The following is a 56525-nucleotide window of genomic DNA, read 5'->3' on the forward strand; positions in this document are numbered from 1 at the left end:
CAGGCTGACGTTGCCGCGCTGCACGGGGAAGCAGTGTTCGATGCGTTTGAATTGCTCGGGTGTGATCTCCATGCCTGCAGTTTCGCATTCGATGACTCTCGACACAATTAGTGTTAACACGCCCTAGTGGATCTTGGGCGGCGACTGCTTGTCGTTGTCGATCAGCAGATCGAGCTGGGCCAAGGGATTGTTCTGCCGTTCCTGCACCTCGACGAAGTGCAGCAGGTCGACGTTCTTGATGAAACCGGCCGCCGAGTTCACCTCGAGCAGCTTCTCGGGCGCCATGGGGCGGGCCACGGCATAGCCCTGCACATAGTCCACCCCGATCTCGGCCAGGGCCTGGACCGTGGCGGCATCCTCGGCCCATTCGGCGATGGTCTTCATGCCCAGGTTGCGCGCCAGGTTGACGATGGCTTCGACGATGGACACATTGGCCGGGTGCTGGTTCATGTTGACCACGAAGCTGCCGTCGATCTTGAGCAGGTCGGCCGGCAACTCCTTGAGGTAGGAGAAGGAGGTGTAGCCGGCGCCGAAATCATCGAGCGCCACCCGGGCGCCGTAGCCACGCACCTTGTCGATGAAACGGCGTGTGTTCTTCAGGTCGTGCAGGGCAATGCTTTCCGTGATCTCGATGCACAGGAAACTGGAGATATGGCTGCTACGGCGCAGCAGGTCGAACACTTCCTGCATGAACTCCTCGTCGTTGAGCGAGGCGCCGCTGAGGTTGATGCAGACGAATTGCGTGCGCAACAGGCGGCTGCGGTGTTCATCCAGCCAGGCCATGGTGGTGGTCAGCACCCAGCGGTCGATCGTGCTCATGCGCCCGCTGTCCTCGGCTGCCGCAATCACGCGGCTGACCGGCACCTGCTGGTCCTGCGCATCACGCATGCGCAGCAGAACCTCGAAATTCAAGGCATCGTTCGGGCGGGACAGCGACATGATGGGCTGCATCTCCAGGTACAGGCCGGCGATGGTGTCGCTGGCGGAGATCTCGCCGATCAGCCGGATTTCGGCCTGGTGCTCCTTGAAGGCCGGGGAGTTCTGCTCGTACACGACCAGCCCACGGTACTGGCCGGTCTTGGCTTCGCGGCAGGCGCGATCGGAGGTGGAGAGCACCTCCTTGAACTGCGTGCCCGGGCTGACCTCGATCAGGCCGATGGAGCCGCGTACATAAAAGGCCTTCTCGCCGACGCGGAAGGGCTTTTCGTCGATGCTGTCGATGATGCCGCGGGAAATCACCGTGGCCAGCGGCATGCGGGTGTCAGGCAGCAGGATGACGAACTCGTCGCCGCCGACCCGGCCCAGGCGCATATGTGCGGCCAGCAGGCTGTTGACGCGGTGGCAGACCTGCCGCAGCACCTCGTCGCCGGCGTTGTGGCCGTAGAGATCGTTGATCAGCTTGAAGCGGTCGAGGTCCAGGTAGGCCAGGGCCAGGGGGCGCGCATCATCGATGGCGGCCGCCGCTTCGTTGAAGGCCTTCTCGACACCGCGGCGGTTCAGCACTTTGGTCAGCGCATCGTTGTCGGCCAGGAAGTTCAGTTCCTCGGCGGCGATGGACTTGTCGGTCACGTCCTGCAGGGAGCCCTCGATCTTGTCGCCGGCCAGGGCGGCCTTGACCAGATAGCGCCGCGGCGCCTCGAACCCGGTCACATCCATCTGGCTGCGGATCTCGATATCGCCGTCCGGCCGGTTCTGCGCCAGATCGAGCAGCGCGCTCCAGATGTCGGCGCCGAAATACTGCTGCCAGGTGTTGTGCGTGGTCTTGAAGGCACGCGGCCCCAGCATCTTGCGCAGGGCAGGGTTGATGCTGGTGAAACGCCCCTGCAGGTCCAGTGTGAACATGCCGATGGGGATGGCGTCGTAGGTGTGCTGGAGCTGGGCTTGCGCCGCGAGGCGGGCGCGGTGCTCCTGTCGCATCTGTTCAGCAATGGCCAAAGAAATCAGAAGCGCCGAAGCCAATGTGACAATCACCGTGTTCAGAGACTCATCCAGTCCCTTGACCCCCATGGATGCAGCAAAGATATCGAACAGCGTCGATATCATGGTGACGCCAAGTGAAGCCGCATAAAGCAAGGCAACCCGATTGCGATTCACAATCACAATCCGCGCCAGGACATAAACGAAGAAGGGCGCCCATACGGCCCCCAAGACCCACATCGTGGGCAGGAATATGTTTCGGGGCAGGAAAACGGCCGCCACAAAAAGCATCACGCAGAGCCACTGGAGAATCGTGATCGGAAGCGCATAACGTAATCTACGAAGATCCTCCATGAACAACTCTTTGAAGAGAGTCACCGTCAGCAAAGCCCACGCCGCACGGGTAAATGAACGTCCTTGGGACAACCAGTCAGGCGGCACGGCATGGTTCAGCCACTGATGATCCCAGCCGCCCGCGGTGGCGCTAAGCCGTACGGTCACGATCAGCCACGCTGCGAAAACCAGATAGAGACGCTGTCGATTCAGGATCGCGGTGATCAGGACGAAAACGGCCAAAACCAGTATCCCGCCGTCGATCAGGCCGGATTTGCGGTGGTAGTCACGAATTGCGATGTCGAACCTGTCACGATCCCACAATTCCGCACTCAATCTGGCGGGCCCGACAAATGAACCGCGGCAGATCACGTCCTGCAAGGACGCCGGGATAGGCATCGCATGCCCCGCCATGGCGCGATAGATCGTCTGCTCAGGGCTGTGGCCCGTTGTGCCTCCCGTTGTGCCTCCAATAGGACGGAGGCCTTGCCCCTCCCAGCATTGAATGTCTACCGCATGCTTGGACGGGAATTCGATCAGCCGGGGCTGCGGGCTCGAACCCCGGTCCGGAATCTCAAAACCGAACCAGATCGGAAGTTCGGACAGGTTCGTTTTGTAGAAACTGCTCGTTGGCGCTGTGGCCAGACGGTTCCTGGCCTCTTCCACTGTCAACTGGGACCCTGTTGGCTCAAGCACGCGGAGCTCAAGCTGGACCTCGGATTCACTGCGGTAGAGATCTTGCCAAATGAAAAGCGCGGCAAACGACACCAAGGCAATCGCAAGAGGAACCACATAGAACGCGATGGCGTTGGATAGACGGTCCAAGCCCCGGGAAATTGCGTTGGCTATGGATAGCAGCCCTTGTGACAGTGCTGTCAAGATCGGTTCCCTTGTTTATTGTTCCATTCCAACGCCAGGAACGGACTGGCCCGGAAGTCCACATCATCAATCGATGGATTCCGGGCGTTAGGATAGCGCGATCTCGACGCGTTTGGCTATGTTTTCAAGAAAATTAGCCCCCCGCACCTGCCGAATGTTGTGCGAAAGTCGTGTTGAACTTTTCCCCATCGCCACTCCCGCTAAGCGGCTCCAGGCAACTGCGCTGGATGTCGGGATGCTGCGTGTAGAAGAAGAATTCCAGAAGCGGATTGTTGCTTGCGACCAGTCGATCATGAAAGGCCCGGATCTCGAGTCCCAATACGCGGTGCGGGATGTTGTTCTGCTTCGGCAGAAAGGTCTTGCCCGGAAGCACGTCTGCAAGGGTGAGTTGTTCGTACATGCGGTCTAGTGGCGGCCTGGCACCCACAAGGATCCAGTCTATGTGATTGTGTGCGCAGTACTGGTACACCGCCTTCAGAAGCAACATCCGGACCAGACGGCCGGGCAGGCCCTGGGCCACCCCCAGGCGCCGAACTTCCGCAATTGTCTTGTTGCGTAGCCCATCGGGCAAAGCGACAAATTGCTCCAAATTCAAGGGATTGATCCGATTCGTCTGGATACGCACCGTCCCCAATGCAGATCCATCCACTTTGGATTCAGCGATCAGCAAGACCACCCCATCTTCCGTGTCGTCCCGTTCGGGCGTCTTGAGAGACTCGGCGACCAAGGGCAAATGCCGGGCATAGGCCCGTTGACGTACTTCGACAACCTTCTTCAGATCGTCCGTATTGGTCACCTGGCGCACCGTGAATGGCAGATTTTGCACGTTCGCCGGCACGGCCTGATCCTCTTCGGGTTCCAAATAGGCAGGCGGGATGGTCATGGATCGAACGGAGACTTCAGTTCCCAGAAAATTGGTCGACATAAGTGGATGCCTCGGGCTAAGGTTATTGCCCGTCTGGCTGAGTCCAGCTCCTTTCCCCACGGACATGCCTCACTTTATGCCCTTGCTGTTAAAAAATTGAGTCGGAATTTGCCTGATCCTGATGTCAGAATTTGTCTGACAAGGTCTGCAGCGGCTATGGCACACTCGCTGACTTTGTAGCCATGGACCGGCTTCGGGACCGGTCAATTGTCAGAGCGTCATGCAGAAAATCATCGCGCAGATCGCGCAGGAAATCCGGGTTCGGGAACAGCAGGTCGAGGCCGCCGTGGCCTTGCTGGACGGGGGGGCCACGGTGCCCTTCATCGCCCGCTATCGCAAGGAAGTCACGGGGGGGCTGGACGACATCCAGCTGCGTGAACTGGAAACCCGGCTGGCCTATCTGCGCGAGCTGGAAGAGCGCCGGACCGCCGTGCTCAAAAGCATAGCGGCGCAGGGCAAGCTCAGCCCCGAGTTGCGGGCCGCCATCATGGCCGCGCCGACCAAGCAGGAGCTGGAAGACCTCTACCTGCCCTATAAGCCGAAGCGCCGCACCAAGGGCCAGATCGCCCGTGAAGCGGGCCTGGAGCCGCTGGCCGACAAGCTGTTTGCCGATCCGACGCTGGACCCGGCTACCGAGGCACAGGCCTTCGTCCTGAAGGACAAGACCGAGGCTGGCGACGATTTCACCACCGTGGCTGCCGTGCTCGACGGCGTGCGCGACCTGCTGTCCGAACGCTGGGCCGAGGACGCGCCACTGGTGCAATCCCTGCGCCAGTGGCTCTGGCAGGAAGGTTTGTTCCAGAGCAAGCTGGCCAGCGGCCGGGACGAGAGCAACGTGGACGTGGCCAAGTTCCGCGACTATTTCGACTACGACGAGCCCATCGGCCGCGTGCCTTCGCACCGCGCGCTGGCCGTGTTCCGCGGCCGTGCGCTGGAGTTCCTGGACGCCAAGCTGGTGCTGCCCGAGCCGGAGGCGGGTTCTCTTGCCAAGCCCGGGCCGGCCCAGCCCTCGATCGCCGAGGGCAAGATCGCCCTGCACCTGGGCTGGAGCCACAGGAACCGCCCCGGCGACGAGCTGATCCGCAAATGCGTGGCCTGGACCTGGCGCGTCAAGCTCAGCCTCTCGACCGAGCGCGACCTCTTCGCGCGACTGCGTGAGGAGGCCGAGAAGGTGGCCATCAAGGTCTTCGCCGACAACCTGCGCGACCTGCTGCTGGCCGCGCCGGCCGGCCCGCGCGTGGTCATGGGCCTGGACCCGGGCATCCGCACCGGCGTCAAGGTCGCTGTGGTCGACGCGACCGGCAAGCTGGTGGACACGGCTACCGTTTACCCGCACGAACCCAAGCGCGACTGGGAGGGCTCCCTGCATACCTTGGCGCGTCTGGTCGAGAAACACGGCGTGAACCTGATCGCCATCGGCAACGGCACGGCCAGCCGCGAAACCGACAAGCTGGCCGCCGATCTGATCAAGCTGGCGGCTAAGGTGGACAAGCAAATAGAGAAGGTCGTGGTCAGCGAGGCCGGCGCCTCGGTCTATTCGGCCAGCGAATTCGCCAGCCAGGAAATGCCCGACGTGGACGTGAGCCTGCGCGGCGCGGCCAGCATCGCGCGCCGCCTGCAGGACCCGCTGGCCGAACTGGTCAAGATCGATCCCAAGTCGATCGGCGTGGGGCAGTACCAGCACGACGTGAACCAGAGCGAGCTGGCGCGCAGCCTGGACACCGTGGTGGAAGACTGCGTGAACTCGGTGGGTGTGGACCTGAACACGGCCAGCATGCCGCTGCTGTCGCGCGTCTCCGGCCTGTCGGGCACCGTGGCCAAGGCCGTGGTGCGCTGGCGTGAAGCCCATGGCGCCTTCCGCAGCCGGCAGGACCTGCTCAAGGTCACCGGCCTGGGCGCCAAGACCTTCGAGCAGAGCGCCGGTTTCCTGCGCATCCGTGGGGGTGACAACCCGCTGGACATGACGGGCGTGCACCCCGAAACCTACCCGGTGGTCGAAAAAATCATGGAAAAGACGGGCAAGCCCGTGGCCGAACTCATGGGCCGTGCCGAGATGCTCAAGACTCTCAGGCCCGAACTCTTTGCCAACGAAGCCTTCGGTGTCATCACCGTCAAGGACATTCTGGGTGAGCTGGAAAAACCCGGCCGCGACCCGCGCCCCGATTTCAAGGTGGCGCGTTTCAACGAGGGCGTGGACGACATTAAGGACCTGACCGAGGGCATGGTGCTCGAGGGCACGGTCAGCAATGTGGCCCAGTTCGGCGCCTTTGTGGACCTGGGCGTGCACCAGGACGGCCTGGTCCATGTGAGCCAGCTGGCCCACAAGTTCGTCAACGATGCCCGCGAGGTGGTCAAGACCGGCGACATCGTCAAGGTCAAGGTGCTGGAAGTGGACGTGGCGCGCAAGCGCATCGGTCTGACCATGAAGCTGGACGCCACAATGACCCGGCGCGATGCCCCGCGTGAGAACCGCTACGAGGGGGCAGGGCGGGGCCAGCAACAGCCGCGCCGCGACAACGGCCCGGCGCCGCAATCGGCCATGGCCTCGGCCTTCGCCAAGCTCAAGCGCTGAGGACGGCGGTTCCGTGAAACCGGTCCGCGAGCGACCGGTTTCGGGGTTTCCTCTCGACGAGAGACGGCGCGGCGCGACATAATGGCGGCATGAGCACGAACGAGCACCGGAGACCGCCCGCATGGAGTTGACTGCCCTGCTGGCTTCGCCCATCGTGCTGCCCAGCATCCCCAAGGTGATCGCGCTGCTGCTCAGCGAACTCGATCGCGAGGTGCCCGATCTCAAGAACATCACCCAGCTCATCAGCACCGACCCGGCCCTGACCACGCGTGTGCTGCAGACGGCCAACACCCCGCTGTTCAAGCTCTCGGGCAAGGTCAACAGCGCTGCCGAGGCCCTGGCCCTGCTGGACCTGGCCCACATCCGTCAGATGGCGTCCGACGCCGCCTCGTCCGCGTCGCTCAAGGGTATTCCGGGCGTGAACCTGCCGCAGTTCTGGGCCTACAGCCTCAATGTGGCCAAGCTGGCCCGCTCCCTGGCCGGTGTGACGCGGCAGAACCAGGGTGCGGCCTTCACCTGCGGGCTGATCCACGCCATCGGCGAACTGGTGATGCACGCCGGCATGGCGGCGGAGATGGCCCCGCTCAACAAGGAACTCGGTCCGCTGGACCTCAAGCGTGCCAAGGCCGAGTACCTGCAATTCGGCTACAACTATGCCCATGTGGGCGGGGCCTATGCCCGCCAGTGGCGCTTTCCCCAGCCCATCGCCGATGCGCTGGAACACCAGTACGCACCGTTTTCCGGCAATGTCTACGAGCCCCTGGCCGGCGTGATCCACCTGGCCACCTGGCGCGCCCGCGCCAAGGAAGCCAAGCTCAACGAACGGGCCCTGGCCGTGTCCTTCCCGGGCGAGGTGGGCGAAGTGCTGCATCTCGACATCGACATGGTGTTGCAGCAGGACCCCTTCGACTGGTCCGCGCATACCTGATTGCCATTCTTTTCCGATTTCCCTGCATGCAAGCATTGAGTCTGTACGCCGGGCCAGCGGCCCGTGAGCACATCCGCCAGCACGGCCTGCTGCCCGGCCACATCCGCACCATCCCTGCGGCCGCCGGCGGCCCCAAGGGCCTGATCCTCGGGCCGCTGGACCAGCACCTCTTCGGGCAGTGGCTGCCGCAGTCGCAACAGCCCGTGGACCTGGTGGGAGCCTCCATCGGCGCCTGGCGCATGGCCACGGCCTGCCTGGACCAGCCCGTGGCCGCCTTCGAGCGCCTGGAGCACGACTACATCCATCAGCACTATGAACTGTCCCCGGGCCAGAGGATGCCGCCGGCCCGGCTGGTGAGCGAGGAGTTCGGGCGCAATCTGCGCAGCTTCTACGGCGGCCGGGTGCATGAGGTCTTGCGGCACCCGCGCTACCGGCTGCACATCGTCACCTCGCGCGGCCGCCATATGCTGGGCCGCGAGCACCGCCTGCGCACGCCGCTGGGTTACCTGGGCGCCTTCCTGAGCAACAGCGTGCAGCGTCGCGCCATGGGCGCCTGGCTGGAGCGCACCGTGTTCTCGGCGCCCGATGCGTCGGGGCTGGGCAAATCCGCGCTGCCCTTCGCCACGGGCGACTACCGCACGCGCCAGCTCGCGCTGGACGAGGCCAATTTCTACCCGGTGCTGCAGGCCAGCTGCTCCATCCCCTTTGTGCTGCAGGCCGTGCACGACATCCCGGGCGCGCCGCCCGGCGCCTACTGGGACGGCGGCATCACCGATTACCACCTGCACCTGAACTACGCCGCCGCCCAGGGCCCCGGCCTGGTGCTGTACCCGCATTTCCAGCGTGCCGTGGTGCCGGGCTGGCTGGACAAGGCGCTCAAGTGGCGCCACCGCGCCACGCATTTTCTGGACAATATGCTGCTGCTGGCGCCCCACCCGGAGTGGATCAAGACCTTGCCCAACGGCAAGCTGCCCGACCGCAAGGACTTCACGCACTACGGCAATGACCTGGCCGGCCGCGTGCAGGCCTGGAGCCGGGCCGTGCAGATGAGCCGGCAGCTGGCCGAGGAATTCCAGGCCTGGCTGGAACGGCCGGACCCGGCGCGGCTGCAAGCCCTGTGAACGTACCAACCCGAGGACGCCCCATGTACAAGACGATCATTGCCCTGACCACCCTGATGCTGCTGACGGCCTGCTCACCCGAGATCGGCAGTCAGGCCTGGTGCGACGGCATGAAGGACAAACCGAAGGGCGACTGGACGGCCAACGAGGCCACCGACTACGCCAAGCACTGCCTGTTCAAGTAAGCCAACAGACCGAGCGCCTCACATCGCCTGTTCAAGCAGGGTGAGGTAATCCTCTGCGCTGGCGATGCGCGGGTTGGTCTTGTGGCAATGGTCGGCCAGGGCGCCGGTGACGATCTGCCCGAACTGGTTTTCGCTCACGCCCATGGCGCGCAGGCCCGTGGGCAGGCCCAGACGGGCGTTCATGTCCCGAATGGCCAAGGCGATATCTCCCGCCGTGTCCAGGTTCATGGCCTGGGCCATGCGCAACAGACGGCTTTCCTTCTGGATCGACTCGGCACCCGCATTGAAGTTGACGACGGCCGGCAGGAACATGGCGTTGAGCGTGCCGTGGTGCAAACGCGGGTCCACGCCGCCCAGGCTGTGGCTCAGGGAGTGCACGCAGCCCAGGCCTTTCTGGAAGGCCATGGCCCCCTGCATGGAGGCGCTCATGAGGTTCAGGCGTGCCTCGCGGTCGCTACCGTCCCGGGTGGCGCGCTCGATATGGGCCCAGGCGCGCTGCAGACCGTCCAGGGCGATGCCGTCGGCCGGCGGATTGAAGGCGGGCGCCATGAAGGTCTCCATGCAGTGCGCGATGGCGTCCATGCCGGTGGCGGCCGTGAGCTTGGGCGGCAGGCCCAGGGTGAGCTCGGGGTCGCAGATGGCCGTCCTGGGCACCAGGTGCCAGGAGTGGAAACCCAGCTTGCGGTGGTCGTCCACGATGAGGATGGCGCCGCGCGCCACCTCGCTGCCCGTGCCGGCCGTGGTGGGCACGGCGATCAGCGGGGCCACGCGCTCCGTGATCCTGGTGGAGCCGCCTTCGATGGTGGCGTAGGTCTTGAGCGGGCCTTCGTGTGTGGCGGCGATGGCCACGCCCTTGGCGCAGTCGATGGCGCTGCCGCCACCCACGGCGATCAGGCCGTCACACCGCTGCGCCTTGTAGAGGGCGGCAGCGGCGCGCACCGCAGCCTCGGTGGGATTGGACGGGGTCTGGTCGAACACGGCCACGGGCAGGCCGGGCAGGGCGTCCAGCGCCTTCTGCAGCAGGCCTGCGGCCTTGACGCCGGCATCGGTCACGATGAGGGGGCGGCTGATGCCGTTGCGTTCGCACTCGGCCTTGAGCAGCTTGATCGCGCCGAAATCGAACTGGATCTGGGTGACGTAGTAGATGAGGGCCATGGTGCGCTGTCTCCGCGGTGTACGATTTGGCAGCCACTTTAGCAAGCAATTCACCCCGGATGAGTCACCAACGCAACCCGCGCACCCTGCTGACACCGGCCATGCGCAACGTCCTGGACCGCATGGCGCGCACCCGGCAACTCCCGCTGCACGCGCTGACGCCGCAGCAGGCCCGCCAGGTCTATGAGGTGGGCTCGGGCATGCTGGACGTCCCGCCCCACAAGCTGGCGCGCGTGCAGGATCTGCAGATTCCGTCCCGGGACGGGCAGGGCCTGCCGGCCCGGCTTTATGCGCCGACGCAGGAGCTGCTGCCCGTGCTGGTGTACTTTCACGGCGGCGGCTTCACCATCGGCAGCGTGGCCACGCATGACAGCCTGTGCCGCCAGCTCGCCCATCTGGCCCGGTGCGCCGTGGTTTCGGTCGATTACCGGCTGGCGCCCGAGCATAAATTCCCCACGGCCACCAACGACGCCTGGGATGCTCTGCACTGGCTGGCCAAGCGGGCCGGGGCCCTGGGCCTGGACGGCAGCCGCATCGCCGTGGGCGGCGACAGCGCCGGCGGCACCCTGGCCGCCGTCTGTGCCATCAAGGCGCGCGACGCCAGCCTGCCGCTGGCCCTGCAACTGCTGTTCTACCCGGGCTGCGCCGCACACCAGGACACGCCCTCGCACACCACCTTTGCCGAAGGTTTCGTGATCGAGGAAACGCACATCACGTATTTCTTCAACCATTACATCAACACCCCGGCCGACCGCGACGACTGGCGTTTCGCGCCGCTGCTGGCGCCCGACGTGGACGGCGTGGCGCCGGCCTGGATCGGCCTGGCCGAATGCGACCCGCTGGTGGACGAGGGACTGATGTATGCCGACAAGCTGCGCGCTGCCGGCGTGGCCGTCGATCTGGAGATCTACCGCGGCATGGTCCACGAGTTCATCAAGATGGGCCGCGCTATTCCCCAAGCCCTGCAGGCCCATGCCGACGCCGCCCGCGCCCTGAAACACGCTTTTGGCACACCCTGATCCATGACCCAGCACACCACGACCCGCGCCAACTTCCGTTTTTTCCACCCCCTGCGCGTGCGCTGGGCCGAGGTGGACATGCAGAAGATCGTCTTCAACGCGCATTACCTGATGTACTTTGACACGGCCATCAGCGACTACTGGCGCGCCCTGGCCCTGCCATACGAGGCGGCCATGGAACATCTGGGCGGCGATCTTTACGTGAAAAAAGCCAGCCTCGAATACCACGCCTCGGCGCGTTACGACGACCAGCTGGCCATCGGCCTGAGATGCGAACGCATCGGCAACTCCTCCATCCAGTTCCGTGGCGGCGTGTTCCGCGGCGAACAGTTGCTGGTCGAAGAGGAACTGGTCTACGTCTATGCGAACCCGGCCACACAGACATCGAAGCCGGTGCCGCAGGCTTTGCGCGACACCCTGATGGGGTTCGAGGCGGGGGAGGCCATGGTGGCCATCCGCCTGGGCGCCTGGGCCCAGCTGGGCGAAACGGCCCGCCGGGTGCGCACCGAGGTCTTTGTGCAGGAGCAGCAGATCCCGCTGGAACTGGAATGGGACGAGGACGATGCCACCGCCCTGCATGCGGTGGCCTGCAACCGGCTGGGCATGCCGGTGGCCACGGGCCGCCTGCTGCAGCACGGGCCGAAGGTCGCCAGGATCGGCCGCATGGCGGTGAGCCGCGTGCTGCGTGGCAGCGGCCTGGGCCGGGACATCCTGCGCGCGCTGATGGACGCGGCCCGCCAGCGCGGCGACCACCGCGTGGTCCTGCACGCCCAGCGCAGCGCCGAGGGTTTCTACCGCCAGCTGGGCTTCGAAGGGCAGGGTGAGCCCTTCGAGGAAGCCGGCATCCCCCATCTGGAGATGCATCGGGAGCTGACATGAGCCGCTGGTCAGCCAGCCTGCGCTGGCCTGCCGGCGCCGATGGTGTGGTCCTCGTGCTGGCCGCCATGCTCCTGCTGGCGCCGGCCCTCGGGGTCCCCAGTGAGCTGGTACTGCAGGACACCTTGAAATCGGCCCTGGTGGCCTTTGCCGCCCTGGGCGCGGCCCTGCTGCTGTGCTGGCACAACTTGCGAACGCCGCAAGCGCTGCGCTGGCATTCGCTGCTGTGGCTGCCCCTCCTGCTGCTGGCCTGGGCCCTGGGCAGCATGGCCTGGTCACACACCTATCTGGCCGGGGTGGAGGCGGTGCGATGGTTCATCTTTGCGTTGCTGCTGTGGCTGGGTCTCAACACCCTGACGCTGGAGCGTCTGACCCTGCTGGCCACGGGCATCCACTGGGGCGCGGTGCTGGCTTCGCTCTGGGTGGCGCTGCAGTTCTGGCTCGATCTGCGCTGGTTCCCGCAGCTGCCGCCACCGGGTTCGACTTTCCTGAACCGCAATTTCTACGCTGAATACGTGCTCAGCACCCTGCCGTTCTCGGTGCTGCTGGCGGCGCAGGCGCAGGGCAGGGCCCAGATCGCGCTGCGGGTGTTCAGCGTCACGTTCAATGCGCTGGCCCTGCTGCTGACGGGCACGCGTTCGGCTTTGCTGGCCCTGCTGGTGCTGGCGCCCGTGCTGGTTTTCATCCTGTGGCGCTACCGCGGGCGTCTGGCGTTGGCACGCTGGCCGCGCGCCGACCGGATGCTGGCCGGCGCCATCGTTCTGGGCACGCTGCTCGGGCTGGGCAGCCTGCCGACCGGCAACCCCTATCTCGCCAGCGAGGGCCTGGGGCTAACGGCGCTGGAACGCGCCTTTGTCCGGGGCCAGTCCCTGGCCGTGACCGCCGAATACAGCACAGGCTCGCCCAGCGTGCGCCTGCAGATGTGGCAGGCCACGCTGCGCCTGATCGCCGATCGTCCGCTGACGGGCGTTGGTGCCGGCGCCTGGGAGGTGGAAATTCCCCTGTACCAGGCGGCCGGTGCCCAACTGGAAACCGATTACTACGTGCACAACGAATACCTGCAGCTGTTGGCCGAGTACGGCGCCGCCGGCTGGGTCTTCTCCCTGGCGCTGGGCTTCTACCTCTTGCGCGCCGCGCGCCGGACCTGGCAGGAAAAGACCGCAGAGGCAGCCGATCCGCAGGAATGGCCCTGGCGCGCCATGCTGCTGGCCAGCCTGCTGGGGCTCTTCATCGTCAGCGGCGCAGGCTTTCCCTGGCGACTGGCGGGCGCAGGCGCCCTGTTTGCGCTGAGCCTGGGCGCGCTGGCGGCCTCCGACCGGCGCCTGTGGCCCGATACCGCTGCCGCGGTCTTGCCCCGCCCACTGGGGTTGCGCCTGTCGCTGCTGGCCCTGACCGGGGCACTGCTGCTGGCGTTGGGACTCAGCGTGCTGGCCGTGGCCGCGGAAACCCGCCTGGTACGTGCCGCGCAGCTGGCCTACGCGATCTCCTCGACCGGCGCCCCGGACGATCCGCGCTGGAAGACCACACGCCAGGAAATATTGCGCCTGGTGCGCGAGGGCGTGGCCCTGCATCCGCACTACCGCAAGATCACACCCCTGGTGGCTGACGAACTCGCTGCCTGGGGTGACTGGGAGAACGCACGCTGGATCTGGGCTTCGGTGCTGGAATCCCGCCCCTATGTCGTGGCCCTGCTGGCCAATCTGGCCCGGGCCAGCATCCACCTGGGTGAGCTGGACCAGGCCCAGGCCTATTACGACCGCGCCCTGGCCCTCAGGCCGGATGCGCCCAGCCTGCGCTCGGTCGAAATCATGTTGCTGCTACGCCGTGGCCAGGACAGTCAGGCCTTGACCCGGCTGCGCGAGCACCTGACCACCGGCCAGGTCGAACCCGATCTGATCGAATACGCCTATGTGCTGGGTTTGCGGCACAAGGACTTTGCCCTGGCCCTGGCGTCGCAGCGCCTGCGACGCGAACTGTGGCCGGACACCCGCATCGACAGCTGGCTCAAGACCGCCATGGTCTATGCCGGTCCGGATCTGAAAGAGCGCAAACGGGCACTGGAAGCCTTTCAGGCCGCCTGGGAAGCGACCCCCGAGACCCTGAGGCCCCAGGTGCGCCAGATGGTGCCGCCGGACTACCGCGGTCAGCTGCGCTGAAGCCGCTCAGATGTCTTCGAGCAGCGCGTAGGGCAGGGGCAGCAGTTCCATCGCCGGCCCGCCGGCCTGACCCACCTGCAGGCTGGCGCCGGTGGCCGAGGTCTGCAGTGAAACGATGGCATCAAAGCCGCCGCCCGGCGCCGCCGCCGCCTGGGCCACGATGCCGCAGGGCTGGCTGGCATCGGCCGCATCGAAAATTTCCTGGCCAGCCTGCATACAGTCGGCACTGTGCGCCAGATAGCCGCGGCGCTTGAGCGTACCGCGGAACTGGCTGCGCGCGACGACCTCCTGGCCGGGGTAGCAGCCCTTCTTGAAATTGACGCCGCCGATCGATTCGTAGTTGAGCATCTGCGGCACCAGGGCCTCGAAGAGGGGCTGGCTCACGGTGGCCACGCCGCTGCGCACCTCGCCCCAGAGCCAGTCCTCGTGGCGCAGGGCCGGGCCGGCGGGCAGCGGCGTACCGGCTGGCGCCACCCAGAGCGCGCGCGGCACGCCGTCGGCCGGGTACAGGTGCACGAGGTGGGCGCCACCCAGTGCCTGGCTGGCCCAAGGCGGGGGCTCGCCGGGGGCCAGCGCTTGCAGCGCCGGCCCCGCCACGCCATGCAGGGACAGGCTGTCCGTGGCATCGCTGAGCTTGACCTTGGAGCGCAACACGAACATGGACAGGCGCTTGAGCGTGGACGCCAGCAGGTCGCGGCTGCAGACCAGCAGGATCTCGTTGTGGCTGCGCTTGAAGCCGATGAAGCTGGCCTGCATCCGGCCCTTGGCCGAGCAGAAGGCGGCCAGGCGGGCTTCGGACAGGCCCAGCAGGGAAAAGTCCTGGGTCAGCTGGCCATGCAGGAATTTGGCGGCGTCCTCCCCCTCGGCGCGTATCACACCAAGATGGGGCAGGGGGGCAAAGCCGTTCAGGACGAGAGGCATGGGGGTGAATTATCATCGTCCGCTGTACACATAGGATTCGTAGGGCTGTGAAATTCATCGCGTCGTTTTTGTTCCTGCTGGCCAGCCTGCTCTTTGCCGGCGCTGTCTGGTGGCTCCAGCAGCCCCTGGGCCTGAAGACCGAGACGGTGGAACTGACGGTCGAACCCGGCAGCTCCGCGCGCGCGGTGGTGCGGTCCCTGGTGCAGGGCGGGGTGCAGGTTGATCCGCAACTGCTCTACTGGTGGATCCGTCTCTCCGGCCAGGCGCGCCTGATCAAGGCGGGCAGCTACGAGATCGGTGGCGACCCGACGCCGCGCATCCTCGTGGCCAAGCTGGTGCGTGGAGAAGTGGCCCAGCGCAGTGTGACGCTGCCCGAGGGCCTGACCTTCGGCCAGTGGCGTGAACTGCTGCGCAAGGCCGATCAGCTCAAACCCGATATCCAGGAGCTGAGTGACACCGCCGTCATGGAAAAACTGGGCCGTCCGGGTCAGCATCCGGAAGGCCGTTTTTTCCCGAACACCTACGCCTATGCCAAGGGTTCGAGCGACCTGGCCCTGCTGCGCCGTGCCCTGCAGGAGATGGACCAGCGCCTGGCGGCTGCCTGGGCCCAGCGCGCGCCCGACAGCCCGCTCAAGAGCCCGGACGAGGCCCTGATCCTGGCCAGCATCGTCGAGAAGGAAACCGGCCGCCCCTCGGACCGCAGGCAGATTTCCGGGGTCTTCAACAACCGCCTGCGCATCGGCATGCTGCTGCAGACCGACCCCACCGTGATCTACGGCCTGGGCTCCAGGTTCGATGGCAATCTGCGCAAGCGCGACCTGCAGACTGACAGCCCCTGGAACACCTACACCCGCTCCGGCCTGCCACCCACGCCCATCGCCATGCCCGGCCATGACGCACTGCTGGCGGCCGTGCAACCTGCCCAGACCCGGGCCCTGTATTTCGTGGCCCGAGGCGACGGCACGAGCGAGTTCAGCGCGACGCTGGAAGAGCACAACCGCGCCGTGCGCAAATACCAGCTGGGACAGCGCTGAATGGCGGGGCTCTTCATCAGCTTCGAGGGCATCGACGGCGCCGGCAAATCGACCCATATCGAGGGCCTGGCCCAGGCCCTGCGCGCGCAGGGCCGCACGGTCACGCTCACGCGCGAACCCGGCGGCACCCCCCTGGCCGAAAAGCTCCGCACCCTGGTGCTCAACGACCCCATGGACGCGATGACCGAAGCTCTGCTGGTCTTCGCTGCGCGGCGCGACCACCTGCAGCAACTGATCGAACCCGCGCTGGCCCGTGGTGACGTGGTGCTGTGCGACCGGTTCACCGACGCCACCTACGCCTACCAGGGCAGTGGCCGTGGTTTCGATGCGCAGGTGCTGCGCGTGCTCGAAGCCTGGGTCCAGGCCATGCCGGCCAGCACAGCCCTGCGCCAGCCCGACCTGACCGTGTGGTTCGATCTGGACCCGGCCATAGCCGCGCGGCGCCTGACCGGCGCGCGCGCGCCCGACAAGTTCGAGGCACAACCGGTGGACTTCTTCCGCCGTGTGGCACAGGGTTATGCCCAGCGCATGGCCCAGGATCCACAGCGTTTTGTCCGCATCGACGCCGCGCAAAGCCGTGATGCCGTCTGGCAGGACGCACTGCAAGCCGTGAAAAACAGAGGGTGGCTGACATGAGTTCGCCGGCGCCATGGATTGCCTTGCAAACCCAACAGCTGCTGGCCCAGCGCGGCCATGCCTGGCTGCTGCAGGGTCCCTCGGGCCTGGGGCAGTACAGCCTGGGCCTGGCCCTGGTGCGGGCCTGGCTGTGCGAACAGGCGACGGAGCAGGGCGCCTGCGGCGCCTGCCCCTCCTGCCACGCCATTGATGTACGCACCCATGCCGACCTCTGCGTGCTCATGCCCGAGACCGTGATGCTGGAGCTGGGCTGGCCCCTGGACGAGAAATCCCAGAGCGACATCGACGACAAGAAGCGCAAGCCCAGCAAGGAAATCCGCATCGAGGCCATGCGCGACACCATCGAGTTCGCCCAGCGCACCAGCGCGCGCGGGCGCGGCAAGGCGGTGCTGGTCTACCCGGCAGAGCGCATGAACCATGTCACGGCCAATGCCCTGCTCAAGACGCTGGAAGAGCCGCCGGGCGCTGTGCGCTTCGTGCTCGCCAGCGAAGCCGCGCACCAGCTGCTGCCCACCATCCGCAGCCGCTGCCTGACCCATGCGATGAGCTGGCCGCAGGAACACGTGGCCTTGCCGTGGCTGCAGCAGCAGGGGATGACCGCCGACGATGCCCGCACCCTGCTGCGTGCCGCCGGTGGCCGGCCCGAGGATGCCCTGCTTTTTGCCGCTTCCGGGCGTGACCCCAAAAGCTGGCACAGCCTGCCGCGCGCCCTGCAGCGTGGTGAGCTTGGCGCCGTGGCCGACTGGAGCCCGGCCCAGCTGATCGATGCCCTGCACAAGCTCTGCCATGACCTCATGGCCCTGGGCACGGGCGCCGTACCGCGTTATTTCGAAAGTGGCGATCTGCCCTCTCCCCCGTCCTTGAGCGCGCTCAGTGCCTGGCAGCGCGAACTGGGGCGGGAAAGCCGCAGCGCCGAGCACCCCTTCAACACCGGCCTGATGATCGAAGCGCTTGTGAGCCGTGCCCAAACGGCCCTAAACTAGCTGCTTCCTGCACACGCACACCATGTCCACCGCCCCCAGCAACACCCCCCGGCCCAGTGTCATCCAGCTGGCCATCAAGGAAAAGGCTGCGCTTTATGCCGCTTACATCCCCTTGTTCACTGAGGGGGGCGTGTTCATCCCGACCACGCGCGAATACCACCTGGGCGATGATGTTTATGTGCTGATGTCGCTTCCCGACGACAACCAGCGCTACCCGGTCGCCGGCAAGGTGGCCTGGGTGACCCCGGCCAAGGCGGCCGGCACACGGACCCAGGGCGTGGGCGTGCGCTTCCCGTCCGACGAGAAGTCCCGCATGCTCAAGAACAAGATCGAAGAAATCCTGGGCTCACACCTGACCTCTGACCGCACCACGCAGACCATCTGAGGCCTGCCGGGCGCTGCGCCTCAGGCGATTTCCGTGCCCTTTTGCCATGTACACCGATTCCCATTGCCATCTGACCTTCCCGGAACTGAGGGAAGACCTGCCACGCATCCGCGAGGCCATGGCCGCAGCACAGGTGACGCGCGCCCTGTGCATCTGCACCACGCTGGAAGAGTTCGCCGATGTACACAGCCTGGCCCTGCAGCACGACAACTTCTGGGCGACGGTCGGCGTGCATCCGGACAACGAGGACGTGACCGAGCCCACGCTGGACGATCTGCTGACCCGTGGCGGCCTGCCGCGCGTGATCGGCATCGGTGAAACCGGGCTGGACTACTACCGCCTGGGTGAACGCACCGTGGCCGACATGGCGTGGCAGCGCCAGCGTTTTCGCACCCATATCCGGGCCGCGCGCCAACTGGCCAAGCCCCTGGTCATCCACACCCGCAGCGCCTCCGACGACACGCTGAGCATCCTGCGGGAGGAAGGCGAAAACGGCTCGTCAGGTTCGGCCGGCGGTGTTTTTCACTGCTTCACGGAGACCATGGCCGTAGCTCGCGCGGCGCTGGACCTGGGTTTCTACATCTCCTTTTCGGGCATCCTGACCTTCAAGAATGCCGCCGACCTGCGTGAAGTGGCCAGCTTCGTGCCCCTGGATCGCATGCTGATCGAGACCGACAGCCCTTATCTGGCGCCGGTGCCGTACCGTGGCAAGACCAACAACCCGTCCTACGTGCCATACGTCGCACAGCTGATCGCGCAACTGCGCTCCTGTCCGGTCGAGACCGTGGCCGACCTCACCAGCCGCAACTTCGAACGCCTGTTTTCCTCCTACTCCAGCAGCACGGCGCAAAGCTGAGTCGCCCCCGTCCGGGACAACGCCGGCTGGCACGTCTCAGCCGATCTGTAACAGGATCTCGGCGTTTGTAACGTCACTTGTTTCAAGGCTGGTGCAAATGTAAAAAACTGTAGTCTTGCTTGGACCCCCTCCAGCCACGGCGCAAGATTTTTCAAGTTGTTGCGAAGATGGGCCGGCAGCAAAAAAATCAGTAACAAAGGCTCGTCACGTCTTGGCCTTCAATTCGGGGAGGTGGCTGTGAGCAGTGAAATGCACCCAGGGGACACGGAGGGCAGATATCCTCGCCCGCCCGCCCTCATGGCGGAAGGTTCGCCGTCGGTACGCAAGCAGGAAGCCGCCGGTCCCGCGCTCAAGCTGCTGGTCCGTGGGCTCGAACGCGACGAGCGCCAGTTGCTCGACGGCCTGGTCCGGGTATCCCTGCGACGCTCACCGCGCCTGGAAATCCTGGAGGAACGGGAGGCCGTCCGGGCAGACGTGGTCCTGATCGGCGCCGACGACAGGGCCGCCGTCGGCTGGGCCAGGCAGCAACCCTGGCTCGAAAACAAGGCCGTGATCTGGATCGGTGGCAGCGGCCCGGTGCCGGTCGGCCATACGATCATCCGCCGGCCCGTGCAATGGTCCATCCTGCCCATCCTGCTGGCACGCGCACTTGAAAACAGCCCCGGCGCTCCACCGGTCTCCCAGGCCGCCCCGCTGGATGCCACGCACAGGACCTTTCGAGGGGGGTTCTCCGATCGTCCCATCCTGGTGGTTGACGACAGCCTGGCCGTTCGCAACCATCTGCGCTCCCTGCTGGAAGCCGGCGGCTTCGCCGTGAGTGAAGCCGACAGCGTGACCTCGGCGCTCAGGATCCTGACGCACGAGCGGATGGACTGCGTGCTGATGGACGTGCTGATGCCCGGACTCGACGGTTATGAAGGATGCCGCCAGATCAAGTCCATGCTGCGCGGCGGTCACGCCGTGCCCGTGGTCATGCTGACCAGCAAGTCCTCCCCCTTTGACCGCATTCGCGGAAAGATGGCCGGTTGCGATGCCTATCTGACCAAACCCATCGACCCCCAGCATCTCGGCGATGTCCTTGCCGTGCATCTGCCCAATTGAATCCCCATCCCAGGAGTACGCACCATGGCCCGCAACATCCTCATCGTCGAAGACAACCCGGTAGACCGTCAGCGCCTCGAAAAACTGCTGGGCGAAGCCGGTTACATGGTGGCCACGGCCACCGACGGCGTCCAGGCCGTGGCATCTGCCAAGCGCAGCAAGCCCGACGCCATCCTGATGGACATCAATATGCCGGAGATGGATGGCTATGCCGCCACCCGCGCACTGCAGGGCGATGTCCAGACCAAGGACATCCCGGTGCTCCTGGTCTCGGCCAAGAACCAGAAAGCCGACAAGGCCTGGGGACAGATGCTCGGTGCCAAGGGCTATGTCACCAAGCCGTTCAGCGATGAGCAATTGCTGTCGCAGGTCCGAGCCCTGCATTGAGCACCAGGCCCCTGCGCATCCGCATCAGATCAAAGGGAGAGCATTCCATGGGAAGAAAAATCCTCATCGTCGATGACCTGCAGGCCGATCGCGCCAATCTCGAGCGCATCGTCTCGGAGGCCGGCCACCAGCCGCTCCTGGCGGAGAATGGCGCCACAGCGCTGGAGCGGGCCAGGCGCGACAAGCCCGACCTGATCCTGATGGACATCAACATGCCGGAGGTGGACGGCTTTGCCGCCACGCGCATGCTCAAGGCTGATGAGTCGACCAGGAACATCCCTGTGGTACTCGTCTCGGTCAAGAACCAGAGGGCCGACATGGCCTGGGGCCAGATGCTGGGCGCCCGGGGCTACATCACCAAGCCCTACAGCCGCGAGCAGATCCTGGCGCAACTGGCCTGAGCGGCAAGACCATGCAGCAAGCCATGAACGACCTGATGGCAAGCTCCGGGCAGCCGCTGCTGCCACCCACCGAGGCGCTGCGCCGCGGCTTCCAGTTTGAGGGCACAGATCCGATCGGTAGGGCACTGGCAGTCGCCTGCACCACCTCCGGCGCCAGCGCGGCCGGGGCAAGCGAGATTCAGCAGCGCGAGGGGTTTTTCATCGGCCATCTCGGGCTGATGATCCGTTACGAAGACGGCAGCGAACTGTCCGACATGCCTGCGACCTACCAGTTGCCCAATGCACCGGACTGGTTTACCGGTATCGCCAATCTGCATGGCCTGCTGGTCCCCGTCTTTGACCTGGCGAGTTATCTGGGCATCGAACACCAGCAGAGCGCAAAGCCCATGCTGCTGGTGCTGGGGCATGGCGCCGATGCCGCCGGCGTACTCATCGATGGCCTGCCTCTGCGCCTGCGTTTCACGCCCGGCGATCGTGCGGAAGGCGCCCCGGTGCCGGCCCTGCTGGAAGCCTGCGTGCATCAGACCTGCTGGGCGGCCGAACGCACCTGGATGGACCTGCTGGTGCCGGTCCTGCTGGGCCAGTTGAGCGACGAGCTGGCGGCCACAGGCCAGCAGCCGAACCATGACCGCCCCTTTCATGTTTGAACCAACGGGAGTGCCGTGATGACATTGAACCTGACAATCCGAACCAAGGTGCTGGCCGGCTTCAGCCTGCTGCTGCTCCTTTCCGCCGCGTTCGCCGTGGTGGCCACCTGGCAGGTGAACACGTTCCAGCGCCTGCAGGCGCTGACCGAGGCCAAGTTCTCGATCATTGCGCAGGCGGAGAATTCCGTCTGGGAGTTGCGTTCCGGCTTCCCCCTGTACATGACGAGTCCCGATGCGAAACGGCGTCAGAGCATCAGTGACAAGAACCCGCAACACATCCGGGACGTGGAGCAGGGCCTGCAAGCCTATTCGGAACTGCCCAATCTGACGGAAGAAGAATCGGAAAAGCTGAAGCAGACGAGGGTGTTTCTTGCGGAGTACGTGTCCAAGCAGCCCTTGCTTTTCGGCATGTTCGATGAAGGCAAGGTGGACGAAGTCCAGGAGATCCGTCTCAAATGGACCACCCCCGGTGCGATTGCCACCGTCAAGGGGATCACCGATTTGCGCAAGCTGGCGCAAAAGAACAACGAAGAGAGCATTGCACAAATCCACTCGACGGCCAACCGCCTGATGGGGCTGACCGGCCTGCTCCTGGCGCTGTTCGGTATCGGCACGGCCCTGTACGTGTACCGCGGCATCAGCCGTCCACTCAAGGATCTGCAGGACACGGTCGAGCGCGTACGCGCGGGTGAAGAACTCAAGGAATCCGAAGGCGTGAAATCCCAGGACGAGCTGGGCGCCATCTGGCGCACGGTGCACGGTCTTCTGAAGGAGCGTCGTGACGCTCAACGGAAAGCCGAGGCGGAGAACGACCGTCTGAACCAGTCGGTCATCTCGATTCTGGAGTCGGTGCATCAACTGTCGCAGCGTGACCTGACCGTGAAAGCGCCGGTCACGGAGGACGTGATCGGCACCGTTTCCGACTCCATCAACTCCCTGACAGCCGAAACCTCCAAGGTGCTGCAGGGTGTGAGCCAGATTGCCGGCCACGTGGCCCAGGCCTCGGACAAGGTGCGTAGCCAGGCCGAAATGGTGTCGAAAACAGCCGCGGACGAACGCACCAGCGTAGGCAAGATGGTCGAATCGCTGACCAACGCAACGCAGACCATGAACCAGGTGGCCGCACTGGCAGAGCAGTCCAATGCATCCGCCAACAAGGCCACGGCCGTGACCGATACCGCGCTGGAAACGGTGAACGGCACGGTCAAGGGCATGGAGTCGATCCGCGAAACGATTGCCGAAACGGAAAAACGCATCAAGCGCCTGGGCGAACGTTCGCAGGAAATCTCCGGCATCGTGAACCTGATCAATACCATTTCGGAACGTACCCATGTACTGGCGCTCAATGCGTCCATGCAGGCCGCGGTGGCCGGCGAAGCCGGGCGCGGTTTCGCGGTGGTGGCGGAAGAGGTGCAGCGACTGGCCGAGAGTTCGCGGACGGCGACGCAGCAGATCAGCACGCTGGTGAACAACATCCAGCTCGAAACCAATGAAACCATCAGCACGGTGAACCGCACCATCGGCCAGGTGGTGCAAGGCTCCGAACAGGCGCAAAAGGCCGGTGAGCAAATGCGCATGACCCAGCAGATCACCGGCGAACTGGTGGCCCAGGTGAAGCGGATTGCCGAAATGTCCGAGCAGCAGCGTGAGATGTCGGCCAACCTGCTGGCCTCGGTACAGCACATCGGCCTGAGCACGGAGCGCACCGCCGATCAGATCTCGGCCCAGAACCGGGAAACCGAGACGCTGCTGCAGTCGGCGCGCCGCCTGGTGGAGTCGGTCAACGTGTTCAAGCTGCCGAAGATGGCCTGAAACAAGCCCGTATGGCATTCCCGAGGAGGCAACGCCCGTGAAGCTGAACGACCTGATCGATGCGCTGGCCGCCGAGATCGAACTCGCCGGCCCCCAACTCGACCGCGACCTGGACGAGTTGGCTTCCCTGGATGCCGCCGACCAGGCCTTCCTGGTGGCGCTGGATGAATACAGCAGCCTGGCGCAGCGCATGGGCGAGGCCGCCGAAATGGCCGGGTTTCCCGGCCTGCAGGCCGTCTGCAACCATGTGCTCGAAAACACGCTGGCCCTGCCGGGACTGGCAAGCCATGAACGCGGCGACATGATCGGGTTCCTGCGTGCATGGCCGCCGCTGATCATCTACTACCTGCGCAATATCTCCGACCCGACGACGGCGGCGGGACTGGTGGACCACCTGGTGCGTGCGCCGTATGCGCTGGGCGAGGAGCAGGCGCTGAAGATCATGCACATGCTGGGCGCCATGCCGCTGCAGGTGCAGCAGCCCGGCCGGGGGGATGGCCAGCTGGCACGCACGGTGCTGGCAACGCCGGAGGATGTGGCGCTGCAGATCCCGGCCGATGTGGACTCCAGGCTGCTGGAGGGCTTCTTTCACGAGGCGCCCGACCAGGCCCGTTATCTGGTGGACCTGTCACGCAAGATGGCGCAGGGGCAGGGCGACACTTCGGACCTGGTGGCAGCACGGCGCATGGCACACACCCTCAAGGGCTCCGGCGCCATCATCGGCCTGCGCGGCCTGGCATCGCTGGGGCACCATTTCGAGGACATCCTGGACCACTTCGAAGGCCAGGGCGGGGTGGTCGCCAAGCCGGCGGCGGACACCTTGCTGGATGCGGCCTACTGCCTGGAGCAGATGGTCGGCCATGTCAGCGGAACGGATGATTACCCCCAGCAGGCGCAGGAGGTGCTGCAAAGCGTCCTGGACCTGGCCAACCGCATCGACCGTGGCGAAGTCATCGACCAGGCGCTGTCGCGCTCCACCTCCCTCATGCTGCCCGGCACATCAATGCCACAGATCCCTGCCCGCAGCAATGCGGCTGAATCTGAGTCCCGGCAGGCCATTGCGCCATCGCACGAAGGCCCGTCATCCACCGCGCGCAATGCCACGGCCCTGCGCGTCAGCGTGCAGCAGGTCGACGAACTGTTCCGCGTTTCCGGCGAGGTCTCGGTCAACAGTGCGGTGCTGGAGTCCCGCATCAAGCGTCTGACCGAGCATGCCCGCGAATTGCTCAACCAGAACCTGCGCGTGCAGAAACGCCTGTTCGAACTGGAGACCCTGGTTGACGTGCGTGCCCTGAGCATGATGCGCGCCCGCACGCGCCGAGCCGACGAAGCGGCCTTCGACCCGCTTGAGATGGACCAGTACAGCGAGCTGCACAGCACGACGCATGCGCTGATGGAGGAATCCGCCGACGCCCGAACACTCGCTTTCCGGCTGGAGGAGGATATTTCCCAGCTGACAGGTGTGCAGTCGCTGCAACAGCGTCTGTCCAAGGAGCTGCAGCATCTGGTCATCCGGACCCGGATGAACCAGGCCGGCATCCTGGAGCCACGCCTGCAGCGCAATGTGCGTGCCACCTGCCAGGCCACCGGCAAACAGGCGACGCTGGGCATCAAGGGCAGCGAGGCATTGATCGACGGCGACATGCTCAACCGTCTGGCTGAGCCGCTGCTGCACCTGTTGCGCAATGCCGTTGACCACGGCCTCGAGTTGCCCGAGGAGCGCCGGGCCGCCGGCAAGGATCCTGTCGGTCGCATCGAACTGGCCTTCTCACGCCAAGGCCAGCAGGTGGTGCTTCAATGCAGCGATGACGGACACGGCCTGGATCTGGCGGCCATCCACCGGCGCGGGATGGAACGGGGACTTGTCAGCGCGGATCAGGTGCTGGCAGACGAAGAGCTGGTACGCCTGATCCTGCTGCCCGGCTTCTCGACACGCGATGCCGTGAACGAGGTGTCGGGCCGCGGTGTGGGCCTGGATGTGGTGCGGGACTGGATCAACGCCATGAATGGCTCCATCCACATCAGCACACGGGCAGGGCAGGGCTGTACTTTCGAACTGCGCTTTGCCGCTTCGCTGTCAACCATGCAATCGCTGGTGGTGGAAGTCAGCGGCCAGCGCTTCGCATTGCCTTCACTGCATATCGAACAGGCCATCCCGCGGGGCATCGGGAAGTTCGAACGCGCAGGCGACAAACTGGTCTACCACCACGGCAAGCGGGTGCTGAGCGGGCGACTGCTGTCCGAACTCGCGGGCTTGGCCGTCGACAGCGAGAAATCGCTGGATGACTACGATGCCGTGGTCATCCGGGTGGACAACAGGACCCATGTGCTCGGTGTGGACCGCCTGATCGACTCCCGTGAGCTGCTGGTCAAGAACCCGGGGCGGTTTGCACGCCACATCCGCGGCGTGGCCGGACTGTCCATCCTTGGCGATGGCAGCGTGGCCGTGAACCTGGACACGAGCCAGCTGTTTGCCGGCGAGAGCCTCCAGCGCCAGGTGAAAAGTCTGCGCTCGTCCAGCGCCGGTGCGCCGCTGCAGCAAGACTCGCCGGGCGTGCTGATCGTCGACGATGCCCTGTCCGTCCGGACATCCCTGATGCAACTGGTGCAGGATGCCGGGTTCCGGGTGCAGGCGGCGCGCGACGGCATCGACGCCATCGACACCCTGGGCTCCTTCAATGCGGACATTGTGCTGACCGACCTGGAAATGCCGAACATGAACGGCATCGAACTGACCAGCCACATCCGCAATCGCGATGACCTCAAGTCGGTGCCGGTGATCATGATCACGTCCCGCTCCCAGGAAAAACATCGCCGGCTGGCCGAGCAGGCCGGGGTCAGCAGCTATATCACGAAGCCCTACAACGAGGGGGATTTGCTGCAGACCATACGTGAGGCGCTCGCAGCATGAAGATGCGGGGCGACTTCGTGCTGTTGCGCGCCGATTCGCTGCGCCTGCTGGTGCCGCAGCGCGACGTCACATCGACCGGATACATTGATCGGATGCCTGGTGCGACGGCCGAGCCGGGGATCTTTGTGCTCGGGGATGACCCCGGCGCGGCGCAAGTGGTGCTGGCGCTGTCGGAGCGGATGGACAGGCTGGACAGTTTTCCGCCGGACCGCATCCTGCTGACCCTTTTCACCGGCCCCACTCGGACAGCCGCACTGGCCTGGACAGAAGTCCGCGTTCTCATCGATGCGGAGCTCGAGTTTCACGCCCTGCCGGCCATCCTGCGTGGAGGCGGGGGCTTGATCGACGCCTATGTCGAGATCGACAAGGAACTGGCGTTCTGTACAACGGTGCAGCGCATGCTTCCCGAGATGCGGACACATCCGGACTGAGCCATGGACATGCCACTGCCCGTTCTGGTCGACGATGCGCCCCACGATGACATGGCGGCTGAGCGCGAGGCCCCGGCTCTGGCCTGCATGCTTGAGTACGCCGCCAACACATTCATTGCGCTGCCGATCCACGCCGGCGTCGAACTGGTCGAGCAGCCACGGCTCGTGCCGGTCCCCGGCATGCCGTACTTTTGCCGGGGTCTGCTGGCCTGGCAAGGCAGGCAACTTCCGCTGGTCGATCTCCAGGACTACCTGGGCGGCATGAATGCGCCGACACCCCCATCCGCCAGTCATGTGCTCGTGGTGGCCTATCAGGTGGCGCCCGGCGCCGCGATCGAATACGGGGCGTTCTGCGCCCCCTTTCTGATACGCATGGTCGAGGTGGTCGACAGGGACCAATGCACGTTGCCGGCTGGTCAGGCCTGCTGGGCCCGCATCGCCATCTCGTGTTTTCTGTACCAGGGGCGGGCGGTCCCGGTGCTTGAACCTTCCCGCATCTTCACGCTCCCGGTTTCACCTGCCATCCCTTGAAGGAAGTCGCATGCTGTCGCAAAACTTTCTCGATACACCCAAGCGCATCTCCAAACCCCGGGATTTCGGCCTCACGGCCTTGATCGACAACGGTGTTCCCACGCGTTATTTCACGGACGTGGTGGAAAGTGACGCGGCGCTGATCGATGTCGTCAAGTTCGGCTGGTGCACGGCCATGGTCACCAGCGAGCTGGAAAAGAAAATCCAGTGCCTGATCGACAACAAGGTGATGTTCTATTTCGGCGGCACGCTGTTTGAAAAGGCGCTGGCCCAGAAGAAACTGGACGCCTTCTACCGTTTCCTCAAGCATTACGACTGTCAGGTTGTCGAGATCTCCAATGGAACCTTGCCACTTTCCAGTCAGGAAAAGAGCAGGCACATCGCTGATTTCGCGGAGGAGTTCTATGTCCTGAGCGAGGTCGGCAAGAAGGACATCGACGAAGCCGACAACATGCCGATCTCCCAGTGGATTGCCGAAATCCACGCCGACCTGGCCGCCGGTGCGAAACGGGTCATCCTGGAAGCGCGCGAGTCCGGCAAGAGCGGCATCTGCGATGCCCAGGGACGCCTGCGCGCCGATCTGGTGGAAAGCATTTCCAATGCGCGTTTCAACTCTTCCGACGCCATCTGGGAAGCGCCGACCAAGGCTCTGCAGACCCGGCTGATTGCAGCCCTCGGACCCAACGTCAATCTGGGCAATATTGCCTTTGGTGACGTGATCGGTCTGGAAACCTTGCGCCTGGGCATCCGGTCCGACACCTTCTCCCTCTACGACGGGCCGGACGGGCGTTTCGTCGAACCCGAGGCCAAACCGAGCCGGTTCAGCACGGGCGTTGAACGGCGCCGCAAGCTGGAAAGCACGGCAAAGAACGAGTGGCCTCAACCCTCCTAATGGATCCCAGGCATGGTGAGACTCAAGTAAAGCCGGACTTGGGCCTGGAAGCAGGGCGCCCTGATGGCCAGGTGTGACAGCATGAACCGCCCGCCAGCACCCGAGATCCGCATCCTGCAAGGGACGGACCACTCCTATCCCGATGCCGACATCAATGTCGTCATTGACGTCATCCGCGCGTTCACTGTGGCACACGTCGCCTTTCTGCGCGGCGCTCTGGACATCTTGCTGGTCCATACGGTGGAGGAAGCCTTGGCCCTCAAGGCGCGCGATCCCGCCCTGCTGCTGGCGGGTGAGATCAAGGGGATCGGCATTCCCGGTTTCGACCTCGACAACTCGCCGTACCGCGTGGCCCAAGCCGGCTTGGAGGGGCGTACCCTGGTTCAGAAGACCACCAACGGAGTCAAGGCCACCCTTGCGGCGCTGGCCGCCCGCCACGTTTTCGTCACCGGCTATTCCAATGCCATGAATACCGCCAGGCACGTACGCCATCTGTTGGCCAGGAATGAGCTGCAGACCGTCAATGTGATCGCGTCGCACGCCAGGGACGATGATGATCTGGCCTGTGCCGAGTTCATCAGGGACCGGATCCTGGACTTGCACCAGCTGCGGCCGGACGATGTCGTGGAGCGCATCCGGCGCTCCAGGCCGGCCGCGAAATTCCTGGTCGCATCGGCTGGCGAGTTCGAGCCCAGGGATCTCGATTTCTGTGTCCGCGCCGTCCCATCCAGCTTCGTCATGCAAGTCGATCCCAAGACGGCGGTGCCATCCATCCGCAGGGTGATTTCAATTCAGACTTAGAACTTGTCCGTAAATATACGGACCGGCAGCGGCCCAGTGGACCAGGAAGTCGGAGCGCGGCCGTCAGCGCGCGCAGCAGGGGGCAACGGTGATGGAGCTGCTGGAGGCCAGGATCAGCGCAGGGCCATGCGCCACGATCCGGCGTGGCGCATCGGCAAGAGCAGGGCTCAGTTCGCCAGGCGGATCGCCGCAAACTTCTGTTCCATTTCACGTCGCATGGACCGGCGCACTTCGGCCGCGGCATGCCGGCGCCGCTCCTCGGCCGTCACCGGCTTCCAGGGCGGCACGGCGGTGGGCTTGCCGTTGTCATCGACCGCGATCATGGTGAAGAAGCAGCTGTTGACGTGCCGCAACACCTTGGTCCGGATTTCTTCGGCCATCACCTTGATGCCGATTTCCATGGACGAGGTGCCCGTGTGGTTGACGCTGGCCATGAACGTCACCAGCTCGCCGACCTGGATGGGCTGGCGGAACATCACCTGGTCGACACTCAGGGTGACGACGTAACGCCCGGCATAACGGCTGGCGCAGGCGTAGGCCGCCTGGTCGAGCAGCTTGAGGATGGTGCCGCCGTGCACCTTGCCTGAAAAATTCGCGGTGTCCGGTGTCATGAGCACGGTCATGCTCAGCTGATGGGAAGACAGGTCCATTCAATGCTCGTGGGAAGTTCCCGGCGCAGGACGCATGAGCGCGCCCTGCGCATCGTGGTGGGTCGTTTGCGGGCGTGCCGGTCAGTTTTTCTGCTGGCGCACCATGGCCATGGCCGAGGTGATCAGCGCGGACACCTCGGTCATATTGCTCGGCACGATCAGCGTGGTGGTGGCGTCCGAGGCCACCTTGCCATAGGCCTCCACGGCCTTCTCGGCCACCTTGAGCTGCACGGCCAGCTCGCCGCCGGGCTGGCGGATGGCGGCGGCGATGCGCTCGATGGCGCCAGCCGTGGCCTCGGCCACGGCGGTGATGGAGGAGGCCTCACCCTGGGCCTTGTTGATGACGGCCTGCTTCTCGCCTTCGGAGCGGGCGATGAAGGCCTCGCGCTCGCCGGTGGCGATGTTGATCTGCTCCTGGCGCCGGCCCTCGGAGGCCGCGATCAGGGCGCGCTTCTCGCGCTCGGCCGTGATCTGCTGCTGCATGGCGTGCAGGATTTCCTTCGGCGGCGTCAGGTCCTTGATCTCGTAGCGCAGCACCTTGACGCCCCAGTTGAGCGCGGCCTCGTCGATGGCCTGGACCACCTGGGCGTTGATGATGTCGCGCTCCTCGAAGGTCTTGTCCAGTTCCAGCTTGCCGATCACGCTGCGCAGCGAGGTCTGGGCCAGCTGGGTCACGGCCACGATGTAGTTGCTGGAGCCGTAGCTCGCGCGCATGGGGTCGGTGACCTGGAAGTAGAGGATGCCGTCGACCTGCAGCTGCGTGTTGTCGCGCGTGATGCAGACCTGGCTGGGCACGTCCAGCGGCACTTCCTTGAGGCTGTGCCTGTAGGCCACCCGGTCGATGAAGGGGAAGAGGAAGTTCAGGCCCGGCGTGAGCGCGCCGTGGTACTTGCCCAGGCGCTCGACCACCCAGGCGTTCTGCTGCGGCACGATCTTGACCGAGCGGCTGATGAAGATGACGGCGATGACGAAGATGAGGATGGCGATTTCCATGAGGGACTCCCTGACTCAGGTTGCGATTTTTTCGAGGACCAGCTGGTTGCCGCGCACCTCGACGATGCGGTGCGCGCCCGTGGTGCGGGTGCTGCCGTCGCGCGGCACGGCCTGCCACTGGGCGCCGCGGTACTTGATCTGGGTGCCGCCATCGGGCAGCCAGGATTCGACCTGCACGGTCTCCCCGATGTCCAGATTGACGTCCGGGTTGGTGCCGGCCGTCTGGCTGGCTGCCGAACGCGGACGCCAGAAGTGCCAGGCCAGCACGGCGCCACCGCCGATGGCGGCAGCCACCACCACCTGTGAGATCGTGGTCAGACCGGCGTGGGCGGCCAGGGCCCCGGCGGCCAGGCCCCCGGCCAGCATGAGCAGGTAGAAGGTCCCGGTGATCAACTCGGCCGCCACCAGGATGCCGGTCGCCAGCCACCAGAGGGTCGAATCAGCCATGACTTGCTTTGCTCCTATCGGTGCTTGTGATCCAATTGCGACATTCTGCGGCAAATCCCGGGGTTTGCCCGGGCCGGCCGGCATTTAATCCTTACACTTCGCGCTCGTTTTTCTTTTTTTGTCCGGCTGGAGTCCATCGTCCATGAAGTTTCGCTTTCCCATCGTCATCATCGACGAAGACTTCCGCTCCGAGAATACCTCGGGCCTGGGCATCCGGGCCATGGCGCAGGCCATCGAGGCCGAGGGCTTCGAAGTGCTGGGGGTGACCAGCTACGGCGACCTCTCGCAGTTCGCCCAGCAGCAGTCGCGCGCCAGCGCCTTCATCCTGTCGATCGACGACGAGGAGTTCACGCCCGGACCGGACCTGGACCCGGCCGTGCTGAACCTGCGCACCTTTATCGAGGAAGTGCGTCGCAAGAACGCCGACGTACCCATCTACGTGTACGGCGAGACCAAGACCAGCCGCCACCTGCCCAACGACATCCTGCGCGAGCTGCACGGTTTCATCCACATGTACGAGGACACGCCCGAGTTCATGGCGCGCCACATCATCCGCGAGGCCAAGAGCTACCTCGAGGGGATCCAGCCGCCCTTCTTCAAGGCCCTGCTGGACTATGCCGAGGACGGCTCCTACTCCTGGCACTGCCCGGGGCACTCGGGCGGCGTGGCCTTCCTCAAGAGCCCGGTGGGCCAGATGTACCACCAGTTCTACGGCGAGAACATGCTGCGCGCCGACGTCTGCAACGCGGTCGAAGAGCTGGGCCAGCTGCTGGACCACGACGGCGCCATCGGCGAGAGCGAGCGCAATGCTGCGCGCATCTTCAACGCCGACCACTGCTATTTCGTCACCAACGGCACCAGCACCTCGAACAAGATGGTCTGGCACCACACGGTGGCGCCGGGCGACGTGGTGGTGGTCGATCGCAACTGCCACAAGTCCATCCTGCACGCCATCATCATGACCGGGGCCATCCCGGTCTTCCTCAAGCCCACGCGCAACCACTTCGGCATCATCGGCCCGATCCCGCAGAGCGAGTTCGAACCGGCGGCGATCCAGGCCAAGATCAAGGCCAATCCCCTGCTCAAGGGCGTGGACCCGAAGAAGGTCAAGCCGCGCGTGCTGACACTCACGCAGTCCACCTACGACGGCGTGCTCTACAACACCGAGACCATCAAGACCCTGCTCGACGGCTACGTCGACAACCTGCATTTCGACGAGGCCTGGCTGCCGCACGCGGCCTTCCACCCCTTTTATGGCCGCTACCACGCCATGGGCAAGAAGCGCGGGCGGCCGAAGCACTCCATGGTCTATGCCACCCAGTCGATCCACAAGCTGCTGGCCGGCATCAGCCAGGCCAGCCACGTGCTGGTGCAGGATGCCGAGAACACCAAGCTGGACCACCACCTCTTCAACGAGGCCTACCTGATGCACACCAGCACCAGCCCGCAGTACAGCATCATCGCCAGCTGCGATGTGGCCGCCGCCATGATGGAGCCGCCCGGCGGCACCGCGCTGGTGGAGGAAAGCATTCTCGAGTCGCTCAACTTCCGCCGCGCCATGCGCAAGGTGGACGAGGAATACGGCAAGGACTGGTGGTTCAAGGTCTGGGGCCCGGAGAAGCTGACGGAAGAGGGCATCGGCAGCGCCGAGGACTGGATCATCCGCAGCGATGGCCGCAGCACCAAGAACGGCAGCAAGTGGCACGGCTTCGGCCAGCTGGCCGACGGCTTCAACATGCTGGACCCGATCAAGTCCACCATCGTCACGCCCGGCCTGAACCTGGACGGCAAGTTCGACAAGACCGGCCTGCCGGCCTCCATCGTGACCAAGTACCTGGCCGAGCACGGCGTGGTGGTGGAGAAGACCGGCCTCTACAGCTTCTTCATCATGTTCACCATCGGCATCACCAAGGGCCGCTGGAACACCCTGCTGACCGCGCTGCAGCAGTTCAAGGACGACTACGACAAGAACCAGCCCATGTGGCGCGTCATGCCGGACTTCTGCAAGAAGCAGCCGCGCTACGAACGCATGGGCCTGCGCGACCTCTGCCAGTTCATCCATGAGACGTACGCCAAATACGACATCGCGCGCCTGACCACCGAGATGTACCTGAGCGACCTGACGCCGGCCATGAACCCCAGCGACGCCTACGCGCACATCGCCCACCGCAAGACCGAACGCGTGGAGATCGACCAGCTGGAAGGCCGCATCACCGTGGGACTGGTGACTCCCTACCCTCCGGGCATCCCGCTGCTGATCCCGGGCGAGGTCTTCAACAGGAAGATCGTGGACTACCTCAAGTTCGCGCGCGAGTTCAACAGCCAGTGCCCGGGCTTCGAGACCGACATCCACGGCCTGGTGGAGGAGGCCGGCCCGGACGGCAGGAAGCATTACTACGCCGACTGCGTGCGGACCTGAAGCGGCGCTGGCCTGCCGCAAAGAAAACGCCCCGCGTTGCGGGGCGTTTTTCATGGAGGCGGGGCAGCTTATTCGACGATGGCCACGGCGGTCTGGCTGAAGCCGCCGTCCACATAGGTGATCTCGGCGGTCACGCCGCCGGCCAGGTCGCTCAGCAGGAAGGCGGCCACATGGCCCACGTCCTCGATGGTGACGTTGCGGCGGATCGGCGAGGCGTTGGCCACCACACCCAGCAGCTTGGAGAAGTCCTTGATGCCGCTGGCGGCCAGGGTCTTGATCGGGCCGGCGCTGATGCCATTGGCGCGCATGCTGCGGCCATCGGGCAGCTTGCCCACGGCTTCGGCCAGGTAGCGCACCGAGGCCTCCAGGCTGGCCTTGGCCAGGCCCATGGTGTTGTAGTTGGGGATGGCCCGCAGGGCGCCCAGGTAGCTCAGGGTCAGCAGGGCCGACTTGTCCTTGAGATAGGGCAGGGCGGCCTTGGCCATGGCCGGGAAGCTGTAGGCGCTGATGTCGTGGGCGATGCGGAAGTTCTCGCGCGTCAGGCCGTCCAGGAAGTTGCCGGCAATGGCTTCACGCGGAGCGAAGCCGATGCTGTGCACAAAACCGTCGAACTGGGGCCAGTGGGCCGAGAGGTCCTTGAAGAGCTGCTCGATCTGGGCGTCGTCACCGACGTCGCAGTCGAAGACCAGCTTGGAGTTGAAGTCGGCGGCGAACTCGGTGATACGGTCCTTGAAACGTTCACCCACATAGCTGAAGGCCAGCTCGGCCCCCTGTCCATGGCAGGCCTTGGCGATGCCGTAGGCGATGGAGCGGTTGCTCAGCACGCCGGTGATCAGAAATTTCTTGCCGGTGAGGAATCCCATATTTTTTCTCGGTTGGCCTGAGGAAGTAAAAATTCTGTGCAGAATTGTCGCATGCGGATGCGTTGTTTCCTGCTGGGCCTGGTTTCGCTGTTTTCGGCAGTGCCGGTCTGGGCTGCCCATGCCTATGCCCAGTTTGGCGACATCAAGTACCCGGCAGGTTTTGCGCATTTCGATTACGTGAACCCGGCCGCTCCCAAGGGTGGAGACATCACCCTGGTGCCGCCGACCCGCCTCTCCAACTTCGACAAGTACAACCCCTACACGCTCAAGGGCAGCGCGCCGCCGGGCTTGAATGGTCTGGTCTTCGAGACCCTGCTCACCGGTACTTTTGACGAGCCGACCACGGCCTATGGCCTGCTGGCCCAGGACGTGACCTTGGCCAAGGACCGCCTCTCCGCCGTCTTCACCCTCAACCCCCTGGCGCGCTTCCACAACGGCGACCCGGTGCTGGCGGCCGACGTCAAGCATTCCTTTGACCGGCTGGTGTCCAGGGAAGCGGCGCCGCAGTTCCGCACCATCTTCGGCGAGATCAGGGGCGTCACGGTGCTGGGCGAGCGCCAGGTGCGTTTTGATTTCAAGCGCGTGAATGCCGAGTTGCCGCTGATTGCCGGCAGCCTGCCGGTCTTCAGCCGCAAATGGGGCCTGGAGAATGGCAAGCTCAAACCGCTGGACCAGATCGTTACCGACCTGCCTATCGGTTCCGGCCCCTACAGGATAGGCAAGGTCAATTTCGGCAAGGACATCAGCTACGAGCGAGATCCGGCCTACTGGGCAAAGGACCTCAACGTGCGACGCGGGATGTTCAACTTCGACCGCATCACCTACAAGATCTACAAGGACAACACGGCCCAGCTGGAAGCTTTCAAGGCGGGGGAGTTCGATTACATCCAGGCCTTCATCGCGCGCGAATGGGCGCGCGCCTACACCGGCAAGCAGTTCGAACGCGGCGAGTTGATCAAGAAAGAGCTGCAGCACGGCAATGCCGGCGATTTCCAGGGCTTTCTGTTCAATCTGCGGCGCGACAAGTTCAAGGACGTGCGCGTGCGCCAGGCCATCGCCCTGGCCATGGACTTTGAGTGGATGAACCGCCAGCTCTTCTACAACGCCTATACCCGGGTGCGTGGTTATTTCGTTGGCAGCGACTTCGAGGCCAGAGGCAAGCCCACGCCCGAGGAACTGGCCGTGCTGGCGCCGCTGCGCCGCCTGCTGCCGTCCGAGGTGTACACCGAGGCGGCGCCCTTGCCGCCCTACACCAGCCTGGATCCGGCCTCGGGCCAGACCCTGCGCGACAACCTGCGCCATGCGCGCGACCTGCTGGCCGCCGCCGGCTGGACCTACCGCGACGGCGCCCTGCGCAATGCGAAGGGCGAACCCTTCATCATCGAGTTCCTCGACAACTCCGGCTCCATGGGCCGTGTGGTCACGCCCTACGCGCGCAACCTCGAGAAGCTGGGCATGCAGGTCAACTACAAGGTGATCGACTTCGCCATCCTGCAAAAGCGCATGGACGTGTTTGACTTCGATATCATCAGCAACCGCATGATAGGCAGCGAGGCGCCAGGCGCCGAACTGCTGGAGCGTTACGGCTCCAAGGCCGCCGACACCGAGGGGTCGAGCAATGTGATCGGCCTCAAGAGCCCGGCGGTGGATGCCCTGCTGGACCAGGTGATTTCGGCCCAGACCCGGCCGCAGCTGGTGGCCAGGGTGCGCGCGCTGGACCGTGTGCTGCGCCATGGTCATTACACCGTGCCGCACTGGTACAGCGGCGTGTTTCGCGTGGCCTGGCGCGCCGGCCGCTTCGAGCAGCCGGCCGTGATGCCTCGCTATTACCAGCCCGAGGCCTGGGTCACCTCCGTCTGGTGGGCCAGTCCGGGCAACCTGGCCGCCAGCCGGACCGCGAACGGGGGAGGGAAATAAGCCATGGCGGCCTACATCCTCAAGCGCCTGCTGCTCATGATCCCCACCCTCTTCGGCATCCTGCTGCTGACCTTTGTCGTCATCCAGTTCGTGCCGGGCGGCCCGGTGGAGCAGATGGTGGCCCAGCTGCAGGGCCGCGATACCGGCGGGGAGGGCGCTGCCGCCGGTGGTGCGGGCTACCGTGGTCGCCAGGGGGTGGATGCAGCACGCATCGCCGAGATCCGCACCCTCTACGGTTTTGACAAGCCGACCCATGAGCGTTTCTGGCAGATGCTGGGCCAGTACGCGCGTTTCGACCTGGGCAAGAGCTTCTTTTATCCCAAGAGCGTGTGGGAGCTGGTCAAGGACAAGCTGCCAGTCTCCATCAGTCTGGGGCTGTGGACTTTCTTCCTGAGCTACCTCATCTCGATTCCCCTGGGCATCAGCAAGGCCGTGCGCGCCGGCACGCGTTTCGACACGCTGACCAGCCTCATCGTGCTGGTGGGCTATGCCATCCCCGGTTTCGTGCTGGGGGTTGCGCTGCTGGTGGTCTTCGGCGGTCAACTGCAGTGGTTCCCCCTGCGCGGCCTGACGTCGAGCAACTGGGACACCCTGAGCTGGGGCGCGAAGATCGCGGACTATCTCTGGCACATCACCCTGCCGGTCACGGCCAGCGTGCTGGGCGCCTTTGCCGTGACCACCATGCTGACCAAGAACGCCTTCCTTGAGGAAATCCGCAAGCAATACGTGCTGACGGCCCGCGCCAAGGGCCTGGGCGAGAGCCGCGTGCTGTGGACGCACGTGTTCCGCAACGCGTTGATCCCCATCGTCACGGGCTTTCCTGCGGCCTTCATCGGCGCTTTTTTCACGGGCTCCCTGCTGATCGAGACCCTGTTCTCGCTCGACGGCCTGGGCCTGCTGTCCTATGAGTCGGTGATGCGGCGCGACTACCCGGTGGTGCTGGGCACGCTTTATCTGTTCACGCTGATCGGCCTGGTGACCAAGCTGATCTCCGACCTCTGCTACGTCTGGGTCGATCCTCGTGTCAAATTTGACTAACCCCCCCGTTGCCGCCTCCGGCGGCCTCCCCCCCCAGGGGGGCAACGCCAGTGGCTTAGGCGTTGCCGGGCCACGGCGTTTCTCGACTGAGTCATGCCGTTCGCGGGGATTGGCTGCATGAGTGCCATTTCTCTTTCCCCATCCCGGCGCGCTTGGCAGCGCTTCCGGCGCAACCGTCTGGGCTACTGGAGCCTGCTGATCTTCTGCGTTCTTTTCGCGCTGAGCCTGGGCGCCGAACTCATTTCCAACGACAAGCCGCTTATCGCTCGTCACCACGGCCAGTGGTACCTGCCCATCCTGCACAACGTGCCGGAGACGACCTTTGGCGGCGACTTCGCCACACCGACCGACTACCTGGACCCCTATATCCAGCAGCAGTTTGCCCAGCCCGGCAACTTCGCGCTGTACCCGCCCAACCCCTATCACCACAGCACCATCAACTACTTCGCCAAGGAGCCGAACCCTTCGGCGCCCTCGCGCGACAACTGGCTGGGAACGGACGACCGTGGGCGCGACGTGGTCGCGCGCCTGCTCTACGGTTTCCGTATCTCGGTGCTGTTCGCGCTGGTGTTGACCATCATCGGCGTTCTGCTGGGCGTGATCACCGGGGCCGTGCAGGGTTACTTCGGCGGCAAGATCGACCTGGGTTTCCAGCGTTTCATCGAAATCTGGGGCTCCATGCCCGAGCTCTATCTGCTCATCATCTTCTCGGCCATGTTCGACCCCAGCATTTCGCTGCTGCTCATTCTGCTCAGCCTCTTCGGCTGGATGGGCCTGTCCGACTACGTGCGCGCCGAGTTCCTGCGTAACCGCCAACTCGATTACGTGCGCGCGGCGCGCGCCATGGGCCTGTCCAATGCGCAGATCATCTGGCGCCATATCCTGCCCAACAGCCTGACGCCGGTGGTGACCTTCCTGCCTTTCCGCATGAGTGCGGCCATTCTGGCGCTGACTTCGCTGGATTTCCTGGGCCTGGGCGTGCCGCCGGGCACACCTTCGCTGGGTGAACTGCTGGCCCAGGGCAAGAACAATATCGACGCCTGGTGGATTTCCCTGTCCACCTTCGGCGTGCTGGTCATCACCCTGCTGCTGCTGACCTTCATGGGTGATGCGCTGCGCGACGCGCTGGACCCGCGAAAGGCGGACCGATGAATCACAAGCCATCCGTTGGGTCTGAGCCTGTCGAAGACCCCGCGAGCCCTTCGACAAGCTCAGGGCGAACGGAGATTGCCTCTCTGCTCGACGTGAACGATCTGAGGGTCGCCTTTGGCGGCAAGGAGGTGGTGCGTGGCATCGACTTCCAGATCGCGCCCGGCGAGAAGGTGGCCCTGGTGGGCGAGTCCGGCTCGGGCAAGACTGTCACGGCGCTCAGCCTCCTGCGCCTGCTGCCCGAGGCGGGTGTCAGTGGCACGGCGCCATTCGCTGGCAGCGATGGCACTGCGGACCTGCTGGCCCTTCCTGAGCGCAAGTTGCGCGGTATCCGCGGCCGAGACATCGCCATGATCTTCCAGGAGCCCATGACGGCGCTCAACCCCCTGTACACCATCGGCGACCAGATCAGCGAGGTGCTGCAGATCAAGCTGGGCCTGGGGCGCGGCGCAGCCCTGGCACGGGCCACCGAACTGCTGGCCGACACGGGCATTCCCGAGCCCGCGCAGCGCGTGTCCGCCTACCCGCACCAGCTCAGTGGCGGCCAGCGCCAGCGCGCCATGATCGCCATGGCCCTGGCTTGTCAGCCCAAATTGCTACTGGCCGACGAGCCGACCACGGCGCTCGACGTGGCCCTGCGCGGCCAGATCCTGGACCTGCTGGACGGCTTGCAGCAGAAACACGGCATGGCGGTGCTGATGATCACGCATGACCTCAATCTGGTGCGGCGTTTTGCCAGCCGGGTGATCGTGATGGAAGCGGGCCAGATCGTGGAGCAGGGGCCCGTGGCCCAGGTCTTTGCCAACCCGCAGCATCCCTACACGCGCAGCCTGATCGACAGCCGGCCGGTGCGCGATGTGCAGGAGGCCCCGGCGGGTGCCCCGCCCCTCATGCAGGCGCGCGGTCTGCGCGTAGCCTATCCCGTGCCCATCCCCGGCCTGCGCGGCTGGTTCCGCCGCGGCGAGTTCGTGGCCGTTCAGGGCGCAGATTTCACCGTGCCGCCCGGTCACACCCTGGGGGTGATCGGCGAATCGGGCTCGGGCAAGTCCACCCTGGCCCTGGCCGCCCTGGGCCTGCTGCCTTGCCGGGGGGAACTGCGGGTGGATGGCCGGGCCTGGCAGCGTCGGCCGGCCCTGGACAAGCCGCTGCGCCGCATGGTGCAAGTGGTGTTCCAGGACCCGTTTTCTTCGCTGTCGCCGCGCCTGACGGTCGAGGAAATTGTGGGGGAGGGCTTGACGATTCACGCGCATTTGCTATCAAAAGATGAGCGTAAGACCAAGGTCGAACGGGCGCTGGAGGAGGTGGGCTTGACCGAGAATCAGTTTCCCGGCCTGCTGCAGCGTTACCCGCACGAGTTCTCCGGTGGCCAGCGCCAGCGCCTGGCCGTCGCCCGCGCGCTGATCGTCGAACCGCGCCTGATCGTGCTGGACGAGCCCACCAGCGCGCTGGACGTGACCATTCAGAAGCAGGTCTTGCTGCTGCTGCAGCGCCTGCAGCGGGAGAGGGGGCTGAGCTACCTGCTGATCACCCATGACGTGGACGTGATCCGGGCCATGGCGCACGAGGTGCTGGTCATGAAAAACGGGGAAATCGTCGAGTCAGGACCGGTTTCGACCCTGCTGGACGCCCCGGCCCATCCCTATACCCGGTCGCTGGTGCAGGCCGCAGCCTGAGATCGGCCCGTCCGCATCGAAATCGCCTTGAAAATCAAGGCTCTAATCCCGTATTTCGGGTACAATGCCGCAATTCTCGACCAAACGGGCGGATTAGCAACCGCCCTTTTTTTATGGTCGAACGCTTTTTGACGGCCAGGGAAGGGCAACGTTGACACTGCAGCAAATCGTCGAGCAGACCGTGACCGGTTTTGGTTACGACTTGGTGGAGATCGAGCGCTCCGCCGGGGGGCTGCTGCGCGTGACGATCGACCTGCCCTGGGATCCGCAGGCTGGCGAGCGTTTTGTGAACGTAGAAGACTGCGAAAAGGTGACACGCCAGCTGCAGTACACCCTGGAAGTCGAGGGCATCGAGTACAAGCGACTCGAGGTGTCCTCGCCGGGGATCGATCGCCCGCTGCGCCATGAAAAGGATTTCGAGCGTTTTACCGGCCAGGTGGTCGACATCACGCTGAAGGCGCCCATGGGCGCGGCGGCAGCCGGCCAGGTCAGCGCCAGCCGCAAGAAATTCCGCGGCACGCTCGAGCGCGTGCCCGCTGCCGACGGCAGCACGGGCTGGCAGATCGTCTGGAGCGACGCGCCGCAGCCCAAGCCGGGTCAGAAGGTGAGCAAGAAGCGTGAACCGGCGCCCCTGCAGGCGCTGGGTTTCACGCTGGACGAGTTGCGCGAGGCGCGTCTGGCGCCTATCGTGAGTTTCAAGGGCCGCAGCGAACGCTTAGCTGGGGCCACGGGTCTTTGAGGGTATTGGAGGTTAGAGGCATGAATCGCGAACTGTTGATGCTGGTGGAAGCCATTTCCCGCGAAAAGAACGTCGAACGCGACGTGGTCTTTGGCGCAGTCGAGTCCGCCCTGGCGCAAGCCACCAAAAAGCTGTTCGAGGGCGACGTGGACATCCGCGTGGCCATCGACCGCGACAGCGGCGTCTACGAGACCTTCCGCCGCTGGCACGTCGTCCCCGACGAAGCCGGCCTGCAACTGCCCGACCAGGAAATCCTGCTGTTCGAAGCCAAGGAGCAGATCCCCGATATCGAGGTCGATGAGTACATCGAGGAAGCCGTCGAGTCCGTGCCCATCGGCCGCATCGGCGCCATGGCGGCCAAGCAGGTTATCCTGCAGAAGATCCGCGACGCCGAGCGCGAGATGCTGCTCAACGACTTCATGTCGCGCGGCGAGAAGATCTTCGTGGGCACCGTCAAGCGCATGGACAAGGGCGACATCATCGTGGAGAGCGGCCGGGTCGAAGGCCGCCTGCGCCGCGGCGAAATGATTCCCAAGGAAAACCTGCGCACCGGCGACCGCGTGCGCGCCATGATCATGGAGGTGGACCTGACGCTGCGCGGCGCACCCATCATCCTGTCGCGTTCGGCCCCCGAGTTCATGATCGAGCTGTTCCGCCAGGAAGTGCCCGAGATCGAACAGGGCCTGCTGGAGATCAAGAGCTGCGCCCGTGACGCCGGTTCGCGCGCCAAGATCGCCGTGGTCTCGCACGACAAGCGCGTCGATCCCATCGGCACCTGCGTCGGTGTGCGCGGCACCCGCGTCAACGCCGTGACCAACGAGCTCGCCGGCGAGCGTGTGGACATCGTGCTGTGGAGCGAGGACCCGGCCCAGTTCGTGATCGGCGCCCTGGCGCCGGCCAATGTGCAGTCCATCGTGGTGGACGAGGAAAAGCACGCCATGGACGTGGTGGTGGACGAGGAAAACCTCGCCATCGCCATCGGCCGCGGCGGCCAGAACGTGCGCCTGGCCTCCGATCTGACCGGCTGGAAGATCAACATCATGGACGCGGCCGAGTCGGCCGAGAAGCAGGCCACCGAGACCGGCTCGCTGCGTAAGCTGTTCATGGAAAAGCTCGATGTGGACGAGGAGATCGCCGACATCCTGATCACCGAGGGTTTCACCAGCCTGGAAGAAGTGGCCTACGTGCCGCTGCAGGAAATGCTGGAGATCGAGAGCTTCGACGAGGACACCGTCAACGAGCTGCGCGCGCGCGCCAAGGATGCACTGCTGACGATGGAAATCGCCCGCGAGGAAAGCGTCGAGGAAGTCTCTCAGGACCTGCGCGATCTGCAGGGCCTGACGTCCGAGCTGATCGCCAAGCTGGCCGATGGCGGCGTGCACACGCTGGACGATCTGGCCGACCTGGCGGTCGACGAGCTCACCGAGATCACCGGCCAGTCCGAGGACGAAGCCAAGGCACTCATCATGAAGGCGCGCGAGCATTGGTTCACCAATGAAGCCGCTTCTCAAGAGTCATTGTCATGAATATATAAGTTCAGTAAAGGCCAGCCATTGCCCGCCGGGCTTGTTGTGCCGTAGCTAAAGGTCCCACCACAAATGTCCAGTACGACCGTCGCCGAGTTTGCAACCGAACTCAAGAAGTCAACCGATACCCTGCTTGAGCAGCTCAAGGCCGCAGGCGTGGCCAAGACGTCTGAAGCCGACACCCTGACCGATGCCGACAAGCAGCGCCTGCTGGGTTTCCTGCAGGCCAGCCACGGCACGGCCACGGCCGAGCGCAAGAAGATCACCCTGACCAAGAAGTCGACCAGCGAGATCAAGCAGGCCGACGCCAGCGGCAAGGCCCGCACCATCCAGGTCGAGGTGCGCAAGAAGCGCACTTTTGTGCGTCGCGAGGATGGCAGCGATGTGGTCGAGGCTGGCGCGGTCGAGCCGGTTGAGGAAGCCCCGGTGGCAATTCCGCCGGCTCCCGCCGTTGACAACGCCGAACTCATGCGCCGCGAGGAAGAAGCGCGTCGTCAGGCCGAGCTGATCCGCCGCCAGGAAGAAGACTTGGCGGAGAAGCGTCGACAGCGCGAGGAGAGCGAAAAGCGCGAGCGCGAAGCCGAAGAACGCGCCGCCAGCTACGCTGCCACGGAAGACGAGAAAAAGGTTCAGGCCTCGGCGAGCAAGTCAGAGGCCAGTGCCGAAGCTGTCGATGCCGCCGCCGCGCGTGCTGCGGCACAGGCTGAGGCGCGCGAGAAAGCCGCTGCCGAATCCAAGGCGCGCACCGACGAAGAGGCCGCACGTGCGCTGGACTTGAATGACCGCCGCCGCAAGGCCGAGGCAGAAGCGGCAGCCATCCGCTCCATGATGGCGACGCCGGTCAAGAAGGCGCCGCCACCGCCGCCCAAGAAGGAAGAGCCGAAGGTTGCCATCAAGGGCACCCTGCATAAGCCAGCGGCCGGCAGCACGGTCGCCAAACCTGCCAAGCCGGCCGGTAGCGCGGTCGCAGCACCTGCCGGCGCCGGCAAGGAAATCAAGTCAGCCAAGCTATCGAGCAGCTGGGCCGGTGACCCGGCCAAGAAGAAGGCCATCCCGACGCGCGGCGACAGCAGCGGCGGCGTGGGCCGCAGCAGCTGGCGCAGCGGCCCCAAGGGCAAGCGTGGCCACGACCGTGACGACCACCAGTCCCAGGCCGCGCCGGCCGAAGCCCGCATCATCGAAGTGCACGTGCCCGAGACCATCACCGTGGCCGAACTGGCGCACAAGATGTCGGTCAAGGCCTCCGAGGTGATCAAGGCGCTGATGAAGATGGGCCAGATGGTCACCATCAACCAGCCGCTGGACCAGGACACGGCCATGATCGTGGTCGAGGAAATGGGCCACAAGGCCGTGACCGCGGCGCTGGACGACCCGGAAGCCTTTACCGAGGAAGAGGTGTCCGAGCAGCATGGCGAGGCGCTGTCGCGCGCGCCGGTCGTGACCGTCATGGGCCACGTCGACCACGGCAAGACCTCTTTGCTGGACTACATCCGCCGTGCCAAGGTGGCCGCGGGCGAAGCCGGCGGCATCACGCAGCACATCGGCGCCTACCACGTGGAAACGCCGCGCGGCATGATCTCCTTCCTGGACACCCCGGGCCACGAGGCCTTCACTGCCATGCGTGCCCGTGGCGCCCAGGCGACCGACATCGTGATTCTGGTGGTGGCTGCCGACGACGGCGTCATGCCGCAGACCCGGGAAGCCATCAAGCACGCCAAGGCGGCGGGGGTTCCCATCGTTGTCGCCATCAACAAGATCGACAAACCCGATGCCAACCCGGACCGCGTCAAGCAGGAACTGGTGGTGGAAGAGGTGGTGCCCGAGGAATTTGGCGGTGATTCTCCCTTTGTGCCCGTGTCGGCCAAGACCGGCCAGGGCATCGATGCCCTGCTGGAGCAGGTGCTGTTGCAGGCAGAGGTGCTGGAGCTCAAGGCCCCGATCGACGCCATGGCCAAGGGTCTGGTGATCGAGGCCAAGCTGGACAAGGGCCGCGGCCCGGTGGCCACCGTGCTGGTGCAGACCGGCACGCTCAAGACCGGCGATGTGGTGCTGGCCGGCCAGACCTATGGCCGTGTGCGCGCCATGCTGGACGAAAACGGCAAGCCGATCAAGTCGGCGGGGCCCTCCATTCCGGTGGAAATCCAGGGCCTGACCGAGGTGCCGCAGGCCGGTGACGAGTTCATGGTGCTGTCCGACGAGCGCCGTGCCCGCGAGATCGCGACCTACCGTGCCGGCAAGTTCCGCAACACCAAGCTGGCCAAACAGCAGGCTGCCAAGCTGGAGAACATGTTCACCGACATGGCTGCCGGCGAGGTGAAGATGGTTCCCATCATTGTCAAGGCCGACGTGCAGGGCTCGCAGGAAGCGCTGGCCGCCTCGTTGCTCAAGCTTTCGACCGACGAGGTCAAGGTGCAGCTGGTCTACGCCGCTGTGGGCGGCATCAGCGAATCCGACGTCAACCTGGCCATCGCCTCCAAGGCGCTCATCATCGGCTTCAACACCCGTGCCGATGCCGGCGCGCGCAAGCTGGCCGAAGGCAATGACGTGGAGATCCGCTACTACAACATCATCTACGACGCCGTCGATGAGTTGAAGGCGGCCATGTCGGGCATGCTGGCGCCTGAGAAGCGGGAAGAGGTCATTGGCATGGCCGAGATCCGCACCGTCTTCGTGGCTTCCAAGATCGGCACGGTGGCCGGCTGCATGGTCACCGCCGGTTTCGTCAACCGCACGGCGCATTTCCGCCTGCTGCGCGACAACGTGGTCATCTACACCGGCGAACTCGATTCGCTCAAGCGCCTCAAGGACGATGTGCGCGAGGTCAAGGAAGGCTTCGAGTGCGGTATCAAGCTCAAGAACTACAACGACATCAAGGAAAATGATCAGCTCGAATTCTTCGAAGTCAAGGAGATTGCTCGCACACTATGACCGCGCCGCGCGCGATGATCTTGCCGCCAAGCGGCATCGATGACGAAATGACTTGAAGTCATGCGGGCTTTGCCCGCATCATCGATGCGCCATGGGCGCGGGGTCATCGCGAGCCGTAGGTGAGCATCATTCGTCATGCCCAAAAAATCATCCACTCCGAACCGCGGCTTCAAGGTCGCCGATCAGATCCAGCGCGATCTGACGGAGTTGATCGCGCGCGAGTTGAAGGACCCGCGCGTGGGCATGGTGACGCTGCAATCCGTCGAAGTCACACCCGACTACGCGCATGCCAAGGTCTACTTCAGCGTGCTGGTCGGTGACCCGCAGGAAACGCAGGATGCCTTGAACCAGGCGGCCGGTTTTCTGCGCAACGGTCTGTTCAAGCGTCTGCACATTCATACCGTGCCGACCCTGCACTTCCTGTTCGACCGCACCACCGAGCGGGCCGCCGACATGAATGCGCTGATCGCGCAGGCTGTCGCGTCACGTTCCAAAGACGAGGGGTGACCATGCAAGCGCCACGCACCAGGGTGCAAAGGCGCCCTGTGCATGGGGTGCTCTTGCTGGACAAACCGCTCGGACTTTCGAGCAATAACGCGCTGCAGAAAGCCAAATGGCTGCTGCGCGCCGAAAAAGCGGGCCATACCGGAACGCTCGATCCGCTGGCCACCGGTGTCCTGCCCATCTGCTTTGGCGCCGCGACCAAGTTCAGCCAGTTGCATCTGGACGCCGACAAGACCTACGAAACCACGGTGTGTCTTGGTGTGCGCACCAGCACGGCCGATGCCGAAGGCGAGGTGATCGCCAAGCGCCCGGTGAACTGCACGCTGGGCCAGGTGGTCGAGGTGCTGGACCGGTTCATGGGCCCGATCCGCCAGGTGCCGCCCATGCACAGCGCCCTCAAGAAGGACGGCAAGGCCCTGTACGAATATGCCCGCGAGGGCGAGACCGTGGAGCGCGAGCCGCGCGACGTGGTGATACACGAGCTGGAGCTGCTGGAAGTGCAACTGCAAGGGGATGCGCCCTTTCTGCGTCTGCACGTGAAGTGCAGCAAGGGCACCTACATCCGCACCCTGGGCGAAGACATCGGCGAAGCCCTGGGCTGCGGCGGCCACCTGGTGGCGCTGCGACGCATCGCGACCGGACCCTTCGACCAGACCCAATGTGTGACCCTGGAAGGGCTGGAGACGCTGGATGAGACCGAGCGCCCGAAGCAGCTCAAGCCGGTCGACACGCTGCTGCCAGGTCACGCCAGCGTCACGCTGGACAGCGAAAATGCCGGTCGTTTCCTCAGCGGCCTGCGTCGACGCGGCAACTGGCCCGATACCGAACAAGTGGCTGTCTATGGCAGCCAGCCCCATGCCTTGCTGGGTACCGCCCACGTCAAGGCCGGCGAACTCATACCCGGGCGCCTGTTGAGCCCGATCGAAATCCAACAAATCCTGGAAAGCCAACCATGAGCCATAAACAGATCCGCAACATCGCCATCATCGCCCACGTCGACCACGGCAAGACCACCATGGTGGACCAGCTGCTGCGCCAGTCCGGCACCTTCGCCGAGCACGAGAAAGTGGTCGACACCGTGATGGACAACAACGCCATTGAAAAAGAGCGCGGCATCACCATCCTGGCCAAGAACTGCGCCGTGACCTGGGAGGGCACACACATCAACATCGTCGACACCCCCGGCCACGCCGACTTCGGTGGCGAAGTGGAGCGCGCCCTGTCCATGGTGGATGGCGTGCTGCTGCTGATCGACGCGCAGGAAGGCCCGATGCCCCAGACGCGTTTCGTGACCAAGAAGGCACTGGCGCTGGGACTGAAGCCGATCGTGGTGGTGAACAAGGTCGACAAGCCCGGTGCCAACCCGGACAAGGTCGTCAACGCGGCCTTCGACCTGTTCGACAAGCTGGGCGCCAACGACGAACAGCTCGACTTCCCCGTGGTCTACGCCTCGGGCATCAACGGCTGGTCTTCGCTGGAAGAAGGCGCTGCGGGCGAGCAGTGGGGCCCGGACATGTCGGCCCTGTTCAATACCATCCTCAAGCACGTGCCTTCGCAGAAGGGTGACCCGGCCGCGCCGCTGCAGCTGCAGATTTCCGCGCTGGACTTTTCGACCTTCGTCGGCCGCATCGGTGTCGGCCGCATCAGCCAGGGCACGATCAAGCCCGCCATGGACGTGGTGGTGATGGAAGGGCCGGATGGCAAGGCCGTCAAGGGTCGTATCAACCAGGTGCTGACCTTCCAGGGCCTGGAACGTGTGCAGGCCACGGAAGCCGGCCCGGGTGAGATCGTGCTGATCAACGGCATCGATGAAATCGGCATCGGCGTGACCATCACCGATCCGCTCAAGCCGGCGCCCCTGCCCATGCTCAAGGTCGACGAACCGACCCTGACCATGAACTTCTGCGTGAACACCAGCCCGCTGGCCGGTCGTGAAGGCAAGTTCGTGACCAGCCGCCAGATCTGGGACCGACTGCAAAAAGAGCTGCAGCACAACGTGGCCCTGCGCGTCAAGGAAACCGACGAGGAAGGCATCTTCGAAGTGATGGGCCGCGGTGAACTGCACCTGACCATCCTGCTGGAGAACATGCGCCGCGAAGGTTACGAGCTGGCGGTGTCCAAGCCGCGCGTGATGTTCAAGGACATCAATGGCGAGAAGTGCGAGCCGATCGAGCTGGTCACCGCCGACATCGAGGAAGGCCATCAGGGTGGCGTGATGCAGGCCCTGGGCGAGCGCAAGGGTGAACTGGTGAACATGGAGCCGGACGGCCGCGGCCGTGTGCGCCTGGAGTACCGCATTCCGGCACGCGGCCTGATCGGTTTCTCCAACGAGTTCCTGAATCTGACCCGCGGTTCCGGTCTGATCTCCAACATCTTCGACGGCTACGAGCCGCACAAGGGTGACATCGGCGGCCGCAAGAATGGCGTGCTGATTTCGATGGACGCCGGTGAAATCTTCACTTACGCCCTGGGCAAGCTCGACGACCGCGGTCGCATGTTCGTCAAGGCCAATGACCCGGTGTACGAAGGCATGATCGTCGGCATCCACAACCGCGACAACGATCTGGTGGTCAACGCCACGCGCACCAAGCAGCTGACCAACTTCCGCGTCAGCGGCAAGGAAGACGCGATCAAGATCACGCCGCCGATCGATTGCACGCTGGAATACGGCGTGGAATTCATCGAGGACGACGAACTGGTCGAAATCACGCCCAAGTCGATCCGACTGCGCAAGCGTCACCTGACCGAAAACGAACGCAAGCGCGCAGGAAAGAGTCTGTGACGAAATGACCTTGCGCCGCTGGCGCAGCCATGACGCGGCTTGCAGCCGCATGACGTTGGTCATTTCGTCATCCATGCCGCGTCAGCGGCAAGGTCATGCGCTCAGCGCGTCATCTGATTCACCATGAAACTCACGCACCGGCGCGCGGCCTGGCTCATGGTGGCGGTGGCCCTGATGTGGTCCATCGCCGGCGTCGTCACGCGGCAGCTGGAAGCGGCGCGCAGCTTTGAAGTCACCTTCTGGCGCAGTTTCTTCACGGCGCTCTCGCTGCTCGTGATCCTGCCGCTGTGGCGCGGTCCGGGCGCGGTCTGGCGTCAGCTGCGCAGCGCGCCGGCGGCACTCTGGTGGTCCGGCCTGTGCTGGAGCGCCATGTTCACCTCCTTCATGCTGGCCCTGACCCTGACCAGCGTGGCCGGGGTGCTGGTCATCTCCTCACTCAATCCCCTGTTCACCGCGCTGCTGGCCTGGCTCTTCCTGCGCCAGCGCATCGACTGGTTCACCTGGGCGGCGATCACGCTGGCCGGGGCCGGCATGGCCTGGATGTTCGGCGGGCAGCTGGGCAGCGACAGCGGCCTGGGGCTGTTCGTGGCGTTGTTCGTACCGCTGAGCGCGGCCATCAACTGGATCGTGGTGCAGCACGCCCATGCCAAGGGCGAGGACGTGGACCTCGTGCCCTCGGTGCTGGTCGGCGGCATCCTCTCCGCCCTGCTCACGCTGCCACTGGCGCTGCCCCTGCAAGCCACGGCGCACGACATCGGCCTGCTGGCCCTCCTGGGCCTGGTCCAGCTGGCCATTCCCTGCACCCTGCTGGTGATCTGCGCACGCGTGCTCAAGGCGCATGAGATCTCCCTGCTGGCGCAGCTGGAAATCATTCTTGGCATCCTGCTGGTCTGGATCGGCGCCGGCGAAGCGCCGGGTTCAGCCGTGCTGCAGGGCGGGGCGCTGGTGCTGTTCGCCCTGGTAGCCAATGAACTGATGGTCTGGAAGCAAAAACAATGACATTCCCTCTTGTCTGCACCTGCCCCGAAGTGCAAACCGAAGTTCGCGGACATCTCGGCTGCATCACGCTGAACCGAGCGCGTGCGCTCAATGCCCTGTCCCTGCCCATGATCCGCGCCCTGGCCGCGGCGCTGCTGGCCTGGCGCGACGATCCGCAGGTGCAGGCGGTGGCGATCCGCGGCATGAGTAAAGGTGGGCCCTCCGGTAGCCAGGAAGAGCCGTTCGGCGCTTTCTGCGCGGGCGGCGACATCCGCTTCTTCCACCAGGCCGTGCTGCGCGCTGACGCAGAGATCGAGGACTTCTTCACCGAGGAATACACGCTCAACCATCTGATCCACCACTACCCCAAGCCCTATATCGCCTTCATGGACGGTGTGGTCATGGGGGGCGGCATGGGTATCAGTCAGGGGGCGAAGCTGCGCATCGTGACGCCGCGCACCAAGATGGCCATGCCGGAAACGAACATCGGCCTCTTTCCGGACGTGGGCGGCGGCTGGTTCCTGGCGCGTTGCCCGCGCCATGGCGGCGAGTGGCTGGCCCTGACCAGCGAAGTCATCGGCGCCGGTGATGCCCTGGCGCTGCAACTGGCCGACGTCTGCTTCGATGCAGCGCGCATCGGTGAGGCCTGGGATGCGCTGGCCGGTCTGGCGGACTTTGATGCCACCAGGCTGGAGAGCTGGCAGCGGAACTACATCACCGTAGCACCCGCAGCAGCTCTGCCGCTGGACACCATCGCACGTTGTTTCGAACAGCCTGATGTTCTGCGCGTCGTGCAGGCGCTGGAAAAGGAAAGCGGCGAGTGGGCGGCCAGCACCGTCAAGGCCCTGCGCGCGCATTCGCCGCTGATGCTGGAGGTCACGCTGCAGCAGATCCGCCGGGGCGCGGGCATGAGCCTGGCCGATGAGCTGCGCATGGAACGCGACATGGTGCGCCACTGCTTCAACACACGGCATCTGGACCGTTACATGGCGGCAACCGACACCATGGAGGGCATCCGGGCCCTGGTGATCGACAAGGACCGCGCGCCGAAATGGTTGCCTGCGCGGCTGGAGGAGGTGACGCCGGCCATGGTGGATGGCTTCTTCGTCTCGCCCTGGCCCGCGCACGCGCATCCGCTGCGCGAACTGGCCTGAGCAAGCTGCTCAGAGCTGGTGGTAGACCGCTTGCGCCAGCTGCAAGAGCTGCTCGCGGCTCAGCGCCCCTGACAGCGCGTAGGCAAACCCTTCTTCCACCCAGTAGAAGCCCGGGACCGGGCCATCCACGCTGTAGCGGAATTCCGTGCCGGCGTCGCCATCACGTATGTCTCCGGGGGTGCTGCCGAGGTAGAGCGTCACCCGTTCACCGCGCGCGTTCTGGTACATGAACTGGGCGCGTGCGCCGTCACTGCCCGGCAGCAGCCGGCCGCCGACCAGATCGAAACCCTGCCCGTTCAATTTGGGGAGCTTGAGCGGGCGCCCCAGGCGCTTGGACAGCCATTGCACCAGGTGTTCTTCCTGGGCCGAACCGACTTCAACGGGGTGGCGGACCTCGGGCGCATAGACCGCGTGGGCCCAGGCGGCCTGGTGGACGAACTCGCGTGCGGCCGGCGCGCGGGCCAGTGTCGAATCCGATCCGCTCTGTCCATGCATGAGCCAACCCAGGCCGAAGGCCAGGGCCAGTCCCGCCGCCATGCCGCCCCAGCGCCACCACTGCTGCACCTGCTGGTGGGCCTGTCCGGCCCGGCCGGCCGCGGCCAGCAGGCTGGCGGGGATGGTTTCCTCCAGCACCTGTCGATGCAGCCCGCGCAGCGCGGTGCGCTGGCGTTGCCAGGCCTGCAGGGTTGCCGTGGCCGCAGGGTCGAGCGCCAGGCGGACTTCGAGCGCCGCACGCCCGAGCGCATCCAGTTGGCCGTCCAGCAGCGCATGCAGCTCCTCTTCGCTGACGGTTTGATCGGGTCGTGTGTCCATGGTGTTCATCGTCGGTTTCACTTGAGACGCCGCAGGGCAGGCGTCGCGGCGGTCTCGGATGGCGCAGTCATGAGCTCCTGCAGTCGACTGCGCGCGCGCGACAGGCGCGACATCACCGTTCCCAGCGGCACGCCCGTGATACGGGCCACTTCGGCGTAGGACAGGTCTTCCAGCGTGACCAGCAGCAACACCACGCGCTGCTCCTCGGGCAGGCGCAGCAGGCAGCGCTGCAGGTCCAGGGCGCTGTCCAGCGGCGCGGACGGCGCCGGCAACTCCTGGTCCAGCTCGCCGAGGTCCAGGGGGCGGGCCAGTTCGCCCTGGCGCAGGGCGTGGCGGACCTGGCTGATGTAGAGGTTGTGCATCAGCGTGAAAAGCCAGGCCCGCAGGTCGGAGCCCGCCCGCCACAGGCGCCACTTGGCGCAGGCGCGCTCCAGGGTGTCCTGCACCAGGTCGTCGGCCGCCCAGGCATTCCCGGTCAGCGCACGCGCGTAGCGGCGCAGGCCGGGAATCTGTTCGATCAGGGCAGGGCGTTCCATCTGGTGTGCACTCTGTACGGAGACGGAAGCCGCCCGGAAAAGCGTCAGGGACGCGCCAGCTGCCAGACCTTGTTGATGCCGTCGCCGGTGCGGTCGCCCGGTTTCATGTCCTTGGCCCAGTAGTACAGGGGCTTGCCCTTGATCGCCCACTGCTTCTTGCCGTCGTCGCGCGTGATGATGCTGTAGTCGCCGCCGGCCTGGTCCATGTCACCGGCCATCAAGGGTGGCCAGTTGGTGGCGCAGGGGCCATTGCAGACGGACTTGCCGCTGCCGGCCGCGTCGCGGTCGAAGGTGTAGAGCGTCATGCCGTTGGGGCCGGTCAACACGCCATCGGACACCTTGGCGGGGCCGGTGGCCATGGAAGCACAGCCGGCCAGCAGGGCCGCGCTCAGGGTGAGAAACAGGAAGGCGCGCTTGGCGCGGGGAGCAGTCAAAGTCATGTCCATCTCCGTCGGGTTGCGGCACAAAAGCGTGCTCAAGGGGGTAAACGCCGGCGGCCACCGGTTTATTCCATGCGTCTGAAAATATTTAGGGCCTGTTCACGCTAATTTCTCAAGATGCGTTGCGGATCAAAAAGGTCATGCGGTAGGCGCGTGGACTTGCCGGGGTCGGCCCCCGGCAAGTCCGCGCATCACCCCGCATGGCCTTTTTGGCCGCAACCCGAAGGGAACAGGGTGCAAAGGGCGCCACTCGTTGTTGCACTCCTCACCCAGGCTCTCGGCCTGGGCTTCGTCGCGCGCCTAGATTGGCACCCTTTGCACCCTGTTCGCACTTGAGAAATTAGCGTGAACAGGCCCTAGCGGCTGCGGCTTTTCATGGCTCGCTCGACCTCGCGCTTGCCCTCGCGGTCCTTGATGGTGTCGCGCTTGTCGTGCTCGGCCTTGCCCTTGGCCAGGCCGATTTCGCACTTGATCTTGTTATTCTTCCAGTGCAGGTTCAGGGGCACCAGGGTGTAGCCCTTCTGCTCGACTTTGCCGACCAGACGGCGAATCTCGTCCTTCTTGAGCAGCAGCTTCTTGGTCCGCACCGCGTCGGGCCGTACGTGGGTGGAGGCGGTCTTGAGCGCATTGATCTGGCAGCCGATGATGTACATCTCGCCGTCGCGGATCACGACGTAGCCGTCCGTCAGCTGCACCTTGCCTTCGCGCACGGCCTTGACTTCCCAGCCCTCGAGCACCATGCCGGCCTCGAAGCGTTCCTCGATGAAATAATTGAAGACGGCCTTCTTGTTGTCGGCAATGCGGGCGGGCGTTTCGGGTTTTTTGGCCATGGAGTCTCAAATGGGGGCGGGCAGCAAACTTACAATTCCGTCTGGGCCTGCGGGTCCAGCATTCTATGAAAACCGTCCACAAGTCCGTTCTGATCTGGTACAGCCCGCAGGAAATGTACGCATTGGTCACCGGCGTGACCGACTATCCCGAGTTCCTGCCCTGGTGTGATCACGCCCGCATCATCGAGTCCCATGAGGGCGGCGCCACGGCCGAGGTCGGCATCGCTTTCAGCGGTATCCATCAAAGCTTTACCACCCGCAACACCCATGTGCCCGGTAGCGAGGTCAAGATGGAACTGGTCAAGGGGCCGTTTTCACAGCTCGAAGGCTGCTGGAATTTCCTGCCGGTGGGCGAGGGCGGGCAGCGGGCCTGCAAGGTCGAGCTGACCTTGAACTACGGCTTTTCCAATGCCCTGCTGGGCCGGCTGGTCGGGCCGGTGTTCGACAAGATCGCCGCCAGCCTGGTGGACGCCTTCGTCAAGCGGGCCGAGCAGGTCTATGGGGGCTGAAATGGACATCGACGTATTGGTGGTCTATGCGCCGGTCGCGCGCCAGGTGAGGGAGATATCCCTGCGCCTGCCGGCCGGCGCCACCGTGGCCCGGGCCCTGGAAAGCAGCGGCCTGGCCAAGCTCTGCCCCGATGTCGATTTGACGCAGGTGGTCGTGGGGGTCTGGGGGCGCAAGGTCGCGCGCGGCCAGGTGCTGCGTGACCAGGACCGGGTGGAGGTGTACCGGGACCTGCGCGTCGATCCCAAGGTGGCCCGACGCGAGCGTTTTGCCGAGCAGGGCGCCGGCCGGGCCGGGCTTTTCGCCCGGAAGCGGGCCGGGGCCAAGACGGGCTGCTAGCACTGCGCCCCGGAGCAGAGCTCGGCTCTGTTACTTGCAGTTCTCGTTGATGATGCCCTGCAGGCGTTCACCTTCGGCAGCACGGGCGGCGTCGTCGAGGAATTCGCGCTCGCCTTTTTCATTGATGCGGCTCATGCGTGCGCCCGAATCCAGTCCGGATTTGGCTTGTTGGGCCCGGCTACAGGTCTCGGCCATGGCGCGGGTGTTGCGATCTTCATCCGCCTTGCGCTTGGCAGCCTCCGCACTCTCGGCCTGTTTCCTCTTTTCCACCAGAGCCTTGTCCACACCGCCTGCGGCGGCCGGCTCTGCCGCGGGAGCGGCAACAGGTGCGGGGGGGGCGAAGCCCCGGCCACCAGGCCGCTTGAGGATGTTTTTCTCGGGAATGTCGGACGGCGGCGCCCGGTCACTGAAGACCTTGCGGCCGTCCTTGTCCATCCATTGCCATTGGGCGCTGGCTGCGAGCGCGTAGAGACACAGGGCCAGGCAGATCAGGGGGCGGATCGGTTTCATGGCAGCAGTGTAGCGCCGCTTGGCTGATTTCTAGCTGACCCCGGCTTGCAGAGGATGCGCCGGGGGCAGGGCCGCCGCAAACTGGCATCGAGGCGGGTACAATCTCTTTTTTGGAGCTTAGACATGCGCCTTCTAGGTAAAGCGCTCACCTTCGACGATGTGTTGCTGGTGCCGGCGTACTCCCAGGTCCTCCCCAAGGACACCTCTCTCTCGACCCGCTTCTCCCGCAATATTTCCCTGAACCTGCCCCTGGTCTCTGCGGCCATGGACACGGTCACCGAAGCCCGCCTGGCCATCGCCATCGCCCAGGAGGGGGGGATCGGTATCGTTCACAAGAACCTCAGCGTGGCCGAGCAGGCCGCCCAGGTGGCCAAGGTCAAGCGTTATGAATCGGGTGTGCTGCGCGACCCGGTGGTCATCAGCCCCGAGACCTCGGTGCGCGATGTGATGAAGCTTTCCGACGAGCTGGGCGTGTCCGGCTTCCCGGTCGTGGATGGCGGCAAGGTGGTTGGCATCGTGACCGGCCGCGACCTGCGCTTCGAGACCCGCTACGAGTTGCCGGTGCGCGAGATCATGACACCCCGCGCCCGACTCATCACCGTGCCTGACGGCACCACCCCGGCCGAGGCCAAGGCCCTGCTGAACAAGCACAAGCTGGAGCGCCTGTTGGTCGTCAACGAGGCCTTCGAGCTCAAGGGCCTGATCACCGTCAAGGACATCACCAAGCAGCTGAATTTCCCGAATGCCGCGCGTGACGCCGCCGGCCGCCTGCGCGTGGGCGCGGCGGTGGGCGTGGGCGAGGGCACCGAAGCCCGCGTCGAGGCCCTGGTCAAGGCCGGCGTCGATGCCATCGTGGTGGACACGGCCCACGGCCACAGCAAGGGCGTGATCGACCGTGTGCGCTGGGTCAAGCAGACCTACCCGCAGGTGGATGTCATCGGCGGCAACATCGCCACCGGCGCCGCCGCATTGGCCCTGGTGGAAGCCGGCGCCGACGCGGTCAAGGTCGGCATCGGCCCGGGCTCGATCTGCACCACCCGCATCGTGGCCGGCGTGGGCGTGCCCCAGATCATGGCCATCGACAACGTGGCCACGGCGCTCAAGGGCACGGGCGTGCCGCTGATCGCCGACGGCGGCATCCGCTACAGCGGTGACATCGCCAAGGCCATCGCGGCCGGCGCCGGCACCGTCATGATGGGCGGCATGTTCGCCGGCACCGAAGAGGCGCCGGGCGAGATCGTGCTGTTCCAGGGCCGCAGCTACAAGAGCTACCGCGGCATGGGCTCCATCGGCGCCATGCAGCAGGGCAGCGCCGACCGCTACTTCCAGGAGTCGACGGCCGGCAACCCGCAGGCCGACAAGCTGGTGCCCGAAGGCATCGAGGGCCGCGTGCCCTACAAGGGCTCGGTGGTCGCCATCCTCTTCCAGATGGCCGGCGGCCTGCGCGCCAGCATGGGCTATTGCGGTTGCGCCACCGTCGAGGAGATGCGCAACCAGGCCGAGTTCGTGGAGATCACCTCGGCCGGCATCCGCGAGAGCCATGTGCATGATGTCCAAATCACCAAAGAGGCGCCTAACTACCGCGCTGACTGAGACAACCGCAGCCCAGGCCCGAACCCCCATCCACGGCGTTCGGGCCTTTGCCTTTCAGATGGACCGAACCGTTCCTGTACCGCCATGCAACACCAGAAGATTCTCATCCTCGATTTCGGCTCCCAGGTCACGCAGCTGATCGCGCGCCGTGTGCGCGAGGCGCATGTCTATTGCGAGGTCCATCCCTGTGATGTCACGGATGAGTGGGTGCGGCAGTTCGCCGCCGACGGCCAGCTCAAGGGCGTGATCCTGTCCGGCAGCCACGCCAGCGTCTACGAGGAAAGCACCGACAAGGCGCCGCAGGCCGTGTTCGGGCTGGGTGTGCCAGTGCTGGGCATCTGCTACGGCATGCAGACCATGGCCCAGCAGCTCGGCGGCAAGGTCGAAAGCGGCCACCAGCGC

53 protein-coding genes and 1 pseudogene (1 of these 54 running past the window's edge) are annotated in these 56525 nt (G+C 65.0%); 40 read left to right on the forward strand and 14 right to left on the reverse strand.

What is annotated here, in order from left to right; translation table 11 throughout:
• Window positions 1-123: 123 nt before the first annotated feature.
• Together ACYVH8_RS15655 and ACYVH8_RS15660 are read right to left on the reverse strand one after the other, a co-directional pair.
• Entirely contained in the window at window positions 124-1917 is a 1794-nt protein-coding gene (locus ACYVH8_RS15655) for a putative bifunctional diguanylate cyclase/phosphodiesterase (RefSeq protein WP_460489843.1), read from the reverse strand.
• Window positions 1918-1980: 63 nt separating this feature from the next.
• Window positions 1981-2478 (reverse strand): annotated as a pseudogene (locus ACYVH8_RS15660) (7TM diverse intracellular signaling domain-containing protein); the annotation flags it as partial.
• Between ACYVH8_RS15660 and ACYVH8_RS15665 the strand changes: the two are divergent.
• Window positions 2362-2607, forward strand: coding sequence for a hypothetical protein (locus ACYVH8_RS15665; RefSeq protein ID WP_460489846.1), 246 nt, complete (start codon window positions 2362-2364; stop codon window positions 2605-2607). The pseudogene ACYVH8_RS15660 and the gene ACYVH8_RS15665 sit on opposite strands and share 117 nt — an antisense overlap.
• A 655-nt stretch (window positions 2608-3262) precedes the next feature.
• Here ACYVH8_RS15665 and ACYVH8_RS15670 read toward each other — a convergent pair.
• Window positions 3263-4012, reverse strand: a complete 750-nt coding sequence (locus ACYVH8_RS15670) for an N-acyl amino acid synthase FeeM domain-containing protein (RefSeq protein ID WP_460489741.1) — start codon at window positions 4010-4012, stop codon at window positions 3263-3265.
• 262 nt (window positions 4013-4274) lie between these two features.
• On the opposite strand from ACYVH8_RS15670, the gene ACYVH8_RS15675 reads away from it, so the two are divergent.
• From ACYVH8_RS15675 to ACYVH8_RS15690, 4 genes are all read left to right on the forward strand, one after another.
• Complete coding sequence (locus tag ACYVH8_RS15675; RefSeq protein ID WP_460489742.1) at window positions 4275-6626, forward strand: Tex family protein; 2352 nt, start codon at window positions 4275-4277, stop codon at window positions 6624-6626.
• 121 nt (window positions 6627-6747) lie between these two features.
• On the forward strand, window positions 6748-7554 hold the full coding sequence (locus ACYVH8_RS15680) for an HDOD domain-containing protein (RefSeq protein WP_460489743.1): 807 nt from the start codon (window positions 6748-6750) through the stop codon (window positions 7552-7554).
• 26 nt (window positions 7555-7580) lie between these two features.
• Window positions 7581-8675, forward strand: a complete 1095-nt coding sequence (locus ACYVH8_RS15685) for a phospholipase (protein WP_460489744.1) — start codon at window positions 7581-7583, stop codon at window positions 8673-8675.
• Between the two features lie 23 nt (window positions 8676-8698).
• Window positions 8699-8860: a DUF3012 domain-containing protein gene (locus tag ACYVH8_RS15690; RefSeq protein WP_460489745.1), complete on the forward strand. Its 162-nt coding sequence runs from the start codon at window positions 8699-8701 to the stop codon at window positions 8858-8860.
• Window positions 8861-8878: 18 nt separating this feature from the next.
• Here ACYVH8_RS15690 and ACYVH8_RS15695 read toward each other — a convergent pair whose 3' ends face one another.
• Window positions 8879-10015, reverse strand: coding sequence for an iron-containing alcohol dehydrogenase (locus ACYVH8_RS15695; RefSeq protein WP_460489746.1), 1137 nt, complete (start codon window positions 10013-10015; stop codon window positions 8879-8881).
• A 59-nt stretch (window positions 10016-10074) separates the two neighbouring features.
• On the opposite strand from ACYVH8_RS15695, the gene ACYVH8_RS15700 reads away from it, so the two are divergent.
• Genes ACYVH8_RS15700 through ACYVH8_RS15710 form a run of 3 tightly spaced genes read left to right on the forward strand, consistent with a single transcriptional unit; the run spans window position 10075 to window position 14066 of the window.
• Entirely contained in the window at window positions 10075-11034 is a 960-nt protein-coding gene (locus ACYVH8_RS15700) for an alpha/beta hydrolase (protein ID WP_460489747.1), read from the forward strand.
• A gap of 3 nt (window positions 11035-11037) precedes the next feature.
• Window positions 11038-11913 (forward strand): YbgC/FadM family acyl-CoA thioesterase, encoded by an 876-nt coding sequence (locus ACYVH8_RS15705; RefSeq protein ID WP_460489748.1) that lies wholly within the window; start codon window positions 11038-11040, stop codon window positions 11911-11913.
• Window positions 11910-14066, forward strand: a complete 2157-nt coding sequence (locus ACYVH8_RS15710) for an O-antigen ligase family protein (protein WP_460489749.1) — start codon at window positions 11910-11912, stop codon at window positions 14064-14066. The genes ACYVH8_RS15705 and ACYVH8_RS15710 overlap by 4 nt, the downstream gene beginning before the upstream one ends.
• 6 nt (window positions 14067-14072) lie before the next feature.
• On the opposite strand, the gene ygfZ is transcribed toward ACYVH8_RS15710, so the two are convergent.
• Window positions 14073-14987 carry a CAF17-like 4Fe-4S cluster assembly/insertion protein YgfZ gene (gene ygfZ, locus ACYVH8_RS15715; RefSeq protein WP_460489750.1) on the reverse strand — a complete coding sequence of 305 codons (915 nt, stop codon included), beginning with the start codon at window positions 14985-14987 and terminating at the stop codon, window positions 14073-14075.
• 47 nt (window positions 14988-15034) lie between these two features.
• Between ygfZ and mltG the strand changes: the two genes are divergently transcribed.
• The 15 genes from mltG (at window position 15035) to ACYVH8_RS15790 (ending at window position 28795) form a co-directional block, all read left to right on the forward strand.
• Window positions 15035-16021 (forward strand): endolytic transglycosylase MltG, encoded by a 987-nt coding sequence (mltG, locus tag ACYVH8_RS15720; protein WP_460489751.1) that lies wholly within the window; start codon window positions 15035-15037, stop codon window positions 16019-16021.
• Window positions 16022-16657 carry a dTMP kinase gene (gene tmk, locus ACYVH8_RS15725; protein WP_460489752.1) on the forward strand — a complete coding sequence of 212 codons (636 nt, stop codon included), beginning with the start codon at window positions 16022-16024 and terminating at the stop codon, window positions 16655-16657. It begins immediately after the preceding gene.
• Window positions 16654-17640, forward strand: coding sequence for a DNA polymerase III subunit delta' (locus ACYVH8_RS15730; RefSeq protein WP_460489753.1), 987 nt, complete (start codon window positions 16654-16656; stop codon window positions 17638-17640). The genes tmk and ACYVH8_RS15730 overlap by 4 nt, the downstream gene beginning before the upstream one ends.
• A gap of 22 nt (window positions 17641-17662) precedes the next feature.
• Window positions 17663-18025, forward strand: a complete 363-nt coding sequence (locus tag ACYVH8_RS15735; RefSeq protein WP_460489754.1) for a PilZ domain-containing protein — start codon at window positions 17663-17665, stop codon at window positions 18023-18025.
• A 46-nt stretch (window positions 18026-18071) separates the two neighbouring features.
• Window positions 18072-18881 (forward strand): TatD family hydrolase, encoded by an 810-nt coding sequence (locus tag ACYVH8_RS15740; protein ID WP_460489755.1) that lies wholly within the window; start codon window positions 18072-18074, stop codon window positions 18879-18881.
• Window positions 18882-19178: 297 nt separating this feature from the next.
• Window positions 19179-19982, forward strand: coding sequence for a response regulator (locus tag ACYVH8_RS15745; protein ID WP_460489756.1), 804 nt, complete (start codon window positions 19179-19181; stop codon window positions 19980-19982).
• 24 nt (window positions 19983-20006) lie between these two features.
• On the forward strand, window positions 20007-20369 hold the full coding sequence (locus ACYVH8_RS15750) for a response regulator (protein ID WP_460489757.1): 363 nt from the start codon (window positions 20007-20009) through the stop codon (window positions 20367-20369).
• A 47-nt stretch (window positions 20370-20416) separates the two neighbouring features.
• The gene (locus ACYVH8_RS15755) at window positions 20417-20770 is read left to right on the forward strand and encodes a response regulator (RefSeq protein WP_460489758.1); all 354 of its coding nucleotides are present in this window, start codon (window positions 20417-20419) and stop codon (window positions 20768-20770) included.
• Window positions 20771-20781: 11 nt separating this feature from the next.
• Window positions 20782-21417, forward strand: coding sequence for a chemotaxis protein CheW (locus ACYVH8_RS15760; protein ID WP_460489759.1), 636 nt, complete (start codon window positions 20782-20784; stop codon window positions 21415-21417).
• An 18-nt stretch (window positions 21418-21435) separates the two neighbouring features.
• Window positions 21436-23229, forward strand: coding sequence for a methyl-accepting chemotaxis protein (locus ACYVH8_RS15765; protein ID WP_460489760.1), 1794 nt, complete (start codon window positions 21436-21438; stop codon window positions 23227-23229).
• A 37-nt stretch (window positions 23230-23266) separates the two neighbouring features.
• Complete coding sequence (locus ACYVH8_RS15770; protein WP_460489761.1) at window positions 23267-26140, forward strand: hybrid sensor histidine kinase/response regulator; 2874 nt, start codon at window positions 23267-23269, stop codon at window positions 26138-26140.
• Window positions 26137-26571, forward strand: a complete 435-nt coding sequence (locus ACYVH8_RS15775) for a hypothetical protein (RefSeq protein WP_460489762.1) — start codon at window positions 26137-26139, stop codon at window positions 26569-26571. Before ACYVH8_RS15770 ends, ACYVH8_RS15775 begins: the two co-directional genes overlap by 4 nt.
• 3 nt (window positions 26572-26574) lie before the next feature.
• On the forward strand, window positions 26575-27102 hold the full coding sequence (locus tag ACYVH8_RS15780) for a chemotaxis protein CheW (RefSeq protein WP_460489763.1): 528 nt from the start codon (window positions 26575-26577) through the stop codon (window positions 27100-27102).
• Between the two features lie 10 nt (window positions 27103-27112).
• Window positions 27113-27994, forward strand: coding sequence for a phosphosulfolactate synthase (locus ACYVH8_RS15785; protein WP_460489764.1), 882 nt, complete (start codon window positions 27113-27115; stop codon window positions 27992-27994).
• An 81-nt stretch (window positions 27995-28075) separates the two neighbouring features.
• Complete coding sequence (locus tag ACYVH8_RS15790; protein ID WP_460489765.1) at window positions 28076-28795, forward strand: 2-phosphosulfolactate phosphatase; 720 nt, start codon at window positions 28076-28078, stop codon at window positions 28793-28795.
• A gap of 167 nt (window positions 28796-28962) precedes the next feature.
• Here the strand turns inward: ACYVH8_RS15790 and ACYVH8_RS15795 are convergent, their stop codons facing one another.
• The 3 genes from ACYVH8_RS15795 to ACYVH8_RS15805 form a co-directional block, all read right to left on the reverse strand.
• On the reverse strand, window positions 28963-29445 hold the full coding sequence (locus tag ACYVH8_RS15795) for an acyl-CoA thioesterase (protein WP_460489766.1): 483 nt from the start codon (window positions 29443-29445) through the stop codon (window positions 28963-28965).
• An 81-nt stretch (window positions 29446-29526) separates the two neighbouring features.
• Window positions 29527-30438, reverse strand: coding sequence for an SPFH domain-containing protein (locus tag ACYVH8_RS15800; protein WP_460489767.1), 912 nt, complete (start codon window positions 30436-30438; stop codon window positions 29527-29529).
• 15 nt (window positions 30439-30453) lie between these two features.
• Window positions 30454-30885 carry an NfeD family protein gene (locus tag ACYVH8_RS15805; protein WP_460489768.1) on the reverse strand — a complete coding sequence of 144 codons (432 nt, stop codon included), beginning with the start codon at window positions 30883-30885 and terminating at the stop codon, window positions 30454-30456.
• Between the two features lie 142 nt (window positions 30886-31027).
• Here ACYVH8_RS15805 and ACYVH8_RS15810 point away from each other — a divergent pair, with 142 nt between their 5' ends.
• Window positions 31028-33304: an Orn/Lys/Arg family decarboxylase gene (locus ACYVH8_RS15810; protein ID WP_460489769.1), complete on the forward strand. Its 2277-nt coding sequence runs from the start codon at window positions 31028-31030 to the stop codon at window positions 33302-33304.
• 68 nt (window positions 33305-33372) lie between these two features.
• Here ACYVH8_RS15810 and fabI read toward each other — a convergent pair whose 3' ends face one another.
• Entirely contained in the window at window positions 33373-34167 is a 795-nt protein-coding gene (fabI, locus tag ACYVH8_RS15815) for an enoyl-ACP reductase FabI (RefSeq protein WP_460489770.1), read from the reverse strand.
• A 57-nt stretch (window positions 34168-34224) separates the two neighbouring features.
• On the opposite strand from fabI, the gene ACYVH8_RS15820 reads away from it, so the two are divergent.
• From ACYVH8_RS15820 to ACYVH8_RS15875, 12 genes are all read left to right on the forward strand, one after another.
• Window positions 34225-36084, forward strand: a complete 1860-nt coding sequence (locus ACYVH8_RS15820; protein WP_460489844.1) for an extracellular solute-binding protein — start codon at window positions 34225-34227, stop codon at window positions 36082-36084.
• Window positions 36085-36087: 3 nt separating this feature from the next.
• Window positions 36088-37122, forward strand: coding sequence for a microcin C ABC transporter permease YejB (locus tag ACYVH8_RS15825; protein WP_460489771.1), 1035 nt, complete (start codon window positions 36088-36090; stop codon window positions 37120-37122).
• A gap of 117 nt (window positions 37123-37239) precedes the next feature.
• The gene (locus tag ACYVH8_RS15830; protein WP_460489772.1) at window positions 37240-38274 is read left to right on the forward strand and encodes an ABC transporter permease; all 1035 of its coding nucleotides are present in this window, start codon (window positions 37240-37242) and stop codon (window positions 38272-38274) included.
• Complete coding sequence (locus ACYVH8_RS15835; protein ID WP_460489773.1) at window positions 38271-39944, forward strand: ABC transporter ATP-binding protein; 1674 nt, start codon at window positions 38271-38273, stop codon at window positions 39942-39944. The genes ACYVH8_RS15830 and ACYVH8_RS15835 overlap by 4 nt, the downstream gene beginning before the upstream one ends.
• A gap of 151 nt (window positions 39945-40095) precedes the next feature.
• Window positions 40096-40683, forward strand: a complete 588-nt coding sequence (rimP, locus tag ACYVH8_RS15840) for a ribosome maturation factor RimP (protein ID WP_460489774.1) — start codon at window positions 40096-40098, stop codon at window positions 40681-40683.
• 20 nt (window positions 40684-40703) lie between these two features.
• The gene (gene nusA, locus ACYVH8_RS15845) at window positions 40704-42209 is read left to right on the forward strand and encodes a transcription termination factor NusA (RefSeq protein ID WP_460489775.1); all 1506 of its coding nucleotides are present in this window, start codon (window positions 40704-40706) and stop codon (window positions 42207-42209) included.
• 72 nt (window positions 42210-42281) lie between these two features.
• Window positions 42282-45137 (forward strand): translation initiation factor IF-2, encoded by a 2856-nt coding sequence (gene infB, locus ACYVH8_RS15850; RefSeq protein WP_460489776.1) that lies wholly within the window; start codon window positions 42282-42284, stop codon window positions 45135-45137.
• A gap of 135 nt (window positions 45138-45272) precedes the next feature.
• Window positions 45273-45644 (forward strand): 30S ribosome-binding factor RbfA, encoded by a 372-nt coding sequence (gene rbfA / locus ACYVH8_RS15855; RefSeq protein ID WP_460489777.1) that lies wholly within the window; start codon window positions 45273-45275, stop codon window positions 45642-45644.
• Between the two features lie 2 nt (window positions 45645-45646).
• Window positions 45647-46597: a tRNA pseudouridine(55) synthase TruB gene (gene truB, locus ACYVH8_RS15860; protein ID WP_460489778.1), complete on the forward strand. Its 951-nt coding sequence runs from the start codon at window positions 45647-45649 to the stop codon at window positions 46595-46597.
• Window positions 46594-48423: a translational GTPase TypA gene (typA, locus tag ACYVH8_RS15865; protein WP_460489779.1), complete on the forward strand. Its 1830-nt coding sequence runs from the start codon at window positions 46594-46596 to the stop codon at window positions 48421-48423. The genes truB and typA overlap by 4 nt, the downstream gene beginning before the upstream one ends.
• A 123-nt stretch (window positions 48424-48546) precedes the next feature.
• Window positions 48547-49422 (forward strand): DMT family transporter, encoded by an 876-nt coding sequence (locus ACYVH8_RS15870; RefSeq protein ID WP_460489780.1) that lies wholly within the window; start codon window positions 48547-48549, stop codon window positions 49420-49422.
• Window positions 49419-50555, forward strand: coding sequence for an enoyl-CoA hydratase/isomerase family protein (locus ACYVH8_RS15875; protein ID WP_460489781.1), 1137 nt, complete (start codon window positions 49419-49421; stop codon window positions 50553-50555). Before ACYVH8_RS15870 ends, ACYVH8_RS15875 begins: the two co-directional genes overlap by 4 nt.
• A gap of 9 nt (window positions 50556-50564) precedes the next feature.
• Here ACYVH8_RS15875 and ACYVH8_RS15880 read toward each other — a convergent pair whose 3' ends face one another.
• The 4 genes from ACYVH8_RS15880 to smpB all read right to left on the reverse strand — a co-directional run bounded on the left by ACYVH8_RS15880 (window position 50565) and on the right by smpB (window position 53174).
• Window positions 50565-51368, reverse strand: a complete 804-nt coding sequence (locus ACYVH8_RS15880; protein WP_460489782.1) for an anti-sigma factor family protein — start codon at window positions 51366-51368, stop codon at window positions 50565-50567.
• Window positions 51369-51385: 17 nt separating this feature from the next.
• Window positions 51386-51904, reverse strand: coding sequence for a sigma-70 family RNA polymerase sigma factor (locus ACYVH8_RS15885; RefSeq protein WP_460489783.1), 519 nt, complete (start codon window positions 51902-51904; stop codon window positions 51386-51388).
• 44 nt (window positions 51905-51948) lie between these two features.
• A complete protein-coding gene (locus ACYVH8_RS15890) occupies window positions 51949-52344 on the reverse strand; it encodes a COG4315 family predicted lipoprotein (protein WP_460489784.1) in 396 nt (131 codons plus the stop codon).
• A gap of 356 nt (window positions 52345-52700) precedes the next feature.
• On the reverse strand, window positions 52701-53174 hold the full coding sequence (gene smpB, locus ACYVH8_RS15895; protein WP_460489785.1) for an SsrA-binding protein SmpB: 474 nt from the start codon (window positions 53172-53174) through the stop codon (window positions 52701-52703).
• Window positions 53175-53239: 65 nt separating this feature from the next.
• On the opposite strand from smpB, the gene ACYVH8_RS15900 reads away from it, so the two are divergent.
• Both ACYVH8_RS15900 and ACYVH8_RS15905 read left to right on the forward strand, forming a co-directional pair.
• Window positions 53240-53683, forward strand: a complete 444-nt coding sequence (locus ACYVH8_RS15900; protein WP_460489786.1) for a type II toxin-antitoxin system RatA family toxin — start codon at window positions 53240-53242, stop codon at window positions 53681-53683.
• 1 nt (window position 53684) lies between these two features.
• A complete protein-coding gene (locus tag ACYVH8_RS15905) occupies window positions 53685-54020 on the forward strand; it encodes an RnfH family protein (RefSeq protein WP_460489787.1) in 336 nt (111 codons plus the stop codon).
• Between the two features lie 30 nt (window positions 54021-54050).
• Here ACYVH8_RS15905 and ACYVH8_RS15910 read toward each other — a convergent pair whose 3' ends face one another.
• Window positions 54051-54530: a DUF4124 domain-containing protein gene (locus tag ACYVH8_RS15910; RefSeq protein ID WP_460489788.1), complete on the reverse strand. Its 480-nt coding sequence runs from the start codon at window positions 54528-54530 to the stop codon at window positions 54051-54053.
• Window positions 54531-54653: 123 nt separating this feature from the next.
• On the opposite strand from ACYVH8_RS15910, the gene guaB reads away from it, so the two are divergent.
• Window positions 54654-56123: an IMP dehydrogenase gene (guaB, locus tag ACYVH8_RS15915; protein WP_460489789.1), complete on the forward strand. Its 1470-nt coding sequence runs from the start codon at window positions 54654-54656 to the stop codon at window positions 56121-56123.
• Window positions 56124-56207: 84 nt separating this feature from the next.
• A protein-coding gene (guaA, locus tag ACYVH8_RS15920) for a glutamine-hydrolyzing GMP synthase (RefSeq protein ID WP_460489790.1) crosses the window boundary here: on the forward strand, window positions 56208-56525 show its beginning. 1296 nt of this gene lie beyond the right edge of the window; only the first 318 of its 1614 coding nucleotides appear in the window; the start codon lies at window positions 56208-56210; its stop codon lies off the right edge, out of view.

The sequence above is a fragment of the Curvibacter fontanus genome (genome assembly GCF_054780335.1).

Excerpts from the sequence above, each read along its gene's own strand:
- ACYVH8_RS15655 (WP_460489843.1), bottom strand. The coding sequence starts at position 1,917 with ATGCGACAGGAGCACCGCGCCCGCCTCGCGGCGCAAGCCCAGCTCCAG.
- ACYVH8_RS15665 (WP_460489846.1), top strand. The coding sequence starts at position 2,362 with ATGGTTCAGCCACTGATGATCCCAGCCGCCCGCGGTGGCGCTAAGCCG.
- ACYVH8_RS15670 (WP_460489741.1), bottom strand. The coding sequence starts at position 4,012 with ATGACCATCCCGCCTGCCTATTTGGAACCCGAAGAGGATCAGGCCGTG.
- ACYVH8_RS15675 (WP_460489742.1), top strand. The coding sequence starts at position 4,275 with ATGCAGAAAATCATCGCGCAGATCGCGCAGGAAATCCGGGTTCGGGAA.
- ACYVH8_RS15680 (WP_460489743.1), top strand. The coding sequence starts at position 6,748 with ATGGAGTTGACTGCCCTGCTGGCTTCGCCCATCGTGCTGCCCAGCATC.
- ACYVH8_RS15685 (WP_460489744.1), top strand. The coding sequence starts at position 7,581 with ATGCAAGCATTGAGTCTGTACGCCGGGCCAGCGGCCCGTGAGCACATC.
- ACYVH8_RS15690 (WP_460489745.1), top strand. The coding sequence starts at position 8,699 with ATGTACAAGACGATCATTGCCCTGACCACCCTGATGCTGCTGACGGCC.
- ACYVH8_RS15695 (WP_460489746.1), bottom strand. The coding sequence starts at position 10,015 with ATGGCCCTCATCTACTACGTCACCCAGATCCAGTTCGATTTCGGCGCG.
- ACYVH8_RS15700 (WP_460489747.1), top strand. The coding sequence starts at position 10,075 with ATGAGTCACCAACGCAACCCGCGCACCCTGCTGACACCGGCCATGCGC.
- ACYVH8_RS15705 (WP_460489748.1), top strand. The coding sequence starts at position 11,038 with ATGACCCAGCACACCACGACCCGCGCCAACTTCCGTTTTTTCCACCCC.
- ACYVH8_RS15710 (WP_460489749.1), top strand. The coding sequence starts at position 11,910 with ATGAGCCGCTGGTCAGCCAGCCTGCGCTGGCCTGCCGGCGCCGATGGT.
- ygfZ (WP_460489750.1), bottom strand. The coding sequence starts at position 14,987 with ATGCCTCTCGTCCTGAACGGCTTTGCCCCCCTGCCCCATCTTGGTGTG.
- tmk (WP_460489752.1), top strand. The coding sequence starts at position 16,022 with ATGGCGGGGCTCTTCATCAGCTTCGAGGGCATCGACGGCGCCGGCAAA.
- ACYVH8_RS15730 (WP_460489753.1), top strand. The coding sequence starts at position 16,654 with ATGAGTTCGCCGGCGCCATGGATTGCCTTGCAAACCCAACAGCTGCTG.
- ACYVH8_RS15735 (WP_460489754.1), top strand. The coding sequence starts at position 17,663 with ATGTCCACCGCCCCCAGCAACACCCCCCGGCCCAGTGTCATCCAGCTG.
- ACYVH8_RS15740 (WP_460489755.1), top strand. The coding sequence starts at position 18,072 with ATGTACACCGATTCCCATTGCCATCTGACCTTCCCGGAACTGAGGGAA.
- ACYVH8_RS15745 (WP_460489756.1), top strand. The coding sequence starts at position 19,179 with ATGGCGGAAGGTTCGCCGTCGGTACGCAAGCAGGAAGCCGCCGGTCCC.
- ACYVH8_RS15750 (WP_460489757.1), top strand. The coding sequence starts at position 20,007 with ATGGCCCGCAACATCCTCATCGTCGAAGACAACCCGGTAGACCGTCAG.
- ACYVH8_RS15755 (WP_460489758.1), top strand. The coding sequence starts at position 20,417 with ATGGGAAGAAAAATCCTCATCGTCGATGACCTGCAGGCCGATCGCGCC.
- ACYVH8_RS15760 (WP_460489759.1), top strand. The coding sequence starts at position 20,782 with ATGCAGCAAGCCATGAACGACCTGATGGCAAGCTCCGGGCAGCCGCTG.
- ACYVH8_RS15765 (WP_460489760.1), top strand. The coding sequence starts at position 21,436 with ATGACATTGAACCTGACAATCCGAACCAAGGTGCTGGCCGGCTTCAGC.
- ACYVH8_RS15775 (WP_460489762.1), top strand. The coding sequence starts at position 26,137 with ATGAAGATGCGGGGCGACTTCGTGCTGTTGCGCGCCGATTCGCTGCGC.
- ACYVH8_RS15780 (WP_460489763.1), top strand. The coding sequence starts at position 26,575 with ATGGACATGCCACTGCCCGTTCTGGTCGACGATGCGCCCCACGATGAC.
- ACYVH8_RS15785 (WP_460489764.1), top strand. The coding sequence starts at position 27,113 with ATGCTGTCGCAAAACTTTCTCGATACACCCAAGCGCATCTCCAAACCC.
- ACYVH8_RS15790 (WP_460489765.1), top strand. The coding sequence starts at position 28,076 with ATGAACCGCCCGCCAGCACCCGAGATCCGCATCCTGCAAGGGACGGAC.
- ACYVH8_RS15795 (WP_460489766.1), bottom strand. The coding sequence starts at position 29,445 with ATGGACCTGTCTTCCCATCAGCTGAGCATGACCGTGCTCATGACACCG.
- ACYVH8_RS15800 (WP_460489767.1), bottom strand. The coding sequence starts at position 30,438 with ATGGAAATCGCCATCCTCATCTTCGTCATCGCCGTCATCTTCATCAGC.
- ACYVH8_RS15805 (WP_460489768.1), bottom strand. The coding sequence starts at position 30,885 with ATGGCTGATTCGACCCTCTGGTGGCTGGCGACCGGCATCCTGGTGGCG.
- ACYVH8_RS15810 (WP_460489769.1), top strand. The coding sequence starts at position 31,028 with ATGAAGTTTCGCTTTCCCATCGTCATCATCGACGAAGACTTCCGCTCC.
- fabI (WP_460489770.1), bottom strand. The coding sequence starts at position 34,167 with ATGGGATTCCTCACCGGCAAGAAATTTCTGATCACCGGCGTGCTGAGC.
- ACYVH8_RS15820 (WP_460489844.1), top strand. The coding sequence starts at position 34,225 with ATGCGTTGTTTCCTGCTGGGCCTGGTTTCGCTGTTTTCGGCAGTGCCG.
- ACYVH8_RS15825 (WP_460489771.1), top strand. The coding sequence starts at position 36,088 with ATGGCGGCCTACATCCTCAAGCGCCTGCTGCTCATGATCCCCACCCTC.
- ACYVH8_RS15830 (WP_460489772.1), top strand. The coding sequence starts at position 37,240 with ATGAGTGCCATTTCTCTTTCCCCATCCCGGCGCGCTTGGCAGCGCTTC.
- ACYVH8_RS15835 (WP_460489773.1), top strand. The coding sequence starts at position 38,271 with ATGAATCACAAGCCATCCGTTGGGTCTGAGCCTGTCGAAGACCCCGCG.
- nusA (WP_460489775.1), top strand. The coding sequence starts at position 40,704 with ATGAATCGCGAACTGTTGATGCTGGTGGAAGCCATTTCCCGCGAAAAG.
- infB (WP_460489776.1), top strand. The coding sequence starts at position 42,282 with ATGTCCAGTACGACCGTCGCCGAGTTTGCAACCGAACTCAAGAAGTCA.
- rbfA (WP_460489777.1), top strand. The coding sequence starts at position 45,273 with ATGCCCAAAAAATCATCCACTCCGAACCGCGGCTTCAAGGTCGCCGAT.
- truB (WP_460489778.1), top strand. The coding sequence starts at position 45,647 with ATGCAAGCGCCACGCACCAGGGTGCAAAGGCGCCCTGTGCATGGGGTG.
- typA (WP_460489779.1), top strand. The coding sequence starts at position 46,594 with ATGAGCCATAAACAGATCCGCAACATCGCCATCATCGCCCACGTCGAC.
- ACYVH8_RS15870 (WP_460489780.1), top strand. The coding sequence starts at position 48,547 with ATGAAACTCACGCACCGGCGCGCGGCCTGGCTCATGGTGGCGGTGGCC.
- ACYVH8_RS15875 (WP_460489781.1), top strand. The coding sequence starts at position 49,419 with ATGACATTCCCTCTTGTCTGCACCTGCCCCGAAGTGCAAACCGAAGTT.
- ACYVH8_RS15880 (WP_460489782.1), bottom strand. The coding sequence starts at position 51,368 with ATGGACACACGACCCGATCAAACCGTCAGCGAAGAGGAGCTGCATGCG.
- ACYVH8_RS15885 (WP_460489783.1), bottom strand. The coding sequence starts at position 51,904 with ATGGAACGCCCTGCCCTGATCGAACAGATTCCCGGCCTGCGCCGCTAC.
- ACYVH8_RS15890 (WP_460489784.1), bottom strand. The coding sequence starts at position 52,344 with ATGACTTTGACTGCTCCCCGCGCCAAGCGCGCCTTCCTGTTTCTCACC.
- smpB (WP_460489785.1), bottom strand. The coding sequence starts at position 53,174 with ATGGCCAAAAAACCCGAAACGCCCGCCCGCATTGCCGACAACAAGAAG.
- ACYVH8_RS15900 (WP_460489786.1), top strand. The coding sequence starts at position 53,240 with ATGAAAACCGTCCACAAGTCCGTTCTGATCTGGTACAGCCCGCAGGAA.
- ACYVH8_RS15905 (WP_460489787.1), top strand. The coding sequence starts at position 53,685 with ATGGACATCGACGTATTGGTGGTCTATGCGCCGGTCGCGCGCCAGGTG.
- ACYVH8_RS15910 (WP_460489788.1), bottom strand. The coding sequence starts at position 54,530 with ATGAAACCGATCCGCCCCCTGATCTGCCTGGCCCTGTGTCTCTACGCG.
- guaB (WP_460489789.1), top strand. The coding sequence starts at position 54,654 with ATGCGCCTTCTAGGTAAAGCGCTCACCTTCGACGATGTGTTGCTGGTG.